This is a genomic window from Bacteroidales bacterium (assembly GCA_017521245.1).
GTDB lineage: Bacteria > Bacteroidota > Bacteroidia > Bacteroidales > G3-4614 > Caccoplasma_A.
In genome coordinates, this window is sequence record JAFXDI010000016.1 from 1 (window position 1) to 42,150 (window position 42,150).

The following is a 42,150-nucleotide window of genomic DNA, read 5'->3' on the forward strand; positions in this document are numbered from 1 at the left end:
TCCTCTATTCTTAAGTTAAGTTCTAACTGTTTAGAGTACAATGTAAGAGAAAAATAATCTAAATACTCTTCATTACAACATAAATATAAATATCCATCTTCCTCTACATTGATCATTACTCCTTTTAACTGGTCTAAAGTAGTGAGTGCCTCTGGTTTATTTATGATTTTTCTATCAGAATTGGTTAACACCCAAGTATATGATGCTCCTTGTACAGCAGAAGTTACATAACTTTTCAATTCATAAACATCACCTTTCTTTACCTCTTTAATTGCACTTCTTTTAGGATTAGCAGAAGTTGGTGTAACTCCTGTTGGTGCAGTATCACCTATCTCCTTGCCTTGAAAATTATAAAATCCAACTACATCTAAAATATCAGAACCAAAAGTTTTATTTTCAGGATTAGTTACTTTCTCTAAACCCTCTTCTAATTCCTCTATTCTTTTACCATAATTTTTTATATACGAATCTATACAAGGCGAGTATTTTAGATTATTCCAATACCTAAGAGGGATATTCAAGCCTGTACTAAATTTTACACCCTCATCAATAGCGTCCCAATCAACAACAGCATACAATTTTGCAACTAAGCCTGTCTCAAATAAATCAAATTCAATAACACTATTAAGTTCAGGATTTTTTGTTGTTCTAAAATAGAGTGGCGGAACCCCTCCCCCTCTGTTAAACACTACACTCCAAACTAAATCCCCACTCTCTTGAACGACACTTCTTGAGATTGAGAATAAAGAAAGTTTATCAATAACGAAATCTTCCTTTATAGAAACAATATATAACTCTTTAAAGAATTTATTTACAGTTATATTTTCTGAAATAGTAAATTGTTGCGTTGAAACATCTAATTTATTCAACTCTGTTTTGGTTGCATAAACACTATAATTCAAATTAATAAAAGGAGTAGCCTTCACCTCCCAATAGTCGCCATTCCAAAACAAAGTAACAATAGAGGTTTTTCTTATATTTACAGTGACCGAGTTTACTCCATTCTTAAAATAAGTAAATATAATTGTTTTTGGGGTTGCATTGGGATTTGCATCAACATCATCACACTCTGCCACATAAAAATAACTCTCTTTTACTCCAACTTGAGCTTGTGGCACAAAATCGGCAGGAGAATTCCCCTTCTTATCGGTAAGCATACCTTTCATTCCGCTATCTACTCGGTTGGTATCAATCCACTCTCTATCCAAAGCATTCCACACCCAAACAGAATTTGTCTCCCCATTTATAAAGAACATTCCTGGTTGCGGAGCCATATTTAGGGATAGCACCTCACCTACCCCATAGTGATAACCTAAAAAATATTTTGTTTTATCTATTTCTATTGAACTATTCATAATCTTATTTTATAATTATATTTAACCTACTGATACATGTGTTCGCATTATTGCAGAGCGTTCGGCATCCCCTAATATTTCGAATACTAACGCTGCTGTGAGATATGTTATTGAGGGCAATAACAACTCGTGTATCTCAATGGGCGTTGATAAATCGGGAATCTTAACGTATAGGACATCGGCAATTTCGTGTGTACGAACTTCGGGGGGCAAGGAGTAATATTTTATAACTCTATCTCCACTATGATTAACCGATAGCACAACCACTGGTTTTGCTCTTCCAGCCATAGTATATGGGTTATTTTGTAACGTTGCCGTAACGCTATTTGAATCCTCAAATCTTGTAACAGCCTTATCCCAACCTTTCATCCTTAAAAGGGTAATACGTAGCACATCTTTAGGTAAGACTATTTCGCCACTTCCATTTTGATTTTTTATCGGAATCAAAGTTTTTGAAGCATCAGTTTGTGGCAAAAGGATATTTGGTGCTGCCATAAATACCGCATTTATTGCTTCGGGGAGTTTACTCTCAATATACGACTCTACACCTACACCTCCAACCCTCTCAACATCACCACCCGAGAAACCCTCTTCCATATTTATCTTAATTAACTCAATGAGAAGTTCTTTACTATACAACATAACACTCCTACTCTAAATTTTTAAATAGTAAATTAAAACGTTGGGCAACCTCTTTTATCTTTTTGGGCGAAGTCATCTCCTTTGTAGGCACATTGAAGGGTGCCTCTTGCAGATATTTACGAGCCTCTTGCCAAGTGGTTATAGTATCAACAACTATTACATTAGAAACAATCTCATTCGCCTCTTCTTGTTGAGAACTCTCAGCAAAAAATTTTATGCCATAATCGACATCCTCTTCAATTGCCTTTTGTAGCACAGGGTCATTAGTCTCAAAGTAACCCTCTCCTGTATTAGATGCCACAAACTTTATTCTCACACTCTTATCTTCTACCCTTATTAAGGAACTAAGGTTTCCTCGGTTTGTTTTATATCGTTTCATAACTATATCTATTTTTTATGTTTATATATTGTGATAGTTGTCAGGTTTCCCCGACAACTATCTAAGCAAAAAAATTATCCTTTTTTAGGTACAATACGCATATGAGCAGCAGGGTAGCGAAGTGTTAAACAACTTGCTTCGGTCATAACCACTGCATCGGTGTTGCGAATACCTGCTTTCTTAAGGTCAAGTTTCTGATGACCAAAAGGAACATGAGCCCAACGAGTTATAAACTCAGGGTCAAAAGCAAATCCGTAATCGCTCATACCGCAATCATCAAATACCTCAGAATACAAGATATAGAACTTACCAAACTTAGAGCGAATCTCAGAGAAGTCGATACCCCATTTTACAAACTCATCCTCAGAACTTACCACTTTGGTAACATCAAGTTTATTTATTCTGCCAATAAAGTCGCTGCCACCAATAAGCACTTTGCGTTTGTTACCACCGTTACCTGTAAACGCCTCTTTCATCATATCAATAAGGTCGTTTTGAGTAAGTTCCTTTGAGGGATCAAACTCATACTCTTTTCCTGCTTGCCACCAGATACCTCCTGTAAGCATTACATTCTCTTTTTTACGAGAGTCGTAAAGAGTATTCTTCACACCAAACATAAAGGTCTTTTCCATACCCAAACGCATATCGTAGATAGCAGCCTCCTCAGAGTCACTGAAATCCCAAGGAACATTCTTTGCCGCAATTTTTTGGAAAGTTGATTGCTCAACCTGAATTTTAAATATTTGACAGTTATTTTGCTCCTTAACAGGCAAGGCCTCAAATTGTGCAGTTTGAACATCCAACTCAGTTGCTGCACGTCCCATTCTGATAAGAGTTGTTGATGCAGGAATTGAAGGGACACATCCCTCTATTGAGCCAATCTTTTTACCATTAATTGCATAGACATTAAGGTTTCCGTTCTCCTCTTTACTTGTGATATAGAGAACCAAATCTGATTTAGATTGTGTTACTCCGTCAGCCTCGTAACCCTTTACACCTTGAACAAGCAAAGTTTCAGACACCTCAAAGATATCGTTGTTGCTTGTGGTAATTGTTACCTTTTGTGCAGCACTTGTTACTGCCGATGCAGTTGGCTCGGTATACGCAACACTCAAAGTGGCTTTTGTTGGTTTAATATCAACTGAGTAGTAATCGACCACCATAGAGTCGGCTTTACGGGCACCTGCCCAACGCGAAAGTTGGTCAATAGGAGTTGACATCGGACGAATCTTTGTAATACGCTCATCTATGGCATTTTTAATAAGACCATCACTGTGGCGAGTTGCAAGAGAACGTGTTAAGGGTTCGCCCGAAACAATTTTACCTGCACTTGCTGTTGGTATTACCGCTGCCAATATGCACGATGAATCGGCAGACAAAAACGCTACTATTACTGTAATTGCAATTAGTGCTAAAAGCACCCAAACTTGATTGTTTTTAATAAACTCAAAAATCTTTTTCATAATTCGTGTTTAATTTTAAATGTTACTGAATTTTGTTTTTTGCGATGTGATTTCGTTTTGGCATAAGCCAAAACAATTAGGAATTAGTACGTAGCTACGCTCCAATTATGAATTAGTAATTAATTCCCATTCCTAATTCCTCATTTTTTACATGTCCCAGACACTCTTTCTGCGACGCAAACCAAACATGGGGGTGAGATCGGCAGAGGTGTCGGTTCTTAACGATTGAGAGGTGGCTGCATCAGATTTATCTTTACTAAAGATTATTCGTTGATTGCGCCCCTTTACCTCACCTGTCTGTTCTGCAAGATCTACGTCAGTGTCGTAGTTAACACCTTTGAAGAGAGTATCAAGAACTTCAAAAGAGAAGTCACACATAAATACATGCTCGCATAGGTGACAAACCTTTTCGATAAACATATCGAACTCCTCATCTGTCATACCTTTAGCCTCTTTAAAGCGTTCAATAGATTTTGCGCTCACTTTCCAGTTCTCCTCAATCTCCTTCTCGGTTTTAGCATAAGTTTGCATACGATCCAAGTAGGCATCGTTCTCTTTACGAAGTTGCATTAAACGATTTTCATCATAAGCACACTCCAACACGTCGCCACCAAAGTAGCGAACACAAGCAATTAGAGGATCTTCTCCCTCAATTACTGTTGAGATAAAGCCAGCCATTTTGGGGTTTGATGTAAAGATTCGGGCAAGTTTAGTTTGGTCGTTACGCAACTTCTCAAATCGTTCATCAAGGTCAGCATCATAACTTGCAAGTACCTCAAACAACTCATCATCACTATCAAAATTTCTGTCGGGGAAATGTTTGATAAGTCTCTTCACGATTACTCCGCGTGATGATTCGGGCAGAGTCTCGTCGTTTTCATAAAAGTTTTTCATAAAATAAAATAATTAATTAGTATTTTACCACACTATTGTGGTGTTTTTACACTGCAAAGAAAATACTAATATGAGAGCGATAACTGGTAAATTTATATGAAGTGATGAAAAGGGGGAGTTGTTAGTTTTTAGTTGTTAGTTGAGAAACTTTTGTTTCTCTAACACACTCTCGCTCGGCATAGTTTTAGTAAACTTAACTCTGCTCTCTCTTAATCTGGAGTTTGTTAGTTTAATTCAGAAAAATGTTATATTTACCTATAATACAAATATTTAAGAATTTGCATTTTTTAGTGTTAATATTTTTTTGTAATATTGCATTGTAATACGATTTAATAAAAACTGAAACTTAAAATATATTATGCTTAAAAGATTTTTATTTGTTACTGCTTTGGCAGTTTTAAGCCCCGCTATAATGGTGGCTGATGAGGGTATGTGGTTGTTGCCTTTTTTAAAGCAACAAAATAGTGAGTCGTTAAAGAAGTTGGGGTTGAAATTGGAGGTTGATGATATATATTCGCCCGATGAGGTTTCGCTTAAAGATGCTATCGTTGTGTTTGGCAAGGGTTGTACTGGTGAGGTTATCTCGGATGAGGGTTTGATTCTTACTAACCACCACTGCGGTTACTCTTGGATTCAACAACATAGTTCGGTTGATCACGACTACTTGACTGATGGTTTTTGGGCTTACTCTAAAAGCGAGGAGTTACCTACTCCCGGTTTGGAGGTGCGTTTCATTGACCGTATTGTTGATGTTACTGACTCTATTAAGGTTGCTGTTGAAGAGGCTGGTGACCCTATGAAGGCTTATGACCTTATGTTCTTGAACAAGATGAGTAAGCGTTTGGCTGGTGAGGAGTTTATTAAAGAGAATCCTTTTGTTGAGGTTGTTATCAAGCCTTTCTACGGTGGTAACAAGTTCTTTATGTTCTACCAAACTGTTTATAAGGATGTGAGAATGGTGGGTACTCCTCCCTCTTCTATTGGTAAGTTTGGTTACGATACTGACAACTGGATGTGGCCTCGTCACACTGGCGACTTCTCACTCTTCCGCGTTTATACCGATAAGGATGGCAAGGCTGCTGAGTATAGTGCAGACAACATTCCTATGAAACCTAAACATCACTTGCCTATCTCGCTTAAGGGTGTTGAGCAAGGCGACTACTCTATGACTATTGGTTTCCCTGGTACTACTAACCGCTACGATATTTCTGAGGAGATTATCCACTACCGCGATATTGTTAATGCTGCTCGTATTGAGATGCGTGGTGTTCGCCTTGAGGTATTGGATAAGTTGATGCAAGCCGATGATAAGGTGCGTATTCAGTATGCTTCAAAATATGCAAGTTCAAGTAACTACTGGAAAAACGCTATTGGTATGAATCGTGGCGTTAAGAAACTTTCGGTTATTGATAGCAAGTTGAAGGCTGAGAAGGAGTATCGCGATTGGGCATATGCTAACAATATGCCTCAATATGCTGAGGCTCTTGATAATATGATTACTGCTTTGCGTAATCTTTATCCTATTAAGTATCAACGTCAAATGATGACCGAAGGTTTATCTACTGCTGTTGAGTTCTCAAAGGTTCCAAGTGCCGATGCTCTTATCAAAGCGATAGAGAGCAAAGATAAAGAGGCTATTGATAAAGAGATTAAGGCTTACAAAGAGGCTTATGCTAAGTTCAACAATAAGGATTACGATCCTGAGGTTGATCGTCAAGTTGCTAAGGCTATGATTAAGAAATATATCTCGATGTTCTCGGCAGAGGAGCGTCCCGATGTGTTTGCTTTCATTGACAAGAAATACAAGGGTGATACTGATAAATTTATTGATGATTGTTTTGATAAATCGGTTTTTGCCGACTCCGCTAAGTTCAATAAGTTTATGGAGAAACCTTCGGTTAAGGTGTTGAAAAACGACCTTATGCTTAAATATGCTAACTCGGTTAGAGAGAAGATTCGCAACCTTGCTTTTGCTACTAAAGCATACAACAAGGATTTGACTTTGGCTAAGCAGGTTTATATTGAAGGTTTGTTGAAGATGCGTGAGGGTACTCCTGTTTATCCCGATGCCAACTTCACTATCCGTCTCTCTGCCGGTCAGGTACAACCTTACAAACCTGCCGATGCTGTTTCGTATAACTTCTTTACCACAATGGAGGGGATATTTGAGAAAGAGGACAGCACCAACTATGAGTTTGAGGTTCCTGCAAAACTTAAAGAGATTTGGTTGAATAAGGATTATGGTCGCTACGCCGAAGAGGATGGTCGTATGATTGTAAACATTATATCTTCAAACGATATTACAGGCGGTAACTCAGGCAGTCCGCTTATCAATGGTAATGGAGAGTTGATTGGTTTGGCGTTTGACGGTAACTGGGAGGCTATGAGTGGCGATATTATTTTTGAGCCTAATATGCAACGTACCATCTCGGTTGATATTCGCTATGTTATGCTTATCATAGAGAAGTTTGCTGGAGCCATGAACATTATTGATGAGATTGACTTTGTTGAGTAATTGACCGAAAATCTATATACTTCCCCTCTCTATTCGTAGGGAGGGGGATTTTAATTTATTCGTACAAGATGTTAATTTCTAATTTATATGAAACTTACTGATGTATGGTTTACTGCTTTGGCTGAGGATGAAGCCGGTAAAACAATTATTATTAGCGGAAGAGATAACATTGAGGCTTTTAGAGTTAGCGGAAAGTTTAAAAACAGGATTGAGGTTACTTGGAGTTACAACGGTGATGGGATGCCTACCGATGAGGAGGCTAAGTTGATGGAGAGTGTTGGTGATGCTCTTCGCTCGGGTGCCGAGAAAAATAAACTTGCTATTCTTACCGGTGTATATACTGGTGGGGGTAAACGTATCTGGGTGTTTTACAGTCGCCACACCGGTGCTTTTGGAGAGATGCTTAACGAGGCTTTAGCATCGTTTGAGTTATTGCCTATCACTATCTACTCTGAGATTGATATGGATTGGGATGACTATCTTGGTACTTTAGAATTGAAGTGCTGTTCTGATAGTGATGAAGAGTAGAGTTTAGAATTTAAAGGTCATAGAGAGTTTAAAGAGTTTAAACGAAAGAGATAATATGAAATTTTTTATTGGAATATCACTTCTCTTATTTATTGCATCTTGTACTGCACCTTTGACTAATAGGTTTGAGGAGTGCGTAAGTGATATTGAAACAAACCACGAGGAGTGGAGTCAGGAGGATTGGAATCTATCGCAAGAGGAGTACAACAAACTTCTCAAGGAGTATGAAGAGAATTATGACACATACACTCAAGAGGAGAAGAGTGCCATAGATAGAGCAATAGGCCGTTACAATGGTATGATTCTTAAACATGGTATTGAGGAGTTTGGAAACACTATCGAGGAGTTTGGCAAACGTCTGCCTTCGTTAATTGAGGGTTTTGGCAGCGCATTTGAAGAGAATGACTCTAAATAGAGTCAATTTATGTTTGATGCTATTGCATTTTTCTCACGGATTTGCACTATCTTTGTAACTAAATTAGTCTTGTGCTACGGAGGACTTTGTCGTAGCCGAAAACTAACAACTAAAAACTAACAACTAAAAACTAAAGACTAAAGGTCAATGGCAAATACAGTAGAACAATTTAATCATATTACTTCGGTTTGTAGAGAACTCTTTGTTAAGAAACTTAAAGATTACGGAGCATCGTGGCGTATTATGCGTCCCACATCTATTACCGACCAAATTTTTATTAAAGCAAAACGAATTCGCAGTGTTGAGATTTGTGGCGAAGCGTTGGTTGATGAGGATATTCGTTCAGGATATATTGCCATTGTAAACTATGGAATTATCGCTCTTATTCAGTTAGAGTTGGGTCACTCTGACAAAGAGGACATCTCTGCTGAAAAGGCTATTGAGTTGTACGATAAATATCTTACCGAGACCACTACTTTGATGCTGGCTAAAAATCACGACTATGGTGAGGCTTGGCGTAGCATGAGAATTTCATCGTACACTGATATTATTCTTACCAAACTCAACAGAACTAAACAGATTGAGGATAACGAAGGTAAGACCCTTGTTTCGGAAGGTGTTGATGCCAACTATATGGATATGATTAACTACTCTATTTTTGCACTTATTAAGTTAGAGTATGGCGAATAACTCTCAAAAAACTCCAAAAATAATTAAGCCCATAGTAATACTTTGCCGTATTGTTGTGGGACTTACTTTTTTATTTTCGGGCTTTGTTAAGGGGGTAGATCCTGTTGGAGTGGCAATAAAACTTAAAGAGTATTTTGTTGCTCTTGGCATTGATTTTCTGTCACCCTCGTCACCTTTGGGTAGCGATTTTGTTGCTACTTTTTCGCTAACTTCGGCAGTTGCTCTATCACTATTTGAGTTTATTCTTGGTTTTGCTATTCTGTTTGGCAGTTACAGAAAACTTGCACCCACCCTTGCCCTCATTACTATGCTTGTAATGACTCCGCTAACCCTATATCTTGCTATTGAAAACCCTGTTCACGATTGCGGTTGTTTTGGAGAAGCGGTTGTGTTAAGTAATTGGCAAACTTTTTATAAGAATCTTGTACTTACCGCAGCGTCAATATTTTTGCTACTATATAACCACAAAGCAATTGCATTGTATGCTAAGCAGATGCGTTCGGTACCAACACTCTTTTCGGCACTATTTCTGTTATCAATATCGGTAGTGTCGTATATGTACCAACCCATCCTTGACTTCCGTCCCTATAAGAGTGGAACTAACATCAGAGAGGCAATGCAACAAGGCGATATTCAACCAGAGTACATTTTTATCTACGAAAAGGATGGCCAAGAGAGAGAGTTTACTATTGATAATATTCCCATGAATGACACTCTCTGGCGATTTGTTGACAGAATTGAACGCCTGCCCGAAGGTGCAAAGATGAACGAGACTCTCGATTTTTATATCTACGATAACGATACCGATATTAGCGAAGATATTTTAATGGATGAGAACTACTCATTTATGGTATTAGTTCCATCGGTTAAGAACTACGATAATAGTTGGGATGACAAGATATTGAGTTTATACGACTATGCTTTTGAGCATTCTTATAACTTTTTTGTACTCACACCTGATGCCAATGAGTTCTCGGAACGTATGAACGAAATGGGCATATCACTCCCCTGCTACACTATGGATGAAACCGTTATTGAGACCATAGCAAGGGGTAATCCCGCTATTGCAATGATAAAAGATGGTATTTTATATTGGAAATATGCTGCTCGTGATTTAATTGATATTACCCACTATAATACTGATATTGAGAAGACTCCACTCGGAAAAATTGAGGAGTATAACGCAAATCAACGTTATATTATTTTGGCAACAATATACATATTACCTTTAATATTCTTATATTTGTGCCAGAAAGCGGTGGCTCACTTTGTTGAGAAGGCAAGGGTTAGACGCCGTAAGTTGTTTGCACTGAAGAGCGCAAACAGCAAAACTACGTGCGAAACAGAACAAGAAAACTTAACTACTGACAATACTGAAGATTCAGATAATACTAATTATAAACCTAAAAATTTTAAAACGATGAGAAAAAACATTGTAGCAGGAAACTGGAAAATGAACAAAACACTTCAAGAGGGTGTAGAGTTGGCAAAAGGAGTTGAAGCAGCTTTGAACGAGCGTACTCCTAATTGCGATGTTATCATAGGTACTCCTTTCATTCACTTGGCAACTATTGCAGCAACTGTTGATACTAAAAAATTAGGTGTATCAGCAGAGAACTGCGCTGACAAAGTTTCAGGTGCTTACACAGGTGAGGTTTCAGCAGCTATGGTTGCTTCAACTGGTGCTGAGTATGTTATCCTTGGTCACTCTGAGCGCCGTGCTTACTACGGAGAGACTGCTGAGATTCTTAAAGAGAAAGTTCTTTTGGCGTTGGCTAACAACCTTAAAGTTATCTTCTGTATTGGAGAGGTTCTTGAGGAGCGTGAGGCAGGCAAAGAGTTTGAGGTTGTTAAAGCACAAATCGAGGAGTCTCTTTTCAACCTAACTGCTGAGGATTGGAGCAAAATTATTCTTGCTTACGAGCCAGTTTGGGCTATTGGTACAGGTAAAACTGCTACTGCTGAGCAAGCACAAGAGATGCACGCATTCATCCGCAAAACTGTTGCTGAGAAATATGGCGAAGAGGTTGCTGAAGCAACAAGTATTCTTTACGGAGGAAGTTGCAAACCTTCTAACGCAAAAGAGTTGTTCGCAAACAAAGACGTTGACGGTGGTTTGATTGGTGGAGCATCGCTTGACGTTGAGCAATTCATGGGTATAGTTGACGCATTTTAATTAAACCCTTTTGCTTAAGAGAGGTCATAAAAATATAAGACGTTTATATAATAAGACCTAAATAAATCAGGGAGATGGGCTGAGTGTCAAGGATAACCTTAATACTCTCCCCCTCCCTCTTAAAACAAAAAAGAGCATGAAGGTAAAAGCAACATTCATAATAACAACTTTACTTTTGACAGTAGCATCCACTCTATCGGCAAAAGAGGGTTCTATTATTGACAAGTTACAACAACCCCAAAATGGTGCTGTTGTAATAGTAAATCAACCCATAGAGTTTAATATGCTTTTGCAACGCGACACAACTGCCATTGAGGACCGTTTAACTTCGGGCTACCGAATACAAGTATTCTCAGACAATATGCAGAAACGTGCAAAAGATCAAGCATACGAACGTGCCAGAATAATACAAGAGTCGGATCCCGAATTGGCAACTTACGTTACCTTTAACTCACCCTTTTGGAGAGTTAGAGTAGGCAACTTTATATCGTACGAAGAGGCTGCCGTTAAGTTGAGAGAACTTAAAAAACAGTTCCCTGAAATTCTTGACATGCGAATTGTAAAGGATATTATTATCGAAAAGTATTAGAATTGTAACCAAGCAATTTCTTAATTATGAAAAACTTATCATCGGAGGAGAGACAACAGTTAATAGCAGAGCATTACAAAGCCATTATTGAACTTTTAGGCGAAGACCCCGAAAGAGAGGGACTAAAAAAATCGCCCGAGAGAATTGCCCGAGCAATGCAATATCTTGTATCGGGTTACGGAAAGTCGGCTGCCGACAAACTATCTGCTCAGTTTGAGGAGGAGTATGGAGGCAAAGAGAGAATTATCCTTGTTAAGGATATTGAATTCTATTCGCTTTGCGAACACCACATGCTACCATTCTTTGGAAAGGTGCATATTGGTTATATCCCCGATAAAAAGGTTGTAGGATTAAGCAAATTGGCTCGTTTGGTTGAGGTGTTTGCACGCCGTTTGCAACTACAAGAGCGAATGACACAAGAGATATTGGAGGCCTTTAACGAAAACGTTCCTAACAACGGAGTTATGGTTGTTGTTGAGGCTCGACACTTGTGTATGCAGATGCGTGGCGTACAAAAACAGAACGCTGTTACCACAACATGCCTATATAGCGGTAAATTTGACGATGAGGCAAAACGTAGAGAGTTCTACGAAATGCTGAACTCACCAATTACTCTTGAGGAGTAGTTATTAGTTGTCTAAGGTCGTTTAGGACATTAAAGTCTCAAAGGAGATTTGAGTTCTAATTCCTAATTATTTTCTAAGGGTATTGCAAAGTATAAAAAAAAGATATATCTTTGCATCGTAAATGCGAAAATAGGATACGGTTCGGCATAATTCAAACAAGTTTGATTCTGCGCTCACCTTTCACTATCTTTGCATCGCAAATGCGAAAATAGCTCAGTTGGTAGAGCATAACCTTGCCAAGGTTAGGGTCGCGGGTTCGAGTCCCGTTTTTCGCTCAACAACTCTTGCAGAGGCAAGAGTTTTTTAATAGATGATGTCCGGATGGTGAAATTGGTAGACACGCTACTTTGAGGGGGTAGTGGCCGTTCGGCCGTGTGAGTTCGAGTCTCATTCCGGACACAAGAAAGAGAGGTTATCCAACTTGGATAACCTCTTTTGCTTTAACCATATTGCAAAGGTGGGAGTTTCTCTTTATATATCGTTTTTTTCAATTTACAAAATCTACTGCATAAGAAACATATTTTTTACCTAATACAGGGTAATTATTTTATAAATCCAACACTATAACCTGAAATTTTATATATTATTTTGCTTTGGCAGATATGGAAGTTTTGTGCTTTCTATATTTCCTGAAAAAGTTTTATAAGTAATAAAATAGAGCAATTGCAACTCCTTGAAAATCAAAAGAAGAATGCAAATGCAATACTTTTGTAATGCAAAATGATGCAAATAAAAGAAAAGAAAAAGAAATAAAAAGAAAATAATAATATCACACACAACAACGCACGCGCGAGAAAAATTTTATTAAAGTTTTTTGTCTATACTTTGGGGTTCTCTTCTCAATTGTGTTATATTTAAATTTTTATTTTAAACGTTTACGCAATCGTTGTTGATAACAACTGTGAAAGTTGTTGAAAAGATAAACAAGAAAAATAGTTGTAATATTGCATAACTAAATTAACTTTGCAAATAGTAAAAAGAGTATATAATTATGGCACGAGAACAATCAAACAGATATAAATCGTCACGTAACACCGACACTGCTATTGCAGCAATGGGAAGACTTCAACCTCAAGCAATAGAACTTGAAGAGGCTATATTGGGAGCATTAATGTTAGAGAAAGACGCCTTTTCAGAGGTGTGTGATATTTTGCAACCCGACAGTTTCTACAAACCTGCCCACAAGAGCATATACGAGGCTATTGTGACTCTCACTCAAAAGTCGCTGCCTGTTGATATGCTTACAGTAATTGAGAAGTTACGCAATATGGGTAAACTTGAGGAAGTTGGGGGCGAATATGCCATATATAACCTCACATCAAAGGTGAGTTCGGCTGCCAATATTGAGTTTCACGCAAAGATTGTTGCTCAAAAATATATGGCTCGTCAGTTGATTGCTTATGCCGGAAAGATACAGACAAATGCCTACGACGACACTTACGATATTGATGCCCTTATGGAGCAAACCGAAGCCGATTTGTTTAAACTATCTCAAGAGAATACAAAACGTGATGCCATACAAATTAACCCTGTGATCACTGAAGCTATGAACCTATTGGAACAAGCAATGAACAGAAAAACAGGATTAAGCGGACTTCAAACAGGATTTCATGAGTTAGACAAGGTTACATCGGGATGGCAAAGGTCAGACCTTATAATTATTGCTGCCCGCCCCGCTATGGGAAAGACTGCATTCTCGCTGTCAATGGCTAAAAATATGGCTGTAAATTACGGAATAGGTGTTGCTCTGTTCTCGTTAGAGATGGCAAACGTTCAATTGGTAAACCGTTTAATTGTAAACACCTGTGAGATAAAGGGAGAGAAACTTCGTAGCGGTAGGTTAGATGACCACGAAATGACTCAGTTACAGACAAAGATCAAAGACCTTCAGGATGCTCCCATATATGTTGATGAGACTGCCAACCTATCGGTTTTTGAACTTCGCAGCAAGGCTCGCCGATTAGTTAGAGAGCATGGCGTTGGTATGATTATAATTGACTACCTCCAACTTATGACTCTTAACAGCAAAGATGAAAAAACTGCATTAAAGGTTGGTAGTCGCGAGCAAGAGGTTAGTGCCATATCTCGTTCTCTAAAGGGATTAGCAAAAGAGTTGAACATTCCTATAATAGCATTGTCTCAGTTGAGTCGTCAGAGTGAAAACCGCGATGGTAAGCGGCCTCAGCTATCTGACCTTCGTGAGTCAGGTGCTATTGAGCAAGATGCCGATATTGTATGCTTTATTCACCGTCCCGAATACTATGGCTTATTGACAGACTCCGACGGCAGATCAACACAAGGATTGGCAGAGTTGATTATTGCAAAACACCGTAATGGTGCAACAGGTAGTGTATGGTTTAAGTTTAAAAAAGATTATGCTCGTTTTCAAAATCTTGATGATGACTCAATTGTCAATATAGAGTCAGGTATGAATAGTGGCACATCACCATCAGCTACTTCTTCATCATTATCGGCATACGCAGGAAACGAAGAGGAGTTTTTACAAACTCGCCCTGATGAGTTTTAGAGAGCAATTAGCAGAGAGTAATGAGTAAAGAGTAATTAATTTCTCATCGCTAATTTCTAATTCATAATTAGCTCAAAGTGCAGCACTAATTCCTAATTAAAGAACTATCGTTCTTTGATTATGCTCACGCTCGGTAAAACTCAAACAAGTTTGGTTTACTCTCGCTTACTCGCATAATTAAAAACTACCCTTTGTAGATAAGATATATAGCGGGTATTTTGCCTATCTCGGGGAGAGATTTACCCCACTCTTTTATGGATTTTGTAACAATAAACTCCCCATCGCAAGTAATGGCTGATGCTATGCAGAGTTTTGTTTGCGGACGGCAACTCTTAACCAAATCAGCAATAAGTTTTGCATTGCGATAGGGGGCTTCAATGAATATCTGTGTAGTATCTTCAGAGTAAGCACGTTGCTCCAAAAGTTTTATTGTTTTGGCTCTTTCGTTTTGCTCAATGGGCAGGTATCCGTTAAATGTAAACTTCTGTCCGTTAAACCCTGAGGCCATCAACGACATCAGTATTGATGATGGTCCTACCAAAGGTACTACTTTTACTCCTCGCTTCTGAGCAATGGCAACAACGTCTGCTCCGGGATCGGCAATAGCAGGGCAGCCTGCCTCTGATATAACCCCCACGTCCATACCTTCGGTTATGGCATTAAGGTAGGCTCCTATATCCTCGCTTTTTGTATGTTCGTTCAGGGTGTAGAATGTAAGGTCGTCTATAACAATATCAGGGTTTGATTTTTTCAAGAATCTTCGTGCCGAACGAATATCCTCAACAATAAAGTGTTTTATTGATGCTATCACCTCTCTGTTTGCCGAAGGGAGTACCTTATCCACAGGGGTATCTCCCAACGTTACAGGTATCAGATATAGAGTTCCTTTGCTCATATAGCAGGTTGGATTATAGTCCAAAATAACAACTTAGATAACCCATATAGTTATAGGGAGCTCCTGCTCGAGGTATCTCCATACGGAAGTTGGGCGATAGTTTTACATATTTGCATGGGATAAGCTCAAATCCTGCCATAATCATCTGTTTGTCGTTATTGATGTCCCACTTGTCATTTGATGTGATGAAGTCGTAACGAGCATACACGTTTATTAATTTATGAGCCTTTGCACTACCAAAAACTGAGCAACCAAGTTTGTTATTCCCTTTTGCGTTCTTATAATTTTGCATCATATTGAACTCGCCCGATAGTGTAAACTTATCTGACTTGTAAGCAGCCAATGCCGAATATCCGTAAATGTTGCTTTCGCCAGAAAGTCCAGAGTTGTTAAGGTCGGCATATAGACGGATGTATAACTCCTCTGTCGGGTTAAATGTAAATCCCAAACCATACAACAAACCTTTGTTCTTTTGGAACTTCTTATATCCCTCTCCATTTACCATCATGAAATCACCCTTTACCCAATCGGCAAATTTATACTCCATTGAGAATCCCAAATCGGCACTACTACCAAACTTATACTGGTCGTGGAATACCATCATGATATATCTCTTTGCCCACAACTTCTCTTGCAGTGCTGATTGTGTTGTTTGAATCATACCTCCGTTTATGGTAAAGCCTTTGCGAGTCCAACCAACAAAGGCATTTTTGATATATGCCAAGTAGTTGTAATCTTCAATAGCCGAAGGTTTTCCAAAATCAATAACAGCCTTTATTCTTATGCCATTATTGAACTTATACTCATAACCCATATAGGTACGACCAAGACCAAAACCAACCTTAGTATCTCCAGCAGTTGATGTGCAGTTGAAATTTACAAACGATAGCAGTATTACTTTACCATCGCCCTTTTTCTTCTTCTCTCCCTCAGTTGCCTCATTGCTCTTTGTCTCCTCTTTTACCTTAAGGGTATCAATCTTAGCGGCATCCTCTTTAACCTTCTCTTTTAGGTCATCAAGTTCCTCACGTAAATCCTCAATCTCCTCAATCAACTTCTCAATTTTATCATCATCAACCTCTTGTGCAGCCACTGTGAAGCAGATAAACATTGATAGGAATATGGGTAAAATCTTCTTTAAATTCATGGTATATTTTTGTTTTAATATTGCTTGCGTAATTTTTTTGCAAATTTATTACATAAAAAACAATTATTCACATTTTAGACAAAGTTTTTTGAGTAACCGCACATAAAGAGGCTGTGTCAAAATGAAAATTTTGGCTCAGCCTCTTAAGGTTTGAAGTTTATCGAAGTTGCTTACACTCAGCATAGTTTGAATAAATACCACTCTGCTTTCGCTAACTCGCAACTCTGTATGAATTTATATAATATACCGCCTTTAATAAGTATATGGAATGATACTATTTTCTAATCAGTTTAAATATGAGGTCAGCAAATATAATAAGGAACGACACCCCGCATATCACTCCCCAAGTTACAAAGTTCAAAGGTTCAACTCTGAAGGCTTCGCCACCAAACTGAACAATTGCTATCTGACCTACAAGAATCATCAATGCAACAGCGAGGAATGCCGGTGTGTACAAACTCTTCACCGACTCTCCTTTTGTTTTGCGATACTTATAACCTCGCACAATAAACATATTTGCAAATTGCATCATCACAAACGATGTAAAGAAGAGTGATGAGAACGATTTTGTACCAACCACAAATCCCTCAATAGGAGTTACAAAGAGTGCAAGTAACACAGCAACAATCATAAATGAAGTTATCATCATCTGCTTGAACATATCGCTACGAATAATAAAGTCGCTGTTCTTGCGTGGAGGCTCTTGCATTACGTTCTCTTCGGGTTTAATTGAGGCAAATGCCAAAGCAGCAAAGGTGTCCATAATTATATTTACCCACAACATTTGCATAACTGTCAGTGGTGGTTCTTGAGTAAAGAATACTCCTGCAAATACCACAACAAGAGCCACAATGTTTATGGTTAATTGGAACATTAAGAAACGTTGTATGTTTCGGTATAGTGAACGTCCCCACATAACAGCCATAGCAATACTTGCAAAGGAGTCATCTAACAGAGTAATATCACTCGCCTCTTTTGCCACAGCAGTTCCTGTACCCATTGACAAACCTACGTGTGCCTGATTTAGAGCCGGAGCATCGTTTGTTCCGTCACCGGTAACTGCAACCACCTCTCCTGCCTTTTGCAATAGCGATACCAATCGTTGTTTGTCGGTTGGTCTTGCTCGGCACATTATCTTAAGTTTTTGAGCACGTTCAAAAGCCTCCTCATCCGATAGTGCAGCAAAATCAACACCGCCAATTATATTCTCTTCGGTATCTGCTTCGGTCCAAATTCCAATTTGTCTGCCAATCTCTTTTGCAGTTGCAAAGGTATCGCCTGTAACAATCTTAACACCAACACCCGCATCTAAGCAACGCTTAACCGCTGCCGGAACATCATCACGCACAGGGTCCGAGATTGCAACAAATCCCATAAACTTAACCTTATCTGTTGCAATTATCTCCTCTAAGTCACGATTATCATTATCGGCAACCTCTACCATAGCAAATGCCAAAGTACGCATAGCCTTGCTTTGGAACGAGATAAGGTGCTCATCTATCTCGGGTTTTACCTTGCTCATAGGTTGCTCACCATCGGCAGTTATCACGCTCTTTGAGTGCGACATTATTATCTCAGGAGCACCCTTCATATATAGTGTTCGCTTACCTGTTACTGCTGAGGTAACAAGTGTTGCCATATATTTGCGTTGAGTTGTAAATGTTAGTTGTTTTACAAGTGTTGCCTTTTCACGCAAGGGAGCATAATCTATTGAGTGACTCTTTAAGAAGTTAAGCAACGCTCCTTCGGTAGGATTACCCAACACACTCTCTTTCCCTTCGGCATTGTAACCTATTTGAGCGGTTGTATTTGCTGCTATCGACTCGGTAAATATCTTTGAGTTCTCGGTATCATCCAACACATTGCTTTCGGTTGTAAAGAGATGCAAGAACTCAACACGCATCTTGTTTTGAGTAAGAGTTCCTGTTTTATCGGTACATATAACTGTTGCTGCTCCCATAGTCTCCGAAGCGTGTATCTTACGCACCAAGTTGTTGGTTTTTAACATTCTTCGCATATTGAGAGCAAGACTCAAAGTGATACTCATTGGCAAACCTTCAGGCACTACAACCACAATAAGGGTAACAGCCACCATAAAGGCATCAATAATATGTTTCAACACCAATGTACTTACCCACGCCTCAGGGCTTAGAGGAGAGGTAAATCCTACAAAAAGGCTACCAATAAAGAAACTTATTACTGCCACTCCTGCTCCGCAAGACAGAAATACCCACCAACTCTTCTTGGCAATGGCACTCATCTTTTGAGTATTAACCTTAAACACCGACAGTGTTTTTGCAACAGAAGGTATTAACACTTTCATCATTGCCACTAAGGCAAACAGTATTACGCTTATAAGAGTAACCTCTTGGGCAGGGGTAAAATAAGCATCATCCAATACCGACAACTCCTTATATATCATTATAAAGAATGTTGCCAATCCCAATACCACTGCAATACCACTGATAAGCGAAGCGAGACTATCAAGTTGTTTGTTTAGAGGAGTCTCCTCTTCACTCTCTTTTGTAGCATTTTTAGCCACCTGTCCATATTGAGTTGCATCTCCTACCTTCTCAACAATAAATGTTCCGCGACCATCGAGTACGGTAGTTCCTCGCATCACAGCATTTGACGGATAGGTAGCCTCTTTATCAAAATCCTCTTCATCTGTGGTTTTGTCAATCATAGGCTCTCCTGTAAGGGTAGATTCATCAACTTGTAACGACACCGCCTCAACAAGAGTACCATCGGCTGGAATCTCATCGCCTGTCTCAATCATAACAACATCGCCTACTACAATATCGCGTTTTGGCACCTCAATAATCTTTCCTTCGCGAATAACCTTTACAGGCAACTCATCGTTAACCTGAGTAAGTGCCTCAAACTTTTTATTTGCGTCACGTTCAAAGTAGAACGATATTCCTGTTGCAAGAATTATGGCTATCAATATACCAATAGGCTCTTCAAATCCTCCCTCAACTATTGATATACCAAACGACACCACAGCCGCAAGTATCAATATCTTAATAATAGGATCATCAAATTTTTCAAAGAACAGACGCCACATCGATACTCTCTTTGATGGAGTTATAATGTTATTCCCATATTTTTTTCTACTCTCCTCTACTTGAGAAAGGGTTAATCCCTTCAACTTTTCATAACTTTTCATCTGTTGTAATATTCTTTCTTATTAAAAACGTAAGGCAAGCTCTATAAAGAACCTGCCTTCTGTTGTGTTTGTCTTCTATTTTGTCTTTTTATTCTTAACAATTCGTAAAACTTGTGCTGTTCGTGCTGGTAAGTATAGTTTTAACCACTCTTTACGATACTTCTTATACAAGGGATCAGGTAGAGTGAAATGCTCTATCGATTTATCTATTCGGTTGAAGCCTCCAAACTCAGCATCATCAGTTGTAATCTCGGTTATATAACTGCCTCGTGGTACTATCATACCATAGTCAGAGTATGAGTTTACAGGGCTAAAGTTAAAGACAAACAATAAATCTTTACGCATAAATGCCAACACTTGGTCATCGTTGTTATCCCAAATCTTAACAATTGGAGCAGTTGAGAATTTTGTAACACTCTTTATTGTCTCAATCATCTGTTTGTCGAACTCGTTGAGGTAACAATATTTCAAATCCTCTCTATCTACCAAATCCCATTGACGGCGGGCATATTTGTACGACCAGTTGTTTCCTTGACGTGGGAAGTCGATCCACTCCGGGTGACCAAACTCGTTACCCATAAAGTTTAGATAAGCACCTCCGTTTGTTGCCAACGTTACAAGGCGTATCATCTTATGAAGAGCAACACCACGCTCAACAACCATATTGTCATCGCCTTTGCTCATATGCCAATACATCTGGTCGTCAATTAGACGGAATATGATTGTCTTGTCGCCCACCAAAGCTTGGTCGTGACTCTCGGCATAACTTACAGTTTTTTCATCGGCTCTGCGATTTGTCAACTCCCAATATATTCCTGAGGGTGACCAATCTTCATCGCGTTTCTCCTTAATCATCTTAATCCAGTAGTCAGGAATTCCCATAGCCATACGGTAGTCAAATCCCATACCTCCCTTTTCAAACGATAGAGCCAATCCCGGCATACCGCTCATCTCCTCAGCAATAGTAATTGCTTTTGGGTTAACCTCGTGGATAAGAAGGTTAGCAAGAGTCAGATATGTTAGTGCATTATCATCTTGTCCGCCATCGTAGTAGTCGTTATAACTACCAAATGCTTTGCCCAAGCCATGATCGTAGTATAGCATAGATGTTACACCGTCAAAACGGAATCCATCAAATTTATACTCCTCCATCCAATATTTGCAGTTTGACAATAGGAAGTGGATAACCTCATTCTTTCCATAGTCAAAACAGAGTGAATCCCATGCTGGATGCTCTCTGCGGTCACCCTCATAGAAGAATTGATTGTACGAGCCATCGTATCTACCTAATCCCTCTAACTCGTTTTTAACAGCGTGAGAGTGAACAATATCCATAATAACTGCAATACCCAACTTGTGAGCCTCATCAATCAATGCTTTCAACTCATCGGGAGTACCAAAGCGTGACGATGCCGCAAAGAAACTCGATACATGATAACCAAACGAACCATAATAAGGATGCTCCTGTATTGCCATTATCTGTATAGCATTATATCCCAATGCTGCAACACGGGGCAGAACTTTCTCTCGGAACTCATTGTATGTTCCTACCCTCTCTTGATCTTGAGCCATACCAATATGGCACTCATAAATAAGAAGGTTATCCGATTTGGGAGTAAACTTTTTCTTTGAGAAGGTGTAAGGCACTTCGGGCGACCAAACTTGTGCTGAGAAGATATAAGTCTTTTCATCTTGCACCACACGTGTTGCCCAAGCAGGGATACGCTCGCCTTTACCACCGTTCCAATGTACCGATAGTTTATAAATATCTAAATGGTGAAGGTCATCTTTTTTAAGTTTAACCTCCCACACACCATTACCTAAGTTTTTAAGACGGTACTTCTCCAACTCTTTCCATTCTGAGAAGTCGCCTATGATATATATATCTTTAGCGTTTGGTGCCCACTCACGCAAAACCCATCCGCCATTTTTTGTTCTGTGTAAACCAAAGTAGAGATAACCACTTGCAAAATCAGACAAGGTTGATTTACCTCCTGTAAGTTCTTTAATTTTATTTAATACTCGGTTGTGGCGTCCCTCAATTATTTGAGCAAAAGGCTCTAACCACGCATCTTTTTTTACTATGTCGAGTTCCATAACGCTGTATGTTATTGGTTTATATTTTCACTTTTATAACGGCTTTACGAAGCACTCCCTTTGCAATACCTGGAGCGTGAGCATCTTCGGGGAAGAACACCACACACTCACTTGGATGAAGCGTAATATACGAAGTTGCCTCATCATCAAAGAAAGCAATATCATCCGCCTCGTTATATAGTTGCGAAGGAGCGGTAAGATTATCTACACTTCTCCACCCCAAACTCTCGGTGGTTGAGAATGGCATCTGAATATCGATGTACTTTATGTGTGTTTCAAGTTTTGCAACGTCTCGAGTTTTACCATCAAACTCTTGCATCGATATAAATACTTCATCACCGTCCACATCGTTTCTCCCAAGTGGCAAACTCTCTATATCGTTGTTTTTCAAAAACTCCACAACCTTTGCAAAGTTTTTGTTTAACGAAACATATCTCTCTAAATCTTTAATTGCACAAACTATCATAATTTCAGTTGTTAGTTGTCGACTAAAGCCGCCCCTACGGGGTAGTTGTTAGTTGTTAGCCTAATTGGAGCAATAAAAATAAAATCCACTACTCTTTACTAATTAAGTATTATATTCGCAAATATAACATTTATATTCTTTTTGGCAAAAGAATAAGGGCTATTTTAATGAATAAAAAGTATAAATCTCCTATTCAATTCTTCTACTATAAAATAATAGTTTAAATAGTTAATTAAATAGGCGTAAATCTGCACTAGCCAATAAGTGATATTTGAGCATAATTATCGGGCATTTGGTTTCTTATTCTCCACTCTTGAGGGTATAGATTGTTGGCTCTGTTGCCTACGCACTTAGCCCACCCTAATGGGCAACCATTATATGTAACAAGTGCAATACCTCGCTGTTGCTCGGTAAGTGCCATAGCCTCACGGCGGAGATATGAGATTGCCTCTTTGTAATCGACCTCAATTTTAGAGACCTCCGCCATATTTAGTTCAACCGATTGCGATAGTGCGTGGTGGGGTATATAATCTTTTCCCTTATCGGTTACTGCAACCGATATTCCACAATGGAAGATATTAAACTTATCCATCAAGAGGAGCATATCTTTACACTCTGGCGAGAGGGCCACAACTGCATCTTTTAGGAGGGTGTATTCAAATTTTGTACTATCTTTTAATAGTGGTTTCAAATTGTTCGGCAGGGGTATGGTTTTGAGTTTTGTTTTACCCATTTTCAAAGGGCGGTAATCCCCTTCGGGTTTTTGCATAGCGGTAACAGTAAATCCCTCGCCCACTGCTTTGTGTGGCATAAAACGATAGAAAGGCACACTACCTTTTAATGCTCGTGTTACTCCCCAACTCTCATCCAACTCAACCTCCTCCATAGGCTCTGCTCCAAACTCATCAACCATAAATTGAGCCATCTCTTCATTCTCCTCCAAGTTGAATGTACAGGTGCTATATATTATTACTCCTCCTGGTTTTAGGGCAGACCAAACATCAGAGAGAATAGATTTTTGCCTCTCTACACAAAGGCTTACATTGTCTATACTCCACTGCGCCACTGCCTCCTCATCTTTGCGAAACATTCCCTCGCCCGAGCAGGGTGCATCAACAACTATAACATCAAAGGTGTGGTGTAATTTACCATAGTCGGCAGGGGTGTTATTGGTAACAATCGCATTTGAATAACCCCACTTTGTAACATTCTCGGCAAGTACTCTTGCCCGTTGCGTTACATACTCATTTGCAACCACAATACTGCCTTGTGGCAGCGTTGCAAGAGATAGTGTTGTTTTACCTCCCGGAGCAGCACAAAGGTCGAGCAAACGTACCGGTTTATCAACAAACCTCTTTAAGAGTTGCTCAACAAACATTGATGATGCCTCCTGAACATAATAACACCCTGAATGAAAGAGCGGATCAAAAGTAAACGATGGGCGTTGTTTCAGGTAGTAACCATTACTACTCCACCCCACTCGTTCAGCATCTACTGGCACTCGGCTACACTTAAGCGGATTTACCCTTATTGATACTGGTTGCGATGCACTCAACGCCTCAGCAAAGCGGTCAAAATCTTCGCCCAACAGAGGTCTCATTCGTGTTATAAAGTCGGCAGGTAGTTTCATATTTAGTTGTTAGTTGTTAGTTTTCGGCTTAGCCGCCCCTACGGGGTAGTTGTTAGAGTTAGTAAACAAACACCTGTTTGTTGAACTTGCTCTCGCTCAACGTTCTTAGTTTTCCAATTGGATTAATTACAAAATCCTTAACTCAACACAAGTGTTGAGAGGTTTGCATCATCATATATTTGGTTTGCACACTCTATTATCTGTTTTGCTGTTACCGATTCAATCTTTTGAATGGTCTCGGCAAGTGTTGAGCATCGGTTGTATCGTAACAGAGATTTACCTGATGCCACAGCCAAATTCTCTCTTATCTCCCTTCCTATTGTCAACTGCCCTATATATTGACGCTTGGCATCGTTTAGGCGTAGAGAGGAGAGTTCACGCTGTTTCAACTTGTTCAACTCCTTACGTATTATAGTGAAACAACGATTTACATTCTTGCGGTCTGTTCCAAAGTATATTGTAAAGAGTCCTGTATCGATATAGTTGGTTACATTTGCCTCCACGTTATAAACATATCCTCGCTTCTCGCGTAGGGCAACATTCAAAAGGCTATTCATTCCGGGACCTCCAACAATATTGTTTAAGAGGAAGAGAGGAAATCTATTGGTATCAAACAAAGAGCAACACCCTCCGCCAATTATGGCGTGAGATTGATAGTTATTGCACTCCTCGTGCTTATCAAAGCGTATTAATTGTGTGGGGCTCTCCCGTACAAACTCAACTCTGTTTGTGCGTATCCCTTCGGTTGCACTCTGAACTGTTTTTATTACTCGTTTAAAATCGGTTTTCCCCGAAAAGAAGAATACCATATTTGTTTGAGTATAAAAGTTTTGCATAAAGGTTATTCCATCGGCTGGGGTAATATTTGAGAGTGAAGCCTCATCGCCTAATATGTTATGACCTAATGCGTGACCATTAAAGAGATAGTTCTCAAATTCATCAAAGATAAGTTCGGCAGGGTTGTCGAGGTATGAGTTTATCTCATCAACAATAACCTCTTTCTCTTTAATGCTCTCCACTTCGGGCATTGTGGAGTTTTGAATAATATCTGCCATAAGCGAAACGGCACGCTTAAAATCTGGCTCAAGACTTACGGTATATATTACCGTCTCCTCTTTGCTTGTAAAGGCATTAATCTCTCCTCCCACATGCTCCATACAGTTTAATATGCTCATAGCCTTACGCTTGTGAGTTCCCTTAAAGAGCATATGCTCAACATAGTGAGCAAGTCCCTCCTTACCTTGCTGTTCATCGCGTGTTGCGGCATCAACCACAAAACCGCAATAGGTAACATTAGAGGGGGAATATCTGTACACCACCCTCAAACCAGAAGGTAGTGTGTGCCATTGATAATCTGTATTGCTATTCAACTTAGTGAGTTTTAGTGGGGCAAAGATATAAAAAAAGTTGTTAGTTGTCAGTTGTTAGTTGTTAGTTTTTGAGTTACTAATTCTTTTCTCTATTAATCTAATTAGACTATGGACTAATTAGACTAACCGGTATTAGGCATCCACCAATGAGTAATATCGTATAATTTTAATTAAAATTGCAAGAATATTGTATAATTATACGTTAAAATGTTAATTTTTTATACATATATGTTTAAATATAGTAGAATTTGAGTTGCAATTTAAATAATTATACTATATTTGCACTTTAATTAAGATTTGATTAGGGTGCATTTTTGAGCATTTTTTGCTATACAATATAGATATAGGCAACCCGGTGTCAAAGTAATTTATAAGGTTTGAATAATCACATTATTGAGAAAATATATGCTTCGAAATTGTAGAAATTTAATTGTTTCGTTTGTAAAGAGCCTCTCAATTTTTGCTCTGTTAATGGTAGCAACAACTACATTTGCCCAAACACAAAAGGGTGGATTTGTGCTATCGGGAAAAGTAATTTCATCGGAGGGAGAAGAGCCATTGGAGATGGTGTTGGTTAAACTATCAACATCTTCTTGGGCAATGACAAACGAAAAAGGAGAGTTCAAAATTACCGCTCTTAAACAGGGTAAATACAAATACGAGATCTCATATCTTGGTTTTGAGACCGTTGTTGGAGAGGTTAATGTAACAAAGAACATTTCTGATTTCAAAATCATAATGCGTCCTATGGGATTGGGACTTGAGGAGATTGTGGTAACTGCCGAAGAGCATAAAATGGGGTCGGCTTCTACTATCGGACAGGCTGCCATTCAACACCTTCAAGCAAAGAGCGTTGAGGATATGCTACAACTGCTTCCCGGTCAGGTAACTAAAAACCCCGACTTAACTAACGCAGGCCAGGCTTCAATTCGTGAGATTGACGCTGGTGGCGATGCAAGTAACTCACTTGGTACCGCTGTGTTTGTAGATGGAGCCCCTATGAGTAACGATGCCAATATGCAGGTTTTCTCAACTGCCCGTTCAGGTAATAGTTCGTCATTGGCTCAAAATACTATGAACAACCAAACTACCAGTGGTAGAGGTGTGGATTTGCGTTCAATCTCGCCTGATAATATTGAGTCAATTGAGGTTATTCGTGGTATTCCATCGGCTGAGTATGGTAACTTGACTTCGGGTGCTGTGGTTATCAAAACAAAAGTTGGTACTACTCCTTACGAGGCTAAAGTTAAAATTGACCCCAACTCAAAACTTGCATACTTTGGTAAAGGTTTCACTATGAAAAAGAATCGTGGTGCTATCAACCTCTCTGCTGACTATACTAAATCATTCGCCGACCGCCGTATGACCTACAAAGGTTACGACCGTATCACTGCAAACGGAGCATACTCTAATACATTTATGAAAGAGACTTCTCCTTTGAGTTTGAACCTTAAACTATCATATTACAGAAACTTAAGTGCTCAAAAGGCTGATGAAAGTATGCGTGCCGATGAGTTGTTGGAGAACAAAAATCAAGGTTTCCGCTTTGCTGCCGATGGTATGTGGCGACTAAATAAATCATGGATCAGTAACTTCAACTACGCTGCTTCGGTATCATACAGCGTTCAAGAGGATTTGTATCGTCAAATTCAATCTGGCTCTGCAATGCCTTTTGCATACTCTACTGATCCGGGCGAATTTAAAACACACTTCCTTCCTGCTGAGTATATGGCACAATATACCATTAAAGGTAAACCTCTTACAGCGTACGCTCAATTGAAAGCGAACAAGATGTTTACTTTCAAACGTGGCTCTAATAATATTAAGGTAGGAGCCGACTATAACTTGAGTGCTAACTACGGTGAGGGTATGCAATTTGATATTATGTCGCCTCCCAAACCAAGTGATGGTCAAGGTGCCCGCCCACGCTCATTCAAATCAATACCTGCAATGCACCAGATGTCGTACTTCTTGGAGAATGCAACAGAGTTAACCTTTGCAGGACAAACATTGAATATTCAAGCAGGTGTTCGTATAAATACACTGTTTATAGATGAACTTGCCAAACGTGGCAATATGACAACTTTTGATCCTCGTGTTAACGTATCATATCAATTCTTGTCACATGAGAACAACAAAGTATTTGATGACTTATCTGTTGTGGGAGGTTTTGGATTAGCATCTAAGATGCCGACCTTGCTACACTTATACCCAAACCCTGTTTACTACGACTATACAAGTTATAACGGATATGTATCAGGAGACCCTGACCGCACTTTGGCTATTATGACAACTGACGTTATCAATAATAGTGCAAACCCAAATCTTAAACCTGCAACATCACGCAAATTTGAGGTAGGTATTTCAGGTCGTATCAACAAGGTTAAAGGTACTATCACATACTTTAATGAGAAGTATAAAAACGAGTATGGATTTAGTAGTGTTCCTCATTGGTTGGAATATAAGAAATATGATACAAGAAACCTTCCTGCTGGTTTTACTCCTATTTATGAGAATGGGACACTTTACTATACCAGCACTCCCGGTGGAACTAAAGAGGCTATGGATTACTTGTTGCAAAAACGTGTTGTAACATACCAAATGCCATCGAATGAGAACGAGACATTTAAACAAGGTATTGAGTACTCATTCAACTTTGGAGAGATTAAAGCAATTAAGACAGACATTATTGTTGATGGTGCTTGGTACTATATCAAACGTAGAAATATTGGTCCTGCATGGAACTCGGATGCTGTTGAGAACCCAAATATGGCTACTGCTTTGAATGGCAACAAAATTCAAGGATTCAATACATACTTGGCTGTTATGCCTTCGGGTAGTGGTTCAATAACACAACGTGTTAATACAAACTTCCGTTTTGTAACACACATTCCTGTTCTTAAATTGGTGTTCACAACAACTGCTCAAGTAGTTTGGTATGAGAGTGCTCAAACTATTTATGAGGATGAAAACGGAAACTCTATGTTTGAATACATTCAAGATTTCAATGGGAAAGAGGTATATATGGTTCACCCAGAAGGTTTCTATGATGGCGAGGGCAAATATACTCCTTGGATTAAAGAAACTATGCCTTACAATCGTGAGTATCTTGATTTGGTAAACTACACTACCAATATGTACTACTACGATAAGCAAACATTCCCTATAACTTGTATGCTTAACTTCAAAATGACTAAAGAGTTCAAAAAGTTTGTTGAACTTTCGTTTGTAGCAAACAATATTTTGAAATTCTCAAATATGTTCCATAAAGATAAACAAGGAGGTTATCGCGAAATGTACTCTCCTATCTACTTTGGAGCAGAGTTGAAAATTAAAATTTAACATTCACAAACCACATTAAATAATAAACAATTATGAAAAAATTTCTTTTAACAATTTTACCTTTGGTAGCAGTGCTATTCTTAGGTGCGTGTACCGGTGACGATGACGGAGACGGAGCTAAAGTGTACACACTTACTGTAAATGTAACTATTCCTGAGGCTTACACTTGGGAAGATGTAACAAGCGAATCTATTATTGCAAGAAATCAACTTACAGGCGTTGAATACAAGGGCATTAAATTGGCTGATGGTATTTATACTGTAATTGTTGAGCCAGGTGACTACAATGTAAATGCATTGTTAAAGACTGCCGATATGAACTTAAGCGGTCAAAAAATGAATGTTAGCGTTTATAACATTGTTGCCTCAACAACTATTGCTGCGGAAGAGTCAACATCTTCTCCATTGGTTATCAAAGAGTTCTACACTGCTATGTGTAAAACTCCTGCTAATAAAAATTATATGTATGACCAATTCGTTGAGATTTACAACAACTCTGCATTTACCCAATATCTTGACAACTGCTTAATCGCTCGTACTGAGATTGCGGCTAATACAAAAACCAATTTATGGGGTACTACTACTGAAGAGATGAAAGCTGTTGCTGTTTCTTCATACATTGCTGGTTGGGTTGGTAATGGTACAACTTATCCTTTGGCTCCAGGTGAAAGCGTAGTTGTTGCTTTCCAAGCACAAAATCATACTATCATGAGTGACAATCCTGATACAGAAGAAGTTGAGGTAAATCCAAACACTATCGACCTTAGCAAGGCTGACTATGAGATTGATATCACACAGTACAAACCAGCATATGTTGCTAACCCAGATGTTCCAAACCTAACTATTGTTGCTAAACCAGGTTCTCAATCTGTAAACTTTGCTGTTCTTCCAGCATTCGGTGCAGGTCTTGTTTTGGCTAAAGTTGAAGACATTGAAACTTACTGCGATGTTAACAACGAGGCTAACTGGGTAACTAAACCAGAGGGTAGTGATGTTAATCCATACTTGATGATCAGATACAAAGATATTCAAGACGCTATTAACGTTGTTTGCATAACTGAGACTCAAAGAACTACTGCTCTTCCTGCTCAAGTTGACGCTGGTATGATTTACACATCTGCTATGTACAACGGAAAGGGATTCACTCGTAAAGTTGCTGAGACTGTTGACGGACGTGTTGTTTACAAAGATACTAACAACTCATCTGAGGACTTCGAGGCTGAGGCTAAACCAACTCCTGGAATCTAATATTTAATAAAAAATAAACTACAAAAGAGTTGCCGACCAAAGGTGTCGGCACTCTTTTCCCAATAGGGAAATATAAGAGAGTAATTATACTCGCACAATTAAAGCAAACTGATATATGTTGAATTTTAGAAAGATAGCATTCGTATTATCGTTAATGGCAACCCCTTTTGTTGCTAACGCAACAGAAGTCGACACAACCGCTGCAATAATGCAGTACAAAGATTGTATGTACTTGAACAATGTAGCGTATGGCAATATTAACCCAACCTTTATAAAAGACCTTCCCGTAGATGCTTTTGCAACTTTGGAGGTTAGTTATGGTGCAGAAACGGGTACTATTACAAAAGCAGGAAAAGGTGCTTTCCATCAACTCGACAAATCGGGAAAGACTCGCGACTTAAACGTTTCGGTTTACGGAGTCAGAAAACTTCGTGACGTATCGTTTGAAGGTGGAATGTCGTATAACAATGGCAAAGATAATAATCGTGCGTGGAATGCTACTCTCTATCAATCAGAACAAAACCCATTTATGCTTGCCGACTCACTTTTCAGCGACTACTCTACCGAAGAGTTTACTCTTGACGGACGCTTCTCATGGGAGCCAATAGAGTTAATTCGTTTTGGTGTTAATGCTGATTATGTAGTTGGTACAACTTCTGATGAGCAAGACCCCCGTTTGGAGACAAAAGGTATGCTCTTCACAATTAACCCTGGTATCGATTTTAAGGTAGCAGAGTATGTTAAGATAGGTGCAACAGGAGGTATCCGCCTATTTAACGAAAATGCCAAATATAGCACCGTTGAAACTGGAAATATGTCATCATTCTTCGTTATGAGCGGTATGGGAACATGTATGGATCAAGGTGGTACTTCGTACCAACGCGAGGCTAAAGGCTTGGCTTACTTTGCCGACCTACAAGTTTATTGGCAACGCCCCGATTATGGAAACCTTTTAAACATCGGTTTTGAAAAGAATAGAGAAAAAGCAACCGATGGAGGTACTACATATCAATTCCTTGGCGGAGAATATAACAACACTAAAATATTTGCTGAAGAACGCTTCACTTTCACAAAGGGGAAATTTGTTCACAACTTTGAGTTAGGAGCGGCAATGGAGGACATTAAAGGTACTTGGTTCTATCAAAAAAATGTTGTGGATCCAAAAACAGGTTCTTCTCAATGGGTGGTTATGGATCAAGATGATGAAAAACATTTAGAGAAGAGAATGACTGGAGACTTTGCTTACCGTCTTGATGTTCTTTCTCGCACAGGACAACCCTCATGGAGTGCTGGTGTTAATGCTTACTTCATAAACTCTGATATGAAGAACAACCCAAGCGGCTATTATCAAAAATATACAAATATAAAGGCAGGAGCCTTTGTTAAGAAAACTTTCCAAATTAAGAAATCAATATTCTCTCTATCTGTTGGAGGAGACTATAAGATGAACTTATCTAACTCATTCTATATGTCGCAAGCTGAAAGATTGAGAGACAAATATACATTCCCAATGTTTGAATATACTACTGCTGACTTCTATGATGTTTATGGCAAATTGGAGACTAAAATTCCTATTCCAGGAAAGAAATTCAAATCATACATAGGAATTTTTGCAGAGGCTTCAACTCAAAGATACATTGGAGATTTAGACCGATTCAACAAAACAGCATTCAACCAATTTGGCGGAGGTGCTAACTATACATTCTAAAGATAGATAGGAGTATAAACTAAATAAAAAACCTAATTGGACTTAAGTCTAATTAGGTTTTTATTTTTATCGGAGAGTTACAAAAACTCAATATTTATACAAATGGGGAGCACAAAAACTCACCATAGATCTCTTATTACACTCATCTTTATTTGATATTGATATTCTCAATGTTTCATTAAACTCCTTTGCAAATGATAAAATCTCTTCATCTGTTACTAAATTATATGCATCCTTTGAAAAACATATATATCTTAAAAAAACCTCTTCGGTTAGGCACCTTACAGCAAAACTTATTTTATCAATAATAGGAACCCCATCTTTATTGAAAAATTTTTTCTCTCCAAAATGCTTTATGGCAAGAGCCACTACCTTATCTCTAAATTTTGTATATTCACCTCTATTTATATACGGATAGATATAGTGCTTACTTTTACGGGATACCCTTTTATAATATCTGGGCTTATACAGAACCAAAAAATGCTCTAACTCAAGTTTTGTTGTATCGGTGTAATATAAATTATATTGTAAATCCCCCTTAAATATAGATTCTTTATTTTGAGCACTCAAATGAAAACTAAACAATAGAGATAGAGCAATTGTAAAAAGTATCCGTTTCATAGGTTGCATAACTTAGTTAATTATAATTTATTTATAATTGTAAGACTTTAATACTTAAACAAATGGGGACTAATTATACTCACCATTGATTTCTTATTACACTCATCTTTATTTGATATTGATATTCTCAAAGTATCATTAAACTCCTTTGCAAATGATATAATCTCTTCATCTGTTACTAAATTATATGCATCCTTTGTGAAACAAATACGTTTTAAGAATACCTCCCCTGTTAAACACCTTATACCAAAACCTATTTTATAAATATTTGGCTCTCCATCTTTATTGAAAAACTTCTCCTCTCCAAAATGCTTTATGGCAAGAGCCACTACCTTATCTCTAAATTTTGTATATTCACCTCTATTTATATACGGATAGACATAGTGCTTATTTTTATTGAATACTTTTTTATATAATTTTGGTTGATACCAAACATAAAAATTCTTTAACTCAAGTTTTGTTGAATCAGTATAATATAAATTATATTGTAAATCCCTCTTAAATATAGATTCTTTATTTTGAGCACTCAACTGAAAACTAAACAATAGAGATAGAGCAATTGTAAAAAGTATCCGTTTCATAGGTTTAATATCTACGTTAATTACCATTTAATATATATAACAGAAAAGAGGGTGATATAGATTCATCAAAGGCTCTTGGATTTTGACTCTTCTCTGGCGACATAAATTTACCCACTTTATTGTATATCTCCAAATCTTTAGAGGTAAAATAGCCATTCTCAGCAACTCGCACTATCATTTCATCGTATTCATCTTGTAATTCAGACATACCATTATATGAATCATCTCTCATAAAAATCTTACCTCCTAACAGATCTATTGATTCATCAACTGTATTAAAAATCCCCAAGTTATAATTTACTTGATTAATAATATCCCCCAGGACTTTCACCTCTAACTCAAGATTCATTCCTGGAATACTCTTGATTACATTCTTTCCATTCCTATTATAGAAATCAACTTGCCCAGTATGTATTAACTCTTCAGTTTGTTGCGGTAATTGAGGAGTTTGTGTAGAATATGTAATTCTTCTTTTTTCAGTATGTACACGACCTGGAGTTGGTGCAGAGGGAGAATATTGTATATAATACCCTTTGGGGAAAACTGTATTTAATATCTTCTCGCCATATTTATTTTGAGAGAAATAATTAACGCCTTTTGCTAAATGTTCCCACATATCAGAAGGAACATTTTTTGATCTGCTAAAATCTATATTCCTCCCTAAATATGGTGACTTCTTTGTCAAACTTACGGTATCAATTGGCTGAGAATAATTATTATACATAACTCCAGGATTGTTGTAGTAGGGATGATTTTTTGTAGTTTTTGAAGTTTGTTCTTCGGAGTTTAAGACTCTCATTGATAAAGAATTTGCACTATATTCCTCCTCCTTAGGCAGAACACTCTTATTCATTTTTTTAAGATGTTCTTGAAAGTTTGGAAGATTTTGGGGCTGATATTCGGGCTTCTCTGCATCCCATACTGAAATCCTCTTCTCTATATACCTCCCCCATATAGGAGAATATTGCATACGCACATTGTTCACACTATCCCAATATATAGTATTGCTATCGGGCTCATTACTATTATCATAAAATTTACACATAAGGAATAAAATTTAAAATTATAAAACAAAAGTAGATGCTACATCTCCATCTTTAATGTTAAATTTATACTATTTGCTATTGTCCATTATTTATATCTCTAAAACTTATACTATATGAAAGAAAAAAACCGCATAGAATATTGAATATAACAATATAAATAATTAAATTTACAGAAATTTAAAACTACTGTTGTAGTAACTAATTTGTAGGGATGCAGACAAAGTATTTGTGAAGCAAATAGAATTGACTAAATGTCAATTCGTACTGCTGTCTGGGGAGCATAGTGCTCTATGCGACGGAGTAGGCCTGCCACGTCCAAATAAAAGAGCATCAAAAGAATGTAGGGACGTGGCCCGCCACGTCCGAAAAAAATGAGATAAAATTGCAATAATGGGGAACACTCTACCAAAACGGAAAACACCGAGAGCCCAATGGATAGAATATAATACAGGTATATATTTCATTACCGTATGCACCCATAATTGGAAGCACTACTTTGGAGAGATAACAGAAGGAGTAATAACATTAACAAAAATAGGTAAATATTTAGCAGAAGAATTAGAAGAAGCATCACAACATCACCCTTATATTGAGGTTGTTCAATATGTGGTAATGCCAAACCATTTTCATGCAATAGTTGAAGTATCTGAAAACAACAATACGGACGTGGCAGGCCACGTCCCTACTTCGGAAGAACGAATATTAAATAGATTGAATGGAAGGAAACCTCTTCTATCAACATTTATAGGATCGGTTAAATCTTCAGTAACAAAATATGCTAATAGCATGAATTTGAAATTTAAGTGGCAAAGCAGATACCACGACCACTTAATAAGAGGTGTAAAAGATTGTAACAAGATATCGGAATACATAGAGAATAATATTCTAAACTGGGAAAAAGATTGCTTCTATTAATAATTTATAGAAACGCAATTTGTAGGGACGCAGACATCAATGTAGGGACATGGCACGCCGCGTCCGAAAAAAGGCAAAGTGCCTCGTCCGTATAAGAGGATAGAATAGTAAAAAGCATTTCTTATTCCTAATTAGAAGAACAAATAACAAACTAACATACTATGAAAAAAATTTTAAAATTTATTCTTGCAGGGGTGTTTGCTCTAAGCACCTTAACAATATCGGCAGCAGAGAGAGGCTTTGCCATTGTTATTGACCCCATAAGTTACAAAGAGGCAAAGGCTGAGGTTGATGCTTACGCTCAATCGGTTGAGAAACAAGGCTTAAAAACATACATTGTTGAGGATGTGTGGTATAACCCCGACTCTATCAGAGTGAAAGTTAAAGAGTTGGCTACTAAAAAGGATGCTCCCATTGAGGGTGTGGTTTTCATTGGCGACATTCCTGTGCCTATGATTAGAGATGCTCAACATATGACTTCGGCTTTTAAAGCAAAACAAGATCCCAAGAAGATGGAGTTTACCTCTGTTCCCTCGGATAGGTTCTACGATGATCTTGATTTGGAGTTCTCTTTTATTGAGCAGAGCAAAGAGAAACCTAATCAATTCTACTACTCGCTTACTGCAACATCGGCACAAGTGTGTCAACCCGATATCTACTCGGCTCGTATGAAGACTTGCGACAAAGGCGACAAAACTAAATATGAGCGTCTTAAAGCATACCTTAAAAAGGTTGTTGCTCAAAAAGAGGCTGCCATAAAACTATCGCAAGTGTTCTACTTTGCAGGTCAAGGTTATAACTCTGATTGTGGCTTGGCTCGTATTGATGAAAAGAACTCATACTACGAGATGTTCCCCAATCTAATGGGACAGGCTTGGAGTCTTACATATCAAAACCACGCAGACTATGTGTATAGCAAATATCCTTTGATGAGCCAGATGCAACGCAAGGATCTGGCATTGGCAGTGTTGCATCACCATGGTTACCCCGATACTGAATACCTTGATGATAATCCAATTCCTCAAAATGCAGAGCAAAACCTTGAGGCTGTTAAGAGATTCTTTAGAGCAAAAATAAACACTGCTGTTAGCAGAGGTAAAGATACAACCGAGACTATTAACTACTACAAAGATGGTTACGATGTTCCTGAAAATTGGTTCTCGCATGAGGCTCTTTTTGGCAAGGAGATTAGTGAGAAAGATTCCATTAATGCCGTACAAATGGACCTTCATTTAACCGATCTTGGAGAGTATAAGCCTAATGCAAGAGTGGTTATTTTGGATGCTTGTTACAATGGTGCTTTCTGCCACGATGAGTATATTGCCGAAGAGTATATTTTTGAGGATGGCGACTGCGTTGTTACTATTGCAAACAGTGTAAACTCATTGCAAGATAAGTGGTGCGACCGTAATATTGGTATGTTTGGTTTGGGTTTGCGCGTGGGTAACTTTGTTAAGTATAACCCATATTTTGAGTCACACGTTTTTGGTGATCCTACATACACTTTTGCTCCCTTTGCAAAACTTGGATTCAACGTAAACGAGGCTCTTTTGAAAGGTGATAAGTTCTGGAAAAAACAACTTAAATCGGAGTATGCTGCTATGCAATCGTTTGCCATTAACGAGTTGGCTCTTCGCAAAGCAATCACTTCGGCAGAGATATTAGAGATATTTAAATCTTCGCCCTACCAAACTGTTCGCCTTATGGCATTGAACACTCTTGCTACATATAAAGATGACAACTACATTGAGTGTCTATCGTTGGGATTGAACGATAATTTTGAGTTAATTCGTCGCTTCTCTTCTATTCAAGCAGGTAAGTGCGGTGATTTGAGATTGATTCCCGCCATTGTATCGTTATACTCAAAACCCTCTATTGGTCAACGTGTTGACTTCCAACTTAAAATGGCAATGGAGATGTTCCCATACAATGAGTTGGTTGCGGAGTTCAAAAAACAAGATCCTTGCAAAGATTATTACAATGCTGAGGAAGAGACAGAGAGTCTGTTGAAATCGTTAAAGAGATTCTCAGATAAATCGTTTGAGGGAGAGGTTGAGCAGATAAGCAACCCCGAAGTTTCGGCTAAGAACAAACTTAAAGTTATACGCTCATTCCGTAACCGTCCACTCCACCCCGCTGTTAATGAAATTATTGCAGCATTTGAGACTATCACAGAACCAGACTTGCAAATTGCTTTAATTGAGACAATGGGCTGGTTTAATATGTCATACAAACGTAACGAGATTGCCGACTACTTCTTCTCGGTATGGGAAAACAAAAACTATGAAGAGGCTGTCCGCAACGAGGCTCTTAAAACATACAAGCGTTTGAAAGGATTTTAATATAAGTTATTAGAAGAAAGAGAGGAGATGGGAGTTTATTCAACACTCCTATCTCTTTTTTTATAATAGTTTAACGGGTTAAACTACTTCTCCTTAACAACCTCTTGCAACTCAATAGGCAACATACTTTTTATCGTATCAATTTTCTCTTTTGCAACATAAATTGCTTTAAGCGAAGTACAACCATAGAAGGTTCTTGCATCAAGTTTAGTTACACTCTCGGGGATAGTAATACGCTCAAGTGTAGTACAGCCTTCAAAAGCATTTGACTCAATTACAGTAACACTATCGGGGATAATAGTAGATTTACATCCTGTAATTAGTGTGTTAGTAGCAGTTTCTATTATTGCATTGCACCCCCCACGTGAATCATATATAGGATTACCCTCTTCTACTACTATGCACTCAAGAGACATACAAGCAATAAAGGCAAAGGCTCCAATCTTAATCATACTTTTGGGGATTGTTATACTTTTGAGCGAGGAACACCCTTCAAAAGCACTCCAACCAATTGTCTTTACACTCTCAGGGATAATGATACTCTCAAGTGAAACGCAACCTTGAAAAGCACTCCATCCTATATCTTCCAGACCTTTTGGGAGAGTGATACTTTCAAGTGAAATACAATTTTGAAAAACATCCCATCCTATATTTTTCAAGCCTTTAGGTAAAGTAACACTCTTTAGTGATCTACATTTACTGAAGGCTCTACTTTCAATTATTTTTACCCTCTCAGAAATTACAATGTTTTTAAGCGAGGTACATTCTGAGAATGTCTCTTCTCTAATCTTTGTAATCTTCTTAGGTATATTTACACTCTCAAGAGATAAGCAACGGTCAAAAGCCGCTTTCCCAATTTTAGTAATACTTTCAGGGAGTATAATAACTTTTAATGAGGTACATCCCGAGAAAGCCTTATCTTTAATTGTTGTAACACCTTCAGGGAGTGTAATACTCTCAAGCGAAATGCAATCCTTAAAAGTATTAGTTTCAATCTTAGTTATGTTGCCTAATATATTTATGTTTTTAACTGAAACACAAGAGCAAAAGGCTTTAACGCCAATTTCTGCTACACTTTCGGGGATAGTAATACTCTCAGGTGAAGAACATGCCCAAAAAGCATATGGTGCAATTCTGGTAACACTATTGGGGATAACTGTTGATTTACATCCTGCAATAAGGGTATTGGTTGCTGTCTCTATGATTGCATTGCACCCCTCACGTGAATCATATATAGGATTACCCTCTTCTACAACGATACTTTCAATAGAGGGAGAATTTAAAAAAGAGCCTGCTAAAACATTTGTAACACTCGCAGGAATAGTAACAGATTTTAAGTTTGTGTAATCTGCATAACTATCCCAATCTATCGTAGTAGTCCCCTCAGGGATTATTACAACACCATTTTTAACTTCAAAATTAGTCATACCTGTTATATATTATCATTTAAATCGATATGGAAGAGTATCTACATCATATCTTTTGATACGTTCATATAATCCATTAACAAATTCTAAATCTTTCTTATCAAATTCAGGGTGATAACAGTTGAAAAGAGTTAGTATTTCATCTTTTAAAACAGGATAGTTATTATCTAACAAAGTGTAGTCATTATTAACTCCAACGCAAATAATGCTAACCTCTGTATCAGTAATCGCTTTAGTAGCAAGTTCCGAAGTCAAAGATTTTAGTTCCTCTAACGTTAAACTCGATATTGTTCTTCTGTCAGATTTGTAACTTATTTCAATGTCAGGAACTCCTGTTTTTGTGTCAATAATTTTAACATCATCTGTTTCAGCATAAAGCATTTGCAATAAAAGAGGCCAAAACGACTCTTCACACTCAGCATAATCAGGATGATTATACTCGATAGGTTTCATAAAACGATAGAAATACTTGTATAGGAATATTTTTTCGAATGTATATAAATTATCTTCCTCTATATCTTTTACAAAAACCCAAAATTTACGCCTCTCTTTTGACGCAGATATATCTTCGATAATCCATTGATAACCGAGTGGAAAAATATTTTCACGAGGGTTATCGTCCTCTTCATCTTCAACATCTTCATCTTCTATATCGTAGTCTTCATCATCTTTTTCAGGTGTTTCTTTATCATTATTAAATTGGGCATCCATAGCATAACTCTCTAATTGAGATGCAATAAAATCATCTAATAATTTATCAAAATCCTCACTGCTAAATGCAGAATCATCTTCTTTATCAATATCCCCCTCTTTATTTTCAATCTCCCCTTCTCCAATCTCCTCATTTTCATCATCGAGAATTTCTTCTACATCTTCAGTAGCAAATAAATCCTTTTCATTGCTCGAGTTATAACTTGAACATTCATTTTGACGGTCAGAAAATTCAAACAAACCTTTATCTAAGTTTTCTATAATTTCATCTTTCATAACAATATCTCTTTAATAAATATACGCCACTATCTCACTCTTAAATGCTCTTTTATATACTCCTCGCTAATCTTTACAACACTGCTCTCTGAGGGATGAACCATATTGAAGTACATACTTTTAAGGGCCTTTGCAAGCAATGCTTTAACATTACGGAATCCCAGTCCCGATTTATATGCTTCAGCAGCAATGTAACGAAGAGCCTTTTCTTCAAATTGTAAATCAATATTGTTTTTCAACCAGAACTCCTTATGCGATTGAAGAACACTCTCTTTTGCTGATATCATAATCTCATATATAACATCCGTTGACAAAGGATTTAACACTACAGTCTCTCCAATACGTCCCAAAAGTTCTGGCATATATCCCCACTCCTCAAGGTCTTCTGTTTTTACATATTGTAAAAGATTGCTTTCGTCATACCCAGATGAAGAGTTTTGACTAAATCCAACCTTCTGACGTAAGTTTAATCTTTTTTTAATAATATTCTCCATTCCTGAGAAGGCTCCGTCAAATACTATCAATAAATTATCTACTGGAAGGCGGTAGGTATCTCCTGTAGGATGGGTTGAATCTTCGAGATGCAGGCTGTGATCAGTTTCAAAAAAACGCATAATATCACGCATCATATCATTATCCATATCTGTCCCACATGTCCCAATAATATTTTGATTATGGTGTGTAATCTTATCAAACTCGTGGAATACTATAATGGCATATTTCAGGTCATTTATAGTAGTTCCGTTTTTCAACTCACGTGCTATAATATCTGTAATACCAACTCCTCTCCATCCTGTAGGAGTTATTTCAGATGAATTTATACGAATAACAGGGCAATCGCATATCTTTGCAAAATGGCGAATCATCTCCGATTTTCCACTTCCCGTTGGTCCCATAACTAAAACAGGAGTCTTTATCCTTGATGTATATTTTTTAGATTTACTATCGTGATGTAGGAAGAATGGAACAGCCAACTTATCAATAGCATCATCCTGACCTTTTACATACTGTTTTACGTATGCAGCCATACTAATGGGGCTTTCTAATGGGTCTCCAATTTGTTGTTGTTGTTCGTTACCGAAGAGTGTCTCCTTTGAGAAACCAAAAAGAGTTTCAATATATTTATACTCTTTTTGTGTAGGGGCTTTGAGTATCTTTTTCCAAGCCTCCAATTTATTCCTCATAATAGAGGTAATTCCCTTTGAAGAGTTTTTAAGAGAAACAAGTTCATAAATAAAATCATTTGTTCTCTCTCTAAAACCTTCAACTGTAATTGATCCTTTTACAAGCATATCAACCATCTTTATAGCATGCTCCGGTGTTATTCTTGGACATAGGAATAATCGTGCTGCAACGTTGAGAGCATCAAACTTACCATTATCTTCAATTTTAAGACCAAAATAGGTTTGACTCTTTTTCTCCATTTGTTTTCTAACTGTTTTATTTGATTTGTTTTCCATAACTATATATTAAGTTTAAATTATACATAAATATTTCACTATTCTCTAGTTTATTAACTGTTGATGATTACCTATTAAATTGTTGATTTGTTTATTATAATTCATTACTCACTTTCAGAGGATTTTCCATAGGGACCAAGAGTAGGAACTCATTAGTTTAATGATGGGAACAGATATTAAATATGTGTAAAAGGATAGGATCTTAATTATCATCCTTTAAATTAACAATGTCAAAGAGCGCAACAATGGTCATTAACTCCAATTTAAGTTGAAGTTATAACCTATTATACCATTTAGGAAATGCTATTTTGATTTGGAACTCCTTTAGAAAAAAATTCCGATAAAGTGTCATCGAACTATTTTTTTACAAAATAATCCACACTTAAACATTTATCATCAATAATGTAATTCCCCTAAATCGGCATAAACAGTTTGTTTTGTTTGATTAATTTAAAAGATAAGTAATTAATGTATTAGATTTAAATAATGTTACCCATTTTGTGGTTGATGGGTAATATGATGATGCAAATATACTACATTATTTTATATTTGCAAATTAAAAATGAAAAATTCATTTTTTTCTCACTGTAGTTACATTGTTTGTTTATACACCATTGCTGCTATTAGACTAATACCCTTTTAGACCTTAAAGGCCTTTAAGGTTATAAAAGGGCATTAAAGGCATTAAAGGGGCAATATTCCCCTGCTTTGGGGAGAGGAGTTTAACTATTTTAGCAATTTGACCAATCAGGCCAATTTGGCCAATACCTTTTAGGCCTTTTGGGCTTTAATGGCCTTTAAGGCTTTAAATGGCCTTAAAAGCATTAATCTTACAAACAAAAAAAGAGAGAAGTCTTTGTAACTTCTCTCTTTCCATAAGGGGCGGCTACCTACTCTCCCA

31 protein-coding genes and 2 tRNA genes are annotated in these 42,150 nt (G+C 37.8%); 15 read left to right on the forward strand and 18 right to left on the reverse strand.

Features of this window, described 5'->3' with window-relative positions; genetic code table 11:
* The 5 genes from IKK64_03400 to IKK64_03420 form a co-directional block, all read right to left on the reverse strand.
* Positions 1–1,355 (reverse strand): hypothetical protein (locus IKK64_03400; protein ID MBR4119106.1); only part of this gene is annotated, 1,355 nt, incomplete at its 3' end.
* 21 nt (positions 1,356–1,376) lie between these two features.
* Complete coding sequence (locus tag IKK64_03405) at positions 1,377–1,952, reverse strand: hypothetical protein (protein ID MBR4119107.1); 576 nt, start codon at positions 1,950–1,952, stop codon at positions 1,377–1,379.
* A 52-nt stretch (positions 1,953–2,004) separates the two neighbouring features.
* Positions 2,005–2,376, reverse strand: a complete 372-nt coding sequence (locus tag IKK64_03410) for a hypothetical protein (protein ID MBR4119108.1) — start codon at positions 2,374–2,376, stop codon at positions 2,005–2,007.
* Positions 2,377–2,450: 74 nt separating this feature from the next.
* Complete coding sequence (locus IKK64_03415) at positions 2,451–3,839, reverse strand: hypothetical protein (GenBank protein MBR4119109.1); 1,389 nt, start codon at positions 3,837–3,839, stop codon at positions 2,451–2,453.
* Positions 3,840–3,986: 147 nt separating this feature from the next.
* Positions 3,987–4,733 (reverse strand): hypothetical protein, encoded by a 747-nt coding sequence (locus tag IKK64_03420; protein ID MBR4119110.1) that lies wholly within the window; start codon positions 4,731–4,733, stop codon positions 3,987–3,989.
* A gap of 358 nt (positions 4,734–5,091) precedes the next feature.
* Here IKK64_03420 and IKK64_03425 point away from each other — a divergent pair, with 358 nt between their 5' ends.
* The 10 genes from IKK64_03425 (at position 5,092) to dnaB (ending at position 14,799) form a co-directional block, all read left to right on the forward strand.
* A complete protein-coding gene (locus IKK64_03425; GenBank protein MBR4119111.1) occupies positions 5,092–7,248 on the forward strand; it encodes a S46 family peptidase in 2,157 nt (718 codons plus the stop codon).
* A gap of 87 nt (positions 7,249–7,335) precedes the next feature.
* Complete coding sequence (locus IKK64_03430) at positions 7,336–7,776, forward strand: DUF695 domain-containing protein (GenBank protein ID MBR4119112.1); 441 nt, start codon at positions 7,336–7,338, stop codon at positions 7,774–7,776.
* 55 nt (positions 7,777–7,831) lie between these two features.
* Complete coding sequence (locus IKK64_03435) at positions 7,832–8,191, forward strand: hypothetical protein (protein MBR4119113.1); 360 nt, start codon at positions 7,832–7,834, stop codon at positions 8,189–8,191.
* Positions 8,192–8,338: 147 nt separating this feature from the next.
* Positions 8,339–8,881, forward strand: a complete 543-nt coding sequence (locus IKK64_03440) for a DUF1599 domain-containing protein (GenBank protein ID MBR4119114.1) — start codon at positions 8,339–8,341, stop codon at positions 8,879–8,881.
* The gene (locus IKK64_03445) at positions 8,871–11,057 is read left to right on the forward strand and encodes a triose-phosphate isomerase (GenBank protein ID MBR4119115.1); all 2,187 of its coding nucleotides are present in this window, start codon (positions 8,871–8,873) and stop codon (positions 11,055–11,057) included. The genes IKK64_03440 and IKK64_03445 overlap by 11 nt, the downstream gene beginning before the upstream one ends.
* A gap of 136 nt (positions 11,058–11,193) precedes the next feature.
* Positions 11,194–11,646: an SPOR domain-containing protein gene (locus tag IKK64_03450; GenBank protein ID MBR4119116.1), complete on the forward strand. Its 453-nt coding sequence runs from the start codon at positions 11,194–11,196 to the stop codon at positions 11,644–11,646.
* Positions 11,647–11,672: 26 nt separating this feature from the next.
* Positions 11,673–12,272 (forward strand): GTP cyclohydrolase I FolE, encoded by a 600-nt coding sequence (gene folE, locus IKK64_03455; GenBank protein ID MBR4119117.1) that lies wholly within the window; start codon positions 11,673–11,675, stop codon positions 12,270–12,272.
* 202 nt (positions 12,273–12,474) lie between these two features.
* A tRNA-Gly gene (locus IKK64_03460) sits at positions 12,475–12,547 on the forward strand.
* 40 nt (positions 12,548–12,587) lie between these two features.
* Positions 12,588–12,671: transfer RNA gene (locus tag IKK64_03465), tRNA-Leu, on the forward strand.
* A gap of 592 nt (positions 12,672–13,263) precedes the next feature.
* Positions 13,264–14,799, forward strand: coding sequence for a replicative DNA helicase (dnaB, locus tag IKK64_03470; protein MBR4119118.1), 1,536 nt, complete (start codon positions 13,264–13,266; stop codon positions 14,797–14,799).
* A 184-nt stretch (positions 14,800–14,983) separates the two neighbouring features.
* On the opposite strand, the gene IKK64_03475 is transcribed toward dnaB, so the two are convergent.
* The 7 genes from IKK64_03475 to IKK64_03505 form a co-directional block, all read right to left on the reverse strand.
* Positions 14,984–15,694, reverse strand: coding sequence for an SAM-dependent methyltransferase (locus IKK64_03475; protein MBR4119119.1), 711 nt, complete (start codon positions 15,692–15,694; stop codon positions 14,984–14,986).
* A 13-nt stretch (positions 15,695–15,707) separates the two neighbouring features.
* Positions 15,708–16,841, reverse strand: a complete 1,134-nt coding sequence (locus IKK64_03480) for a hypothetical protein (GenBank protein ID MBR4119120.1) — start codon at positions 16,839–16,841, stop codon at positions 15,708–15,710.
* Positions 16,842–17,115: 274 nt separating this feature from the next.
* Positions 17,116–20,010: a cation-translocating P-type ATPase gene (locus IKK64_03485; GenBank protein MBR4119121.1), complete on the reverse strand. Its 2,895-nt coding sequence runs from the start codon at positions 20,008–20,010 to the stop codon at positions 17,116–17,118.
* 75 nt (positions 20,011–20,085) lie between these two features.
* Positions 20,086–22,107, reverse strand: coding sequence for an alpha amylase C-terminal domain-containing protein (locus IKK64_03490; protein ID MBR4119122.1), 2,022 nt, complete (start codon positions 22,105–22,107; stop codon positions 20,086–20,088).
* A 19-nt stretch (positions 22,108–22,126) separates the two neighbouring features.
* Positions 22,127–22,573, reverse strand: coding sequence for a YhcH/YjgK/YiaL family protein (locus tag IKK64_03495; protein ID MBR4119123.1), 447 nt, complete (start codon positions 22,571–22,573; stop codon positions 22,127–22,129).
* Positions 22,574–22,826: 253 nt separating this feature from the next.
* A complete protein-coding gene (locus IKK64_03500) occupies positions 22,827–24,203 on the reverse strand; it encodes an rRNA cytosine-C5-methyltransferase (GenBank protein MBR4119124.1) in 1,377 nt (458 codons plus the stop codon).
* A gap of 137 nt (positions 24,204–24,340) precedes the next feature.
* Positions 24,341–25,573 carry an insulinase family protein gene (locus tag IKK64_03505; GenBank protein MBR4119125.1) on the reverse strand — a complete coding sequence of 411 codons (1,233 nt, stop codon included), beginning with the start codon at positions 25,571–25,573 and terminating at the stop codon, positions 24,341–24,343.
* Between the two features lie 405 nt (positions 25,574–25,978).
* Here IKK64_03505 and IKK64_03510 point away from each other — a divergent pair, with 405 nt between their 5' ends.
* The 3 genes from IKK64_03510 to IKK64_03520 all read left to right on the forward strand — a co-directional run bounded on the left by IKK64_03510 (position 25,979) and on the right by IKK64_03520 (position 31,870).
* Entirely contained in the window at positions 25,979–28,915 is a 2,937-nt protein-coding gene (locus IKK64_03510) for a TonB-dependent receptor (protein MBR4119126.1), read from the forward strand.
* Between the two features lie 32 nt (positions 28,916–28,947).
* Entirely contained in the window at positions 28,948–30,162 is a 1,215-nt protein-coding gene (locus IKK64_03515; GenBank protein MBR4119127.1) for a DUF4876 domain-containing protein, read from the forward strand.
* Between the two features lie 115 nt (positions 30,163–30,277).
* Complete coding sequence (locus tag IKK64_03520) at positions 30,278–31,870, forward strand: hypothetical protein (GenBank protein MBR4119128.1); 1,593 nt, start codon at positions 30,278–30,280, stop codon at positions 31,868–31,870.
* A gap of 87 nt (positions 31,871–31,957) precedes the next feature.
* On the opposite strand, the gene IKK64_03525 is transcribed toward IKK64_03520, so the two are convergent.
* Genes IKK64_03525 through IKK64_03535 form a run of 3 tightly spaced genes read right to left on the reverse strand, consistent with a single transcriptional unit; the run spans position 31,958 to position 34,117 of the window.
* Entirely contained in the window at positions 31,958–32,491 is a 534-nt protein-coding gene (locus IKK64_03525) for a hypothetical protein (protein MBR4119129.1), read from the reverse strand.
* Between the two features lie 47 nt (positions 32,492–32,538).
* On the reverse strand, positions 32,539–33,072 hold the full coding sequence (locus tag IKK64_03530) for a hypothetical protein (protein MBR4119130.1): 534 nt from the start codon (positions 33,070–33,072) through the stop codon (positions 32,539–32,541).
* Positions 33,073–33,088: 16 nt separating this feature from the next.
* Positions 33,089–34,117 (reverse strand): hypothetical protein, encoded by a 1,029-nt coding sequence (locus IKK64_03535; GenBank protein MBR4119131.1) that lies wholly within the window; start codon positions 34,115–34,117, stop codon positions 33,089–33,091.
* Between the two features lie 391 nt (positions 34,118–34,508).
* Between IKK64_03535 and IKK64_03540 the strand changes: the two genes are divergently transcribed.
* Both IKK64_03540 and IKK64_03545 read left to right on the forward strand, forming a co-directional pair.
* Positions 34,509–35,033 carry a transposase gene (locus tag IKK64_03540; GenBank protein ID MBR4119132.1) on the forward strand — a complete coding sequence of 175 codons (525 nt, stop codon included), beginning with the start codon at positions 34,509–34,511 and terminating at the stop codon, positions 35,031–35,033.
* Positions 35,034–35,194: 161 nt separating this feature from the next.
* On the forward strand, positions 35,195–37,375 hold the full coding sequence (locus tag IKK64_03545; protein ID MBR4119133.1) for a hypothetical protein: 2,181 nt from the start codon (positions 35,195–35,197) through the stop codon (positions 37,373–37,375).
* Positions 37,376–37,458: 83 nt separating this feature from the next.
* On the opposite strand, the gene IKK64_03550 is transcribed toward IKK64_03545, so the two are convergent.
* The 3 genes from IKK64_03550 to IKK64_03560 are packed head-to-tail and all read right to left on the reverse strand — an operon-like array spanning position 37,459 to position 41,249.
* Positions 37,459–38,802, reverse strand: a complete 1,344-nt coding sequence (locus IKK64_03550; GenBank protein MBR4119134.1) for a leucine-rich repeat domain-containing protein — start codon at positions 38,800–38,802, stop codon at positions 37,459–37,461.
* A gap of 15 nt (positions 38,803–38,817) precedes the next feature.
* Positions 38,818–39,789 carry a hypothetical protein gene (locus IKK64_03555; GenBank protein MBR4119135.1) on the reverse strand — a complete coding sequence of 324 codons (972 nt, stop codon included), beginning with the start codon at positions 39,787–39,789 and terminating at the stop codon, positions 38,818–38,820.
* Between the two features lie 29 nt (positions 39,790–39,818).
* The gene (locus tag IKK64_03560) at positions 39,819–41,249 is read right to left on the reverse strand and encodes an AAA family ATPase (GenBank protein ID MBR4119136.1); all 1,431 of its coding nucleotides are present in this window, start codon (positions 41,247–41,249) and stop codon (positions 39,819–39,821) included.
* Positions 41,250–42,150 lie beyond the last annotated feature (901 nt).

What these genes read in the sequence shown, in the direction of transcription:
- IKK64_03515 (MBR4119127.1), top strand. Translation starts at nt 28,948, where the DNA reads ATGAAAAAATTTCTTTTAACAATTTTACCTTTGGTAGCAGTGCTATTC.
- IKK64_03440 (MBR4119114.1), top strand. Translation starts at nt 8,339, where the DNA reads ATGGCAAATACAGTAGAACAATTTAATCATATTACTTCGGTTTGTAGA.
- IKK64_03535 (MBR4119131.1), bottom strand. Translation starts at nt 34,117, where the DNA reads ATGTGTAAATTTTATGATAATAGTAATGAGCCCGATAGCAATACTATA.
- IKK64_03555 (MBR4119135.1), bottom strand. Translation starts at nt 39,789, where the DNA reads ATGAAAGATGAAATTATAGAAAACTTAGATAAAGGTTTGTTTGAATTT.
- IKK64_03480 (MBR4119120.1), bottom strand. Translation starts at nt 16,841, where the DNA reads ATGAATTTAAAGAAGATTTTACCCATATTCCTATCAATGTTTATCTGC.
- IKK64_03495 (MBR4119123.1), bottom strand. Translation starts at nt 22,573, where the DNA reads ATGATAGTTTGTGCAATTAAAGATTTAGAGAGATATGTTTCGTTAAAC.
- IKK64_03415 (MBR4119109.1), bottom strand. Translation starts at nt 3,839, where the DNA reads ATGAAAAAGATTTTTGAGTTTATTAAAAACAATCAAGTTTGGGTGCTT.
- IKK64_03405 (MBR4119107.1), bottom strand. Translation starts at nt 1,952, where the DNA reads ATGGAAGAGGGTTTCTCGGGTGGTGATGTTGAGAGGGTTGGAGGTGTA.
- IKK64_03500 (MBR4119124.1), bottom strand. Translation starts at nt 24,203, where the DNA reads ATGAAACTACCTGCCGACTTTATAACACGAATGAGACCTCTGTTGGGC.
- IKK64_03410 (MBR4119108.1), bottom strand. Translation starts at nt 2,376, where the DNA reads ATGAAACGATATAAAACAAACCGAGGAAACCTTAGTTCCTTAATAAGG.
- IKK64_03545 (MBR4119133.1), top strand. Translation starts at nt 35,195, where the DNA reads ATGAAAAAAATTTTAAAATTTATTCTTGCAGGGGTGTTTGCTCTAAGC.
- folE (MBR4119117.1), top strand. Translation starts at nt 11,673, where the DNA reads ATGAAAAACTTATCATCGGAGGAGAGACAACAGTTAATAGCAGAGCAT.
- IKK64_03435 (MBR4119113.1), top strand. Translation starts at nt 7,832, where the DNA reads ATGAAATTTTTTATTGGAATATCACTTCTCTTATTTATTGCATCTTGT.
- IKK64_03550 (MBR4119134.1), bottom strand. Translation starts at nt 38,802, where the DNA reads ATGACTAATTTTGAAGTTAAAAATGGTGTTGTAATAATCCCTGAGGGG.
- IKK64_03560 (MBR4119136.1), bottom strand. Translation starts at nt 41,249, where the DNA reads ATGGAAAACAAATCAAATAAAACAGTTAGAAAACAAATGGAGAAAAAG.
- IKK64_03450 (MBR4119116.1), top strand. Translation starts at nt 11,194, where the DNA reads ATGAAGGTAAAAGCAACATTCATAATAACAACTTTACTTTTGACAGTA.
- IKK64_03425 (MBR4119111.1), top strand. Translation starts at nt 5,092, where the DNA reads ATGCTTAAAAGATTTTTATTTGTTACTGCTTTGGCAGTTTTAAGCCCC.
- IKK64_03420 (MBR4119110.1), bottom strand. Translation starts at nt 4,733, where the DNA reads ATGAAAAACTTTTATGAAAACGACGAGACTCTGCCCGAATCATCACGC.
- IKK64_03430 (MBR4119112.1), top strand. Translation starts at nt 7,336, where the DNA reads ATGAAACTTACTGATGTATGGTTTACTGCTTTGGCTGAGGATGAAGCC.
- IKK64_03475 (MBR4119119.1), bottom strand. Translation starts at nt 15,694, where the DNA reads ATGAGCAAAGGAACTCTATATCTGATACCTGTAACGTTGGGAGATACC.
- IKK64_03485 (MBR4119121.1), bottom strand. Translation starts at nt 20,010, where the DNA reads ATGAAAAGTTATGAAAAGTTGAAGGGATTAACCCTTTCTCAAGTAGAG.
- IKK64_03445 (MBR4119115.1), top strand. Translation starts at nt 8,871, where the DNA reads ATGGCGAATAACTCTCAAAAAACTCCAAAAATAATTAAGCCCATAGTA.
- dnaB (MBR4119118.1), top strand. Translation starts at nt 13,264, where the DNA reads ATGGCACGAGAACAATCAAACAGATATAAATCGTCACGTAACACCGAC.
- IKK64_03520 (MBR4119128.1), top strand. Translation starts at nt 30,278, where the DNA reads ATGTTGAATTTTAGAAAGATAGCATTCGTATTATCGTTAATGGCAACC.
- IKK64_03490 (MBR4119122.1), bottom strand. Translation starts at nt 22,107, where the DNA reads ATGGAACTCGACATAGTAAAAAAAGATGCGTGGTTAGAGCCTTTTGCT.
- IKK64_03530 (MBR4119130.1), bottom strand. Translation starts at nt 33,072, where the DNA reads ATGAAACGGATACTTTTTACAATTGCTCTATCTCTATTGTTTAGTTTT.
- IKK64_03510 (MBR4119126.1), top strand. Translation starts at nt 25,979, where the DNA reads ATGCTTCGAAATTGTAGAAATTTAATTGTTTCGTTTGTAAAGAGCCTC.
- IKK64_03540 (MBR4119132.1), top strand. Translation starts at nt 34,509, where the DNA reads ATGGGGAACACTCTACCAAAACGGAAAACACCGAGAGCCCAATGGATA.
- IKK64_03525 (MBR4119129.1), bottom strand. Translation starts at nt 32,491, where the DNA reads ATGAAACGGATACTTTTTACAATTGCTCTATCTCTATTGTTTAGTTTT.